Annotated in this window: 36 protein-coding genes and 1 other RNA gene; 21 read left to right on the top strand and 16 right to left on the bottom strand. The window is 38.9% G+C overall.

Annotated elements, in window-relative coordinates; all coding sequences use genetic code 11:
- Positions 1 to 101: 101 nt before the first annotated feature.
- On the bottom strand, positions 102 to 347 hold the full coding sequence (locus tag ABD005_RS17715; protein ID WP_343819064.1) for a hypothetical protein: 246 nt from the start codon (positions 345 to 347) through the stop codon (positions 102 to 104).
- 78 nt (positions 348 to 425) lie between these two features.
- Between ABD005_RS17715 and ABD005_RS17710 the strand changes: the two genes are divergently transcribed.
- Positions 426 to 869 carry a MarR family winged helix-turn-helix transcriptional regulator gene (locus ABD005_RS17710; RefSeq protein WP_343819063.1) on the top strand — a complete coding sequence of 148 codons (444 nt, stop codon included), beginning with the start codon at positions 426 to 428 and terminating at the stop codon, positions 867 to 869.
- A gap of 240 nt (positions 870 to 1,109) precedes the next feature.
- On the opposite strand, the gene ABD005_RS17705 is transcribed toward ABD005_RS17710, so the two are convergent.
- Positions 1,110 to 1,919, bottom strand: coding sequence for a RecX family transcriptional regulator (locus tag ABD005_RS17705; RefSeq protein WP_343819062.1), 810 nt, complete (start codon positions 1,917 to 1,919; stop codon positions 1,110 to 1,112).
- Positions 1,920 to 2,581: 662 nt separating this feature from the next.
- Between ABD005_RS17705 and ABD005_RS17700 the strand changes: the two genes are divergently transcribed.
- Positions 2,582 to 4,156: a DUF6892 domain-containing protein gene (locus ABD005_RS17700; protein WP_343819061.1), complete on the top strand. Its 1,575-nt coding sequence runs from the start codon at positions 2,582 to 2,584 to the stop codon at positions 4,154 to 4,156.
- A gap of 45 nt (positions 4,157 to 4,201) precedes the next feature.
- Here ABD005_RS17700 and ABD005_RS17695 read toward each other — a convergent pair whose 3' ends face one another.
- Entirely contained in the window at positions 4,202 to 4,426 is a 225-nt protein-coding gene (locus tag ABD005_RS17695; protein ID WP_343819060.1) for a hypothetical protein, read from the bottom strand.
- A 548-nt stretch (positions 4,427 to 4,974) separates the two neighbouring features.
- Between ABD005_RS17695 and ABD005_RS17690 the strand changes: the two genes are divergently transcribed.
- Positions 4,975 to 5,100 carry a hypothetical protein gene (locus tag ABD005_RS17690; protein WP_343819058.1) on the top strand — a complete coding sequence of 42 codons (126 nt, stop codon included), beginning with the start codon at positions 4,975 to 4,977 and terminating at the stop codon, positions 5,098 to 5,100.
- Positions 5,101 to 5,245: 145 nt separating this feature from the next.
- On the opposite strand, the gene ABD005_RS17685 is transcribed toward ABD005_RS17690, so the two are convergent.
- The 9 genes from ABD005_RS17685 to ABD005_RS17645 all read right to left on the bottom strand — a co-directional run bounded on the left by ABD005_RS17685 (position 5,246) and on the right by ABD005_RS17645 (position 17,206).
- A complete protein-coding gene (locus tag ABD005_RS17685; protein ID WP_343819057.1) occupies positions 5,246 to 5,809 on the bottom strand; it encodes a hypothetical protein in 564 nt (187 codons plus the stop codon).
- On the bottom strand, positions 5,806 to 6,873 hold the full coding sequence (locus ABD005_RS17680; protein ID WP_343819056.1) for a hypothetical protein: 1,068 nt from the start codon (positions 6,871 to 6,873) through the stop codon (positions 5,806 to 5,808). The genes ABD005_RS17685 and ABD005_RS17680 overlap by 4 nt, the downstream gene beginning before the upstream one ends.
- Before the next feature lie 351 nt (positions 6,874 to 7,224).
- A complete protein-coding gene (gcvP, locus tag ABD005_RS17675) occupies positions 7,225 to 10,137 on the bottom strand; it encodes an aminomethyl-transferring glycine dehydrogenase (protein ID WP_343819055.1) in 2,913 nt (970 codons plus the stop codon).
- A 326-nt stretch (positions 10,138 to 10,463) separates the two neighbouring features.
- Positions 10,464 to 10,853: a glycine cleavage system protein GcvH gene (gene gcvH / locus ABD005_RS17670; RefSeq protein WP_215979766.1), complete on the bottom strand. Its 390-nt coding sequence runs from the start codon at positions 10,851 to 10,853 to the stop codon at positions 10,464 to 10,466.
- A gap of 176 nt (positions 10,854 to 11,029) precedes the next feature.
- Positions 11,030 to 12,133, bottom strand: a complete 1,104-nt coding sequence (gene gcvT / locus ABD005_RS17665) for a glycine cleavage system aminomethyltransferase GcvT (protein WP_343819054.1) — start codon at positions 12,131 to 12,133, stop codon at positions 11,030 to 11,032.
- A 217-nt stretch (positions 12,134 to 12,350) separates the two neighbouring features.
- Positions 12,351 to 13,607 (bottom strand): UbiH/UbiF/VisC/COQ6 family ubiquinone biosynthesis hydroxylase, encoded by a 1,257-nt coding sequence (locus ABD005_RS17660; protein WP_343819053.1) that lies wholly within the window; start codon positions 13,605 to 13,607, stop codon positions 12,351 to 12,353.
- Positions 13,608 to 13,743: 136 nt separating this feature from the next.
- Positions 13,744 to 15,018 carry a 2-octaprenyl-6-methoxyphenyl hydroxylase gene (gene ubiH, locus ABD005_RS17655; protein ID WP_343819051.1) on the bottom strand — a complete coding sequence of 425 codons (1,275 nt, stop codon included), beginning with the start codon at positions 15,016 to 15,018 and terminating at the stop codon, positions 13,744 to 13,746.
- 118 nt (positions 15,019 to 15,136) lie between these two features.
- On the bottom strand, positions 15,137 to 16,519 hold the full coding sequence (gene pepP, locus ABD005_RS17650; RefSeq protein WP_343819049.1) for a Xaa-Pro aminopeptidase: 1,383 nt from the start codon (positions 16,517 to 16,519) through the stop codon (positions 15,137 to 15,139).
- 84 nt (positions 16,520 to 16,603) lie between these two features.
- The gene (locus ABD005_RS17645) at positions 16,604 to 17,206 is read right to left on the bottom strand and encodes a UPF0149 family protein (RefSeq protein WP_215979761.1); all 603 of its coding nucleotides are present in this window, start codon (positions 17,204 to 17,206) and stop codon (positions 16,604 to 16,606) included.
- A 159-nt stretch (positions 17,207 to 17,365) separates the two neighbouring features.
- Between ABD005_RS17645 and ABD005_RS17640 the strand changes: the two genes are divergently transcribed.
- The 3 genes from ABD005_RS17640 (at position 17,366) to ABD005_RS17630 (ending at position 21,337) form a co-directional block, all read left to right on the top strand.
- Complete coding sequence (locus tag ABD005_RS17640; RefSeq protein ID WP_343819047.1) at positions 17,366 to 17,704, top strand: cell division protein ZapA; 339 nt, start codon at positions 17,366 to 17,368, stop codon at positions 17,702 to 17,704.
- A gap of 163 nt (positions 17,705 to 17,867) precedes the next feature.
- Positions 17,868 to 18,048: non-coding RNA, 6S RNA (ssrS, locus tag ABD005_RS17635), on the top strand.
- Positions 18,049 to 18,979: 931 nt separating this feature from the next.
- Positions 18,980 to 21,337: a sensor domain-containing diguanylate cyclase gene (locus tag ABD005_RS17630; RefSeq protein ID WP_343819045.1), complete on the top strand. Its 2,358-nt coding sequence runs from the start codon at positions 18,980 to 18,982 to the stop codon at positions 21,335 to 21,337.
- Between the two features lie 90 nt (positions 21,338 to 21,427).
- Here ABD005_RS17630 and ABD005_RS17625 read toward each other — a convergent pair whose 3' ends face one another.
- Positions 21,428 to 22,171, bottom strand: a complete 744-nt coding sequence (locus ABD005_RS17625; protein WP_343819044.1) for a hypothetical protein — start codon at positions 22,169 to 22,171, stop codon at positions 21,428 to 21,430.
- Between the two features lie 160 nt (positions 22,172 to 22,331).
- Between ABD005_RS17625 and murI the strand changes: the two genes are divergently transcribed.
- The 9 genes from murI to ABD005_RS17580 all read left to right on the top strand — a co-directional run bounded on the left by murI (position 22,332) and on the right by ABD005_RS17580 (position 30,824).
- Complete coding sequence (gene murI / locus ABD005_RS17620) at positions 22,332 to 23,138, top strand: glutamate racemase (RefSeq protein WP_343819068.1); 807 nt, start codon at positions 22,332 to 22,334, stop codon at positions 23,136 to 23,138.
- Between the two features lie 349 nt (positions 23,139 to 23,487).
- A complete protein-coding gene (gene metK / locus ABD005_RS17615) occupies positions 23,488 to 24,675 on the top strand; it encodes a methionine adenosyltransferase (protein WP_215979319.1) in 1,188 nt (395 codons plus the stop codon).
- Between the two features lie 180 nt (positions 24,676 to 24,855).
- Complete coding sequence (gene rsmE / locus ABD005_RS17610; RefSeq protein WP_215979320.1) at positions 24,856 to 25,596, top strand: 16S rRNA (uracil(1498)-N(3))-methyltransferase; 741 nt, start codon at positions 24,856 to 24,858, stop codon at positions 25,594 to 25,596.
- Between the two features lie 25 nt (positions 25,597 to 25,621).
- Complete coding sequence (gshB, locus tag ABD005_RS17605) at positions 25,622 to 26,584, top strand: glutathione synthase (protein ID WP_343819042.1); 963 nt, start codon at positions 25,622 to 25,624, stop codon at positions 26,582 to 26,584.
- A gap of 90 nt (positions 26,585 to 26,674) precedes the next feature.
- Positions 26,675 to 27,334 carry a YqgE/AlgH family protein gene (locus tag ABD005_RS17600; protein WP_343819040.1) on the top strand — a complete coding sequence of 220 codons (660 nt, stop codon included), beginning with the start codon at positions 26,675 to 26,677 and terminating at the stop codon, positions 27,332 to 27,334.
- A gap of 144 nt (positions 27,335 to 27,478) precedes the next feature.
- Positions 27,479 to 27,925 carry a Holliday junction resolvase RuvX gene (gene ruvX / locus ABD005_RS17595; protein ID WP_215979323.1) on the top strand — a complete coding sequence of 149 codons (447 nt, stop codon included), beginning with the start codon at positions 27,479 to 27,481 and terminating at the stop codon, positions 27,923 to 27,925.
- Positions 27,926 to 28,035: 110 nt separating this feature from the next.
- Entirely contained in the window at positions 28,036 to 29,061 is a 1,026-nt protein-coding gene (locus ABD005_RS17590) for an AEC family transporter (protein WP_343819037.1), read from the top strand.
- 417 nt (positions 29,062 to 29,478) lie between these two features.
- Complete coding sequence (locus tag ABD005_RS17585) at positions 29,479 to 29,934, top strand: DUF4124 domain-containing protein (RefSeq protein WP_343819036.1); 456 nt, start codon at positions 29,479 to 29,481, stop codon at positions 29,932 to 29,934.
- A gap of 158 nt (positions 29,935 to 30,092) precedes the next feature.
- The gene (locus tag ABD005_RS17580; protein ID WP_343819034.1) at positions 30,093 to 30,824 is read left to right on the top strand and encodes a DUF2982 domain-containing protein; all 732 of its coding nucleotides are present in this window, start codon (positions 30,093 to 30,095) and stop codon (positions 30,822 to 30,824) included.
- Between the two features lie 79 nt (positions 30,825 to 30,903).
- Here the strand turns inward: ABD005_RS17580 and ABD005_RS17575 are convergent, their stop codons facing one another.
- Positions 30,904 to 31,863, bottom strand: a complete 960-nt coding sequence (locus tag ABD005_RS17575; protein ID WP_343819032.1) for a LysR family transcriptional regulator — start codon at positions 31,861 to 31,863, stop codon at positions 30,904 to 30,906.
- 146 nt (positions 31,864 to 32,009) lie between these two features.
- On the opposite strand from ABD005_RS17575, the gene ABD005_RS17570 reads away from it, so the two are divergent.
- Positions 32,010 to 32,543, top strand: a complete 534-nt coding sequence (locus ABD005_RS17570) for an NADPH-dependent FMN reductase (RefSeq protein WP_343819031.1) — start codon at positions 32,010 to 32,012, stop codon at positions 32,541 to 32,543.
- Positions 32,544 to 32,791: 248 nt separating this feature from the next.
- Positions 32,792 to 34,054: a diaminopimelate decarboxylase gene (lysA, locus tag ABD005_RS17565; RefSeq protein WP_343819029.1), complete on the top strand. Its 1,263-nt coding sequence runs from the start codon at positions 32,792 to 32,794 to the stop codon at positions 34,052 to 34,054.
- 90 nt (positions 34,055 to 34,144) lie between these two features.
- On the opposite strand, the gene ABD005_RS17560 is transcribed toward lysA, so the two are convergent.
- Both ABD005_RS17560 and ABD005_RS17555 read right to left on the bottom strand, forming a co-directional pair.
- Positions 34,145 to 34,498, bottom strand: coding sequence for a rhodanese-like domain-containing protein (locus ABD005_RS17560; protein ID WP_252738817.1), 354 nt, complete (start codon positions 34,496 to 34,498; stop codon positions 34,145 to 34,147).
- A gap of 134 nt (positions 34,499 to 34,632) precedes the next feature.
- The gene (locus ABD005_RS17555; protein ID WP_215979380.1) at positions 34,633 to 34,827 is read right to left on the bottom strand and encodes a YgaP family membrane protein; all 195 of its coding nucleotides are present in this window, start codon (positions 34,825 to 34,827) and stop codon (positions 34,633 to 34,635) included.
- A 373-nt stretch (positions 34,828 to 35,200) separates the two neighbouring features.
- Here ABD005_RS17555 and ABD005_RS17550 point away from each other — a divergent pair, with 373 nt between their 5' ends.
- From ABD005_RS17550 to ABD005_RS17535, 4 genes are all read left to right on the top strand, one after another.
- Positions 35,201 to 35,503: an ArsR/SmtB family transcription factor gene (locus ABD005_RS17550; protein WP_215979330.1), complete on the top strand. Its 303-nt coding sequence runs from the start codon at positions 35,201 to 35,203 to the stop codon at positions 35,501 to 35,503.
- Between the two features lie 45 nt (positions 35,504 to 35,548).
- A complete protein-coding gene (locus tag ABD005_RS17545; protein ID WP_425544916.1) occupies positions 35,549 to 39,109 on the top strand; it encodes an efflux RND transporter permease subunit in 3,561 nt (1,186 codons plus the stop codon).
- Complete coding sequence (locus ABD005_RS17540) at positions 39,106 to 40,182, top strand: efflux RND transporter periplasmic adaptor subunit (RefSeq protein WP_343819028.1); 1,077 nt, start codon at positions 39,106 to 39,108, stop codon at positions 40,180 to 40,182. Before ABD005_RS17545 ends, ABD005_RS17540 begins: the two co-directional genes overlap by 4 nt.
- Before the next feature lie 210 nt (positions 40,183 to 40,392).
- Positions 40,393 to 41,190 (top strand): DUF481 domain-containing protein, encoded by a 798-nt coding sequence (locus ABD005_RS17535; protein ID WP_343819026.1) that lies wholly within the window; start codon positions 40,393 to 40,395, stop codon positions 41,188 to 41,190.
- The last annotated feature ends 201 nt before the right edge of the window (positions 41,191 to 41,391 follow it).

Here is a 41,391-nt window from a genome sequence, read left to right as displayed (position 1 = left end):
TTCAAGTGTGGTCTGTAATGCTTGTTCAATATTCACAAAAAAAATCCGTAGTTAGTTTCCTAACTACGGATTTTGCATGATCGTTTGGATCGGTCAACCGATCATTCTCTTAACTGATCGGCATTGACCAAACGCCCCTTCTTATTTTTTGAAAGAAAAAATCCTGTTCCCCCCGTAAAAGCCATAGCAGGTAGCAAAATAAATAACCCTGGCATTACAATCAAGCTTTTAACCATCGTAATTGACTCATAGGAACCGGACAATTCTACAAGAACAGTAGATATAAAAAAAATAGCTATACATAACGTAGCGGTGATCGCCGCAATAAGGTGAATGGATTGCTTCATTGACTTAGCTCCAGTATAGTAATTGACAATACATTGTCATAATGACAACAAGCTGTCAATTATTGTAAGAGAAAAGATATGAAGCACTCGCATCAGGGATATACGTTTACTGAAATTGTTTTGGAAACATTTAAACTTAGTGGACTACTAGCAGTAGAGGGTGACAAACTCACTGAAGAACATGGGCTTAGTAGTGCACGGTGGAAAATCCTTGGTTCATTAGCAAGAGCAAGTACCCCTCTCACTGTTCCTCAAATCGCCCGTTCGATGGGGCAATCACGACAAGCGGTACAGCGGTTAGTTGATATAATGTGTAAAGATGGATTATTGCATTTTCTTGATAACCCTAACCATAAACGAGCAAAACTTGTTAATTTAACAGCTAAAGGAAACGATATTTTAGGGAAAATGGAAGAAAAGCAAATCCCTTGGGCAAAAATGCATTCAAGCTATATTAAAGAAAATGATTTAGAAGTAACGCTCGCGACTCTTAAGAGTATTTCGCGTCTTCTTTCATCTTAACGGCCCATTATCAACCTATCCAGCACAATGCTTTTTATGACAACCTGATACTAAATTAAGTCGATATCCCACTTGAATGATCGCGAACCGAGTAAATTAATTGTAACCTAATAGCGACGATCAGTTTTTCAATTCCCATAGCGTATCTAGAGCTTACTTTCCTGCTTGACGTCGCGGTGGCGAATAGCATTTCACAGTAGCGCTACGCTTAATTTTCACCTCTTTATTTGACCAGTGACACTACTCTTGAGCAGGTGAAGTGGCTTCTTTGATTTCATCACCGGTGAAGCCTTTGCGCGCCAAATATGCATAGGCTTTTGATTGTTCTTTATAGTCTGATAAGTCGTAGTTTTTCTTTGCTAATTGATCTTTGCAGCTCTGATAAAAGTCGATATCACCAGCAAGTTCAAGTTGATATAGCGTTTCTTCAAATTCACTCACATCAATAAGGCGCTGCTTTAATTCATTGAGAATAAGCATTTGCCCTTTTCCTTTTCGATATAATTTAATGATTTCAGTTGATAGCTCAGCTTTATCGGCTTTTATCGCCATGTTACTGCGTAGCGAATGTTGTGCCGGATGTTGTGACAACGCCTGATCTATTTGTGAGTGAGTAAAGCCTCTCGTTGTCATTTGTGCATATACTTTTTCTTTACTTATACCGTCAAAGGTTTCGAACCGAGACTGTAGCCGGCTGCTTGCCAATTCATCAAAATTAATATTTTGCTGTTCAACAACTTGCGCGATTGCCGCGTCAATATCACGGGAGGAAACACCGCGCACTTTTAATTTGTGTTGTACGGCTGCTTTACCCATTTCATTACTAAATGCAGACTCACAATAAAGTTTCGCAAACTCAAGATCACTCTTTAAATAATTACGTTCGATAAGGTGAGCAACAACCTGCTCTACCCACTCACCATTTTCTGTTTTGCGCGCAAGTTTAGTGCGGATTTCAGCAATGGTGAAATCTTGTTGGCTTAGGTGCCAATAAGCACTATTAAATACGTTTTCAATCGTCTTGGCTTGTCGAAGTGGCGGGCGTTCCATAGGAGAAGTCTCGGTTTAAATGTTTGCGGTATTAGTGTAACAGAAGCTTATGGTTATTAAAAAGTTAGCAAGTGTTGTTGGTGAATGATCGTTTATTTAATTAGTTTTCTGCTTCCAACATACGATTGGAGTTTTATTCTCTGTTTGGCGTCGCGGTGGCGACTACACCCAAAGGGGCGTTACACGCCAAAAGCCCCTTTGGAATCCCCGTGGCGCCCAACTCAGCAAAGTATTCAAACATCAACTAACGTAGCCTTCGATTCCTGCCGATTTATCCTCCATGAACAGCGGCAGCCCTCGACGTCCTGTCTCGGGTCGAGGCCTACCTTTGTTAGTTGGTGATTGAATTGCTGAGATGGGAATTGGAGTTCTTGGCAACTATGTCGAATTTTAACGACTAAATACTACTTTGTTAGAGAGACAAACAACTATCTCAACAAGCACCAGTCTGCTTATTCAAACACGAAGTGAAGCACAATATTTACGTAGGTCATCATGACGTTACAGGGATGTACATCCAGAATTAAATGCTTGGAAGCGATGGATAGCATTACGCTAACTATTTGACTTATCACTTTGTTGTAAATGATGTTTCAATGTAATAGGTTATACGGTCTTTAACTTATTCAAACGCTTTTTATTTCCACTAGTGAGTATTTTTTATGTCATTTTTTACAACTTTCATACCAAACTTAGATCAATTAGATTTAAATACCCAGCGCTTGAATAAATCATTAAAAGATAAGATAAATCGAAATTGGCAAGATACCTTTGATCAACCAACACTGATGAAAGTTTATTCATCATTAATCAAAGAGTTAAGGTTATTTCGCCAAGGAAAAAGCCAACCTGAGAAACTGTATTATTTTTTAAAACTCTTTAGCTCATCTGATTATAAAGTTATTTTTGATCAGAAATATCATCATGCTTTGTTACTGCACACTGAATTATTAAAAAGTGAAATAGAGCAACTGCTGCTTGAGAAAAATACTCAGCTAATAAAAAATACAACGCCTGCAGAGCAAGGTGACTTAAGGGAAATGGTCAGTTTTTTAATTGGTTTGTATTCAAAACATCCCTCTTATCACAGTGAAGGGTATGACGAGTTAAAGAGCATTGGTGGGAACTTAGTATTTAATTTTTTAGATTCTTACCCTTATCAAGATACTTGCGATAGCATAATCCGTTTATTACCATTAGCGTCCAATGCTTTAGAAAAATATACACAATTACTTAATGACATTGTATGTGGTAAACAAAACGACGATAGACGCGATTTACTATTATATATTTTACTCAGTGAAACGATTGGACTTTACACCCAAAAAAGTGATTTTTTCTATAAAAAATCGAAAGCGGTTTTGAAGTTACTTTCAAAACATATTGCACTTTGGAGTGATGAGCAGCTTGATTACTTTATCACACAGGGTGTATTGAAAGTCTATGGTATTTACCCTAATACAAAAGCGAAGATTGCCGAAATAATGGAGTACATAAACAAACTACATGAAGGTGATTTCAGCCCTGAAGTTATCAAAAAACGAGTTAAAGAATATAACTTGGAGATAGTCAATATTGAAAGTAACCCAAATACTTTTATAGATCAATGCTATAACAGCACAGCCAAAAGCCTAATGGTTAAAAGTAATACCATTGCATTTTTACAGCGCCTTTCAAAACTGGCTCCTAGCAGTCAAGCTAAAACACAACTTAATCAACTTATCGAACGAACTTTAGCTATTAAAAATACACCTAAAGTATTTCCTATTAATAAAACGGCTAAAATCAAATTTAGCGATCTACATTTTAAGTTACTCGTTATTGAAGATCTGATGTATAACAAGGGGCTATTAACTCCTAAGTTTGACCTTAACCAGTTTGTGGCTGAATACCACCAACGAGAAATAGATAAAGAGCAAGAGGGCGACAGTGTTATACCTGAGGTGCTCGCTTATTTTAAAGGGCTCGATATTTCTGAGGAGTTACTAAAAAAAGTCACCTCATTGACTCAAGATTGCGGTGTTGATGGCGGCGCTGACATTTATGCTCAGTTATGGCCTTTTTGGGATCCAGGCTGTGGAGATGAAGTATTAAAGATCAGTAATAAAGCATTAAAAGACTTAGCACTACTGCCTAATTTAAAAAAAATTATAGGGTTAGAGCACAGCATTCCCTCAAAAAAATTGATCAATGGTTTTAAAGAACATCAGATCCAACTCATTGAGCAAGAGTTTTAGGTTTAATACAAGTAGCTTCTTCATCGCTATTTATGTTGTTTAAATTTAACTTGAGATTGTTTCTTTGCTTGGCGTCGCGGTGGCGACTACACCCAAGGGGCGACGTACCGCCGCGCCTCCCCTTGGAATTCCTGCGGCGCCCAACTCAGCATTTTTGCCTATTTTAGTGATTAACTTTACTGATTGGAGTTTTGGGTTTCTGTTTGGCGTCGCGGTGGCGACTGCACCCAAAGGGGCGTTACACGCCAAAAGCCCCTTTGGAGTCCCCATGGCGCCCAACTGAGCATTTTTGCCTACTTTAGTGATTAACTTTACTGATTGGAGTCTTGGGTTTCTGCTTGGCGTCGCGGTGGCGACTGCACCCAAAGGGGCGTTACACGCCAAAAGCCCCTTTGGAATCCCCGTGGCGCCCAACTGAGAATTTTTGCCTATTTTAGTGATTAACTTTACTGATTGGAGTCTTGGGTTTCTGCTTGGCGTCGCGGTGGCGACTACACCCAAAGGGGCGTTACACGCCAAAAGCCCCTTTGGAATCCCCGTGGCGCCCAACTCAGCAAAGCATTCAAACATCAACTAACGTAGCCTTCGATTCCTGCCGATTTATCCTCCATGAACAGCGGCAGCCCTCGACGTCCTGTCTCGGGTCGAGGCCTACCTCTGTTAGTTGGTGATTGAATTGCTAAGATGGGAATTGGCGCACTTTAAAACTGTGCAAAATAATAACGATTAATTAGCTCTTTGCTCGTTAAAAACTAAACTGCCTCAACAAGCACCTAGTCTGCTTGAACAAACGATGAAATGAATGAAAGTGTTCACGTATGTTCATCAGGGATGATGAACAAAGCGATGTAGGGCATGACGGTACAGGATGTACCTTATTAGACAATGCAGGAGCATATTGTCCTGATGCCCGTTCAGCGGTTACGTCGAAAACACTTGAGTGAATTGAAGGAGTCGTTTGTTAACAGCGTCCAGGGATTCCAAAGGGGGGGCGGCGTTATGCCCCCTTTGGGTGTCGTCGCCACCGCGACAAATCACTTAAAGTGGCTCTGACTCCACTTATTACACCCATTTCTTATTCTAAAGAACCTAGCGTTTATTTTTGAAAATAGACTTCACATCGGTGAACTCAGAATGCAATTCAGTAGCAAAATTAACATTTTTGGCGACGACTAAATATACCGCTAATAACTGAATTGCAACTAAATTATAAAGGGAAAATAGTGATATAAATTTCACATTTTCAATCTGGAATGTGCCATAAAATATTGAAGTTTCATATAAGGTTTTAAGGAAAACACCAAATAATAAAGAACCTAAGACAAAAGCTGATAAAAATAACGTAAACAGCAATAAGGATACTTCAGCGTACTTTGCTTCAAATAAAGTAATTAAATTACTTAATTCTGAGTTAGAAACAGTAGGTACATTTTGACTAACCTTGTCTTTTAATATTTTAAGCTCTTGTTTGGCTTTAGGATATGCGTATGCAATCCAAATACCTAAAACAGTAAATATCATTACTGATGTATTCTGCAGAATACCCACTAAACCGGAAATATTGGCGTATGTCGTACCTTCAAAAGTAACATAAGCTAATGCTAAGTTTATTATTGATACTAGAGCAATATACTTCCAATTTATATTTTTCATTCGACTACAGCCTTTTCTGCTACATCCTCAACCGTAAATTGAGCTAACAAATTATTACGGTCAACCTTTATAGAGCTAAACAGTGTTTTATGTGAGTAGTGAGATGTATTGGTTATAGGTACTGTTAACCCTGACTTCACTATGAATTCATCCAACCAATATGTTTGACTTCCTGTGCCCTCTTTCCTAAACCCTAGATTAGATTTTTTATTTTTACTAGTGCCATAGTTTTGATGGTAAGTCTCCATCATTGCCTTTAACTCTTTTCCGGTAGGTCTAGCATCAACGACAACACTCACTGACCGACTTCCGTCACCACCTCTTTTTGAAATAAATGGTAATCCCTTGAAGTATCTTGTCCAATCATCTGGTTGTTTAGCGCTAGTGATGATTTCTTCTTTCTTAACAAAGTGTGTTATGTCTTTTGCTATTAAGCTAAGGTCTGCATTCTTAGTTATTTTAGTATATCTACGGCTATCAATTCTTAACCATAAATTACCGTGTGGACCTTTCCAGTGAACTGCCTCATATTCTTCACCAGCTTTATTTACTTTTCCTTCAATAATAGGGCCATTAATGTTACTTCTGAATTGAACATAATCTTTTAAGTAGCTATTCAACACATCTGCATCAGTGAGTGTATTGTTAAACTTAATTGAAGCAAATACGTTTAGAGTTGGTATAAACCAGTAATACGCTGGTTTTCCCCAAATAACTTTTTCTTCATTGGCTTCATCTGCATTAACAATGGTATTATCAGACGGAGCTCGATCAGCTCGCAAGCCAAATACTGAACCATCATCTGTATTGATACTTTTCCATAACGTGACTAAGTAATCGCCAGTTTCTTCATTTTTATCAATTGCCTTCAAATAAACACTTTTTCTATTTTTCTTATTGTAAGGTGAAGTTTCGGCTAAAGAGTCCATTCTGTCGTGCCAATCGGTTAAAGAGTCTAAAATAAGTTCAATTCCTATTGGCTCACTGTAGTCCGTACCTACCTGGTAAAACCCTAAATTATTAAAATAGAAAAATGTAACGATTCCTTCATCTGTTTCGATCATACCTAATCCTAATGAGTTTACTAAAGTTATATTGTCACTTAAAATTGACGTCGCTCACGTCAGAAGAAATTTAAAGTTATGTAACAGTAACTTACCATTTAATCTATGGGTTGTATATAAGTTAACTAGTTATTGTAAGTTACTAATTTCATTGATGAATTGTAGTAATCATGTCCCATTCATTTTATATAACTCAATACTTAAGTCTTTATAATATTACTTATTTTATAAGTAATTCTCCGACCTTTAAAAAAACAATATTAAATTCTCTCTAAAGCTGACGCCTATCGTAAAAAAGGCGAACCATTTATGGTTCGCCTTTTAGATTAAAACTCTAAAACTTTAGAGAAATTAGTCTTCATAAGTAGACATCGGAGGACAACTACAAATCAAATTACGATCCCCGTATACATCATCAATACGGTTAACCGTTGGCCAGAATTTGTTAGCTGCCGCAGCTGGTACTGGGAATACTGCTTCGGCAACCGTGTAACCACGATCCCAAACATCAGTAATGTCCGCTAGTGTATGCGGTGCATTTTGTAATGGGTTATTGTTTAGCTCCCACTCACCTGACTCAACTTTACGTACTTCATCACGAATACAAGTCATTGCTTCAATGAAACGGTCTAATTCAACTTTAGACTCAGATTCAGTTGGTTCAATCATGAACGTGCCCGCTACTGGGAACGACATGGTTGGCGCATGGAAACCGTAGTCAATTAAACGCTTAGCAATATCAACTTCTGTAATACCTGAGGTTGCTTTAAGCGGACGTAAGTCAATAATACATTCGTGTGCAACACGGCCGTTTTTACCTGTGTATAACAACGGGTAATGTTGGCTTAACTTGCTCGCCATGTAGTTAGCGTTAGTGATGGCAAATTTACTTGCATCAGTTACGCCTTTTTTACCTAGCATTGCTACGTAAAGGTAAGAGATACATAAAATACCTGCGCTACCAAATGGTGCAGCAGATACCGCACCATTACCTTTGGTTTCTTCACCTACGTTGATTAATGCGTGATCAGGTAAAAATGGTGCTAAATGCGCTTTAACGCCGATAGGGCCCATACCTGGACCGCCACCACCGTGTGGAATAGCGAAAGTTTTATGCAAGTTAAGGTGTGAAACATCAGCGCCAATATGACCTGGTGATGTTAAACCTACTTGTGCGTTCATGTTCGCGCCATCAAGGTAAACTTGGCCGCCGTTGTCATGAATAATATTACAAATTTCTGCAATAGTTGTTTCGTATACACCGTGCGTAGACGGGTATGTGATCATGATACATGCTAAGTTGTCACGTAACTCTTCAGCTTTTGCTGTTAAGTCGGCCATGTCAACGTTACCTTCTTTATCACAATCAACCACAACCACTTTTAAACCAACCATTTGTGCTGTTGCTGGGTTAGTACCGTGTGCAGAAGATGGAATTAAACAAATGTTACGGTGTGAATCGCCACGGCTTTGGTGATACTTAACAATTGAAATTAAGCCTGCGTATTCACCTTGTGCACCTGAGTTAGGTTGCATCGACATTTTGTCGTAGCCTGTTAATTCAACTAACCAGTCAGCTAGTTCGTCAATCATTTGCTTGTAACCTTGTGCTTGGTCAACAGGTGCAAATGGGTGCATATTTGCAAATTCAGGCCATGATACTGGGATCATCTGCGCAGTTGCATTTAACTTCATGGTACAAGAGCCTAAGGAAATCATTGAGTGGTTCAATGCTAAATCTTTGTTCTCAAGTTTTTTGATATAACGAAGCATTTCTGTTTCGCTGTGGTATGAGTTAAATACTGGGTGCGTTAGTATTTCAGACTCACGTACTAATGACGCTGGAATTGATGAGTGACCACAATCAATTACTTGCTGGTCTAAAGCGGCAACGTCTAAACCATGCCCTTCGCCTAATAAAATGTCAAACAACGTAGCAATGTTTTCACGTGTTGTTGTTTCATCAAGTGAAATGCTGATTTGACCGTCAACGTCAGTACGCAAGTTAGCGCTTGCTGCCAATGCACGTGCTACGATTTCGTCTTTACTAAAGCCGTCAATAGCATCTAGGTTAAATGTTAATGTGTCAAAGTAGCTAGCATGAACAGCCGTTAAGCCTTTAGATGCCGTACCTAAACATAAAATATCAGCTAAACGGTGAATACGGTTAGCAATAACTTTTAAGCCTTTAGGGCCATGGTAAACTGCGTAAAACGCTGCCATGTTCGCTAATAATACTTGAGCGGTACAAATGTTTGAGTTAGCTTTTTCACGACGAATGTGTTGCTCACGTGTTTGCATTGCCATACGTAATGCATTGTTACCGCGCGTATCTTTAGAAACACCAATAATACGACCTGGTAAAGAGCGCTTGTATTTATCTGAGGTTGTAAAAAATGCTGCGTGAGGACCACCGTAACCCATTGGTACGCCAAAACGTTGCGTTGAACCGATAACGGCATCAGCGCCTAACTCACCTGGTGCTTTTAATAACACTAAGCTCATGATGTCGGCAGCTACGGCAACAATGCCTTTTTTCTCGTGAACTTTGGCAATTAGCTCTGAAATATCACGTACTTCACCTGTTGCGCTTGGGTACTGTAAAAGTGCGCCAAATACGTCGTGATTAACTACGTCGTCTGCTGGTGCTACAATAATGTCAAAATCAAACATTTCAGCGCGTTGTTTTACCACGTCGATTGTTTGTGGGTAAACATCAGATGAAATAAAGAATAAGTTTGATTTTTTGTTTTTAGATACGCGTTTTGCTAGCGCCATTGCTTCAGCGGCTGCAGTTGCTTCATCAAGTAATGAAGCTGATGCTAGGTCTAAACCAGTAAGGTCTAAACACATTTGTTGATAGTTTAATAATGACTCTAAACGACCTTGCGCAATTTCTGGTTGGTAAGGCGTATACGCTGTGTACCAGCCTGGATTTTCTAACACGTTACGTAAAATAACGTTAGGGGTTAAGGTGCCGTAGTAACCTAAACCAATGTAAGTGTCGTTAACTTTATTTAAGCTAGCAACTGCTTTTAAGTCAGCTAATGCTTTTACTTCTGTTTTGCTTTCTTCGATGTTTGGAAGGTCAGCTAAACGAATATCGCTGGGTACAATTTCATCAATTAGGGCATCAACAGATTCTGCGCCAATGTCGTTTAACATGGCAGTTGTTTGTGCTTCGCTTGGGCCAATGTGGCGGCGAATAAAATCTTGAGTTTGTTCTAACTCAGATAATGAGCTAACAGTTGCTTTTGAGGTCATAACAGTTTCACTTAATTGTAGGTAAATTACGTAAATTTAAAAATAGCTGCAAACGTTAACGTGGTCATTCTCGCCAATAAATGTCGAGGGTGATGTTATTACCGTTTGGCGTAATAATACTGGGCTCTTTTATTCCAGTAGAATAAAAGAAAGCCTCAAACGTAAACAGTTGGAGGCTTTAAGTTTTTTAGCTAAGGCAATCAGTCTGTAGGCAAAGCCGTTAAGTTACTTGGCGTTAGAGCTTAGTGTACGAACACTACTAAGTGACAAAACCAATAACGTCAACAATGCCGACTAAAGTTGATTAACAACGCTAAAAACGAAAATTAATCTTCGTCGATAGAGTTAGCGTAACCTTCGGCATCAAGTAAGCTTTCTAACTCGCTTGCATCGTCTAACTTAACTTTAAATAACCAACCGTCACCAAATGCGTCAGAGTTAACTAGCTCTGGTGAGTCTTCTAATTCTTCGTTAATTTCAACAACTTCACCTGAAACTGGAGCATAAATATCAGAAGCTGCTTTTACAGATTCTGCAACAGCAACATCGTCGCCTGTTGTAATTGCATCGCCAACGTCTGGTAACTCAACAAATACCATGTCGCCTAAAAGGCCTTGCGCATGCTCAGTAATACCTACAGTAACGATACCGTCGCTTTCAACGCGAACCCATTCGTGTGATGTTACGTATTTTAACTCTGAAGGGATGTTGCTCATTTTAATTTTCCTAATGTAATTTTTTAATTTATGTAAATTTTTATCGCACAAAAACTATTAGATAATAGTATAAATCCTAAATAATTGAAATTGCAGTACCGTATTTGAGTGGCCAAACTAACCGCTTAATTATTTAAGCGGTTACATGGTATTGCTATTATTTCAAGGAAACGAATTTAGAAAACTTTTTTGCCGTTACGTACAAAGCTTGGCTTAGTTACCGTAACTTTTACTAATTTTTTACGCATTTCTACTTCAACAGTATCGCCTACTTTAACACTACGCGGCACACGTGCTAATGCAACGCTGTGCTCTAATGTTGGAGAGAAAGTACCTGAGGTAATGATTCCTTCGAAAAGAGGACCTTCGCCAAGTTCAGTAATAATCTTCTGGCCTGTGCGCAGCACACCTTTTTCTTCAAGTACTAAGCCAACAAGTTTAGGCTGATCGCCCGCTTCTTTTTGCGCGGTAAGTGCTGCACGACCAATAAAGTCACGATCTTCAGGTTCCCAGCTAATAGTCCACGCCATGTTAGCAGCTAATGGTGAAACGCTTTCGTCCATATCTAAACCGTAAAGGTTCATACCTGCTTCTAAACGTAAGGTATCACGAGCACCTAAACCACAAGGTACTACGCCTTGGTCTAATAGTTTTTGCCAAAACTCTTCAGCAGCGCTATCAGGCACAATAATTTCGTAACCGTCTTCACCAGTGTAGCCCGTTGTAGCGATAAATAAATCGCCCACTTGTACACCAAAAAATGGTTTCATACCGTCAACAGCTGCTGTTTCAGCATCGTTTAATAAGTTAGCTACTTTCGCTTTAGCTTGTGGGCCTTGCACAGCAATCATGCCGTACTCAGGACGCTCAGTAATGGTAATATCGAAACCTGCTGATTGTTTATTCATCCACGCTAAATCTTTTTCGCGTGTTGCTGAGTTTACCACTAAGCGATAATCGGTATCTGAGAAGAAGTAAATGATTAAGTCATCAATAACGCCAGCTTTTTCATTTAACATGCCAGTGTAAAGTGCTTTACCTGCAACCGTTAACTTAGCAACGTCGTTAATCACTAAATAACGTAAAAATTCTTTAGCGTCAGCACCTTGTACGTCAACAATGGTCATGTGTGAAACATCAAACATACCTGCATTTTGACGAACAGCGTGATGCTCTTCAATTTGTGAACCATAGTTAATTGGCATTTCCCAGCCATAAAAATCAACCATTTTAGCGTTTGATTCTAAATGCTTAGCATGTAATACGGTTTTATTTGTCATGTGTTTCACCTAAAAGTTAACAACGTTACGTGTTCAATTGTGCTCGATTATAGCGCTCAGCAGATGTTGATTCAACAACAAATAAGCGCTCAATAAAATATAAACCCAGCTAAAACAACTAATCCGAATAAAATTTTAATTACCAATAATTTAAAAAATAAAAAACAATTACAAAGCTTGTAAATGTTAACCGAACAAATAAAGCGCTGAAAATTATTTATTGTATTTTATACGCCATGCTCGGCAGGTTATCTTTTATTCCTAATGCTTGGCTGATAAAGGTGTTTTTTACTGGCGCAACATGGTTCAGTATATTCATCCCCAAACCCCGTATAAGCGCTAATGGCGCAGGTTTTGGCGCGAACATTTCTTTAATGGCGGCCATAGCAGCAATCATTTCACTGGCTTCACTTTTGCGCCAGCGCGCAAACGCTTTTAATGCTTGAGCATTAGCTAGCTCATTTGTTGGCTGGGCACATAAGGTATCAACAAGAGCAATCGCATCAAGCAAACCTAAATTAACACCCTGACCTGCTAAAGGATGAATAGTGTGAGCTGCGTCGCCAATTAAAATAACGCGATCTTTAACAAAATTTTGTACCAAACGCATGGTTAGCGGATAAGTAAAACGCTCGCTCACTAATTCAATATCACCTAACTTACCATCACTAGCGGCTGTTAACGCTTTAGCAAACTCAACTTTGTCACTATTAACTAAGCGCTGCGCTTCATCGGGTGAGGTTGAATAAACAATAGAGCATAAATCATTATGTTCACTTTCAAGGGGTAAAAAAGCTAATGGTCCCGACTCTAGAAATACTTGCCATGCGGTATTTTGATGACCTTGCGGGCATTTTACTGTGCCAACAATGGCGTGATGATCATAATCTTTAAAGAACATTTCCATGTCCATTTGTTGCCTAACCCAAGAGTTAGCACCGTCGGCACCAACCAATAACTTAGCTAAAATAGGCATACTGGGAGCAGAGCTTCTTGCGTTAGGGTTTTCAGGAGCAGCAAAGCTGGCAAATACTTCACTGTCGCCCACAGCAATACTGGCTAATTTACTGTCAGTAAAAAAACTAATACCTTCATCAGCTTGAGCTTTTTGCCAAAGCGCATGACGGATCACTTTGTTTTCGATGATCCAACCTAAATGGTCTTGCGGAGGAAAAGCATCACCATCGCTGGCACAAAAGTCGAGTTTACCGCCACTCGCTTTATCCCACACATGCATATGTTGATAGGCTTGATGACGATTTTGTGAAATTTCAGACCAGATGCCAAGGTTGTCGAAAATGTTTTTACTCGCAATATTGATAGCACTCACCCGAACATCGTGTTCGTTGTCTATTTGAGCTAACGGGGTAGTGTCGGTAATTGCTACACTCAGTTGACTATTTTTACGTAGCGCTAAAGCTAGTGTTAGGCCAACCATACCGGCGCCAACAATTAAGACATCAAATTTTTGCATGTTTTTCTCTTTTTAAATGTAGCTACGCCACTGACGTTCTATTTTATCAAACGCTGATTTACTGTTAATTCGCAGGTAATTAAAACGTAAAATAAACGTAAGTTAAACGCAATTTAACTATAAGTTAAACCTAATATTAGTAACCCATGGTTTTCTTAACTAACGCATTTTTAAATGGCGCTATCACATTGAGCGCCTGCAAACCGATATTTCGTCCAATAACACACGGGGTTAACGTATTTGAAAATAAGGTAACTAATGAGTCCGTTAAGTTGATCACTTGTTGTTGGTCATTCGCTCGGCTTTGTTGGTATTGCTGTAATAACGCAAATGAGCCAATATCTTTTTGTGAAGCAAGCGCTTGGGCAATAAGTTCACTCATTACTTTGACATCACGCAAACCTAAATTAAACCCCTGACCGGCTATAGGATGAATAGTATGTGAGGCATTGCCAACCAGCGCCATACGATGATAGGTTTGTTGCTCTGCTTGCAATAATTTAAGCGGATAAACACTACGTTTTCCTACTTGAGTAATACTGCCAAGCCAACTACCAAAAGCTAATTCAAGCGCTGTTTTAAAGTCATCATCGCTAAGTGACGCAATATTAACAGCCTGCTCAGGTGGTAATGTCCACACTAAAGAACAACGTCCCTGCCCTTGTTGGTTAACTAATGAAGGTAATGGCAGCATGGCAATAGGACCAAACTCACTAAAGCGCTCAAACGCTTTATAGTGATGGAAATGCTCAGTAGCAACATTGGCAATAATTGCTGATTGATTATAGTGGCTTTCTTTTACAGTAATATTAGCAAGTTGACGACAAGGAGATTGAACGCCGTCACAAGCAAGTAACAATGACGTTTTTAGTTGTGTACCGGAGTTGAGTTTAACGCTAATTTGATTGACAGATTTTTCAGTAACTTGCTCAGTGGCACGCCACTCAATATCAACAATGGTATCGGGACTAAACCAAGTCACGTTAGAATATTGCGCTAAACGCTGTAATTGCGCGTTACCAATAAGTGCCATATCAATGACATAACCTAACGCACTTACGCCATATTCATTAGCTGCAATACGGGCTTTGCCAGAGTAACCACGATCTGAAATATCGATATTTTTAATTGCACAAGCGTCTGCTTGTAATAATGACCACACGCCGATTTTTTTTAAATAATCAGCGCTGCCATGAGATAGCGCTAGAACACGATCATCAAACAATGGTGAGTTATGATGGGTTGTTGCTGATGTCGCTGCTTTGGGCGAATAAGCAGTAGCTTCAACAATAGCAATAGACAACAAGCTGCCATCGGCCTTGGTCAACTGACTTAAACTCAGTGCTAGTAAACTACCAGACAAACCGCCGCCAGAAATAACAATATCAAATTGTGGATTGTGTTGGTTCATATTTCTATGTATCAATTGACTTCACTAGTCGTTGTATAGGTACAGTATAAAAAAACGCGCATGATAAAACTTTGATCTCACGCTCATTCATTAACGATTAATTTATAGCGCCTGCTAATTAGTCGTTAGTTGCCATTAATGCTTCAATATCGGCAATTGTTTCTGGCACATGGGTGGTTAAATTTTCAAACCCTTGCTCAGTAACAACAATATTATCTTCAATGCGCACACCAATACCGCGCCACTTTTCATCAACACTCGTATCTGAAAGCGGAATATAAATACCTGGTTCAATAGTCATCACCATACCAGGCTCAAATGCACGTAACTGTTCTTTATGCTCATTTATGTAATAGTCGCCAACATCATGAACATCTAAACCTAACCAGTGCCCTAAACCGTGGATGAAATAAGCATTGACTGCTTTTTCACTTATCAATTTATCTATATCGCCAGACAAAATACCTAACTCAACCAAGCCGTTAGTTAAAAACTCATTAGTTATTTTATTTAACTGCGCAAAACAAGCACCCGGTTTAATCGCATTAACAGCTAAATTTTTAGCATCGAGTACCAACTGGTAAATGGCTTTTTGAGCCGGCGTAAATTTACCATTAACAGGAAAGGTTCGGGTTATATCGGCAGCATAACCGCCTAGCTCACCGCCAGCATCAATTAATAATAATTCGTTATTTTTTAAACTGTCGCTGTTGTCGGTGTAATGCAAAATATTAGCATTATCGCCACCAGCAACAATGGTTCCGTATGCCGCATAACGCGCTTTATGGTAAGCAAACTCATGAAGAATTTCGGCTTCAATTTGATATTCAAATAATCCCACCTGACAATGTTTCATTGCGCGTTGATGAGCAGTGCCTGAAATAACATTTGCTTGGCGCATTAAAGCAATTTCGTTACTGCTTTTAATTACACGTAAGTCGGCCAATATAGGATTAACGTCACTTAAGTGCTCGGGTACATGACCGCCTTGACGCAAGGTGCCTCTAACAGTTTTTAACCAAGTAAATACTTGCGCGGCAAAGTTATTACTATTAAAACCATTGTCATCAAAGCCAAAAAACACTTGCTGCTTACCATTTAAATATTCGGGCACTAGGCTATCAATTGCACTTACCTCAAAACAACGGTCAAAACCATAATCTTGTTGGGCTTTTTCTTGGCCGATACGGCGACCATGCCATATTTCATGATGAGCATCTTTGGGTAAAGAAAATAAAATAGATTGTTGCTCGCCCTCTTCACTTTTGATCAGTACTAATAATGCATCAGGCTCATTAAAACCAGTAAGGTAATAAAAATTTTTATTTTGGCAAAAACCAAACTCGGTATCATTGCTACGAGTAACTTCTTTAGCTGCTTTGACTAGGGTGATACTGTTATTTGGTAACTTCGCAAATAAAGCATCGCGGTGCTTTTTAAAATCAGTTAATGGTAGCTCTGTTAACGTTAACTCAGTTAATGAAGTAGCTGTTGAAGACATAATTTTACCTATTTTTATTCGCGTTTTTATTGGTTGTTTTTATCGTTTAGTTAATGTGTATCTGTTAAACAATTATCAACTCGCTTAATGAATAGTACTATTAGTTGTGCTTGCCGGTTCACGCGATGGCGGTACGGCTAATTCACTAAAACATAGTAGGGCTGAAATTCGTACATATTCACTGATTTCAAAATAAGCTTGCTCAGTGTCTTCATCTTCGTCCATTTCATCAGATAAGTTAGCAATTTCACTAAAATCGCTCAGCACTTCTTTCACTTCATCCGAAACAACAGGATTATCTTTTTGCTGTAAACCAAAACCTAAATTAAAGCCTTGTACCCAAACACTTAACGCGTGGCCACGCTCTGCAATAGAGTCATCGTCATCAGGTAATAACAAGCTAAAGCTGTAGCTGTCATCTAATATATTGCTCCAAAGCTCAGCATACATTTGTTTAATTGCTGACTTAACCGCTTTCGGGAAGCTGTCACCGCTATTAAATAAATCATCAAGCATTGAAATATAACTTTGATCTTCAAAGGCAAAACCAGCACAAATTAACCCAGCTAATACACCATTAATTTCACTTGCATGTGCTTTAACATTTTCTGTGGTGATAATTGCTTGCATAGTAGCAAAGTCTATTTGGTTATTTTCTAAGGAGTTATTTGAAGTATTGTCGGTCATGGTTTACGCACTATCATTACAAAAAAAGATAACGCCAATGTTAACATTGCTATTATTAAAGTGACAGAAAAGTCGCCATTTACTTGCATCACAAGCTAAGCCTCGTTATGATTGACGAGATCGTCTTGATCATGCTATTAAAATGGATTTAATAGCTATATGTATAATAATTATTGGAATTTTTCTCACATGGCGCAACGCACCGTAGAAATTAACATTGTTGATCGCAAGCTTAAAGTAGCTTGTCCGCACGGACAAGAAACGGCTTTGCTGTCTGCTGCGCACGAGTTAAGTGAGCGCTTAGCAAAAGCTAAGCTAGGTAAAACGGTTAGCACGCCAGAGCAAACCTTATTAATGACAGCGCTAAACTTAGCGAATGATCTACTCCAAACCCAGCAAAAGCTTGCTGCACAAGAGCAAGAAAATAAAGAAAAAATTGCTCTTTTACAATCAACTATTGAGCAAGCCCTAGCACCTATCAATAAAAAAAGTGCTTAATTTTTCATTTAGTTACCTGTCACTTTTTCTATTTATTCACTAGTAAAGCTTATTCTTTTTCTATTTAGTTTAATAAAGCTACATAACGCCCAATTTGCCAACACTTAAGCATTTTTTACCAAAAAAAACTTATAGGCTGGTTTATTTTTCGCTATACTAAAAATGTCTTCTGGGGTGTTTGTATGCGAACAGTGTCCCTGAGCCGATAAGTTTTACCTTAGGAAGTTGACTATTAGCTATTGTGCAAGCCCGGCTCGTATCGGGAAGCCTACGGTTAACATGATATTTCCGCCCTGAACACACGGTGTTCAGGACTAAGTAAGCTGCGGCACCTTGGAAGCATCAATTTTCCCCTCAAGAGCATAGCAACGATATTTCCGCGCCCTCCCTAAAGAAAAGCACACGGTACTCCCCAAAGAAAAACACACTGTGTTCAGGACTAAGTAAGCTGCCACGCCTTGGAAGCATCAATTTTCCCCTCAAGAGCATAGCAACGATATTTCCGCGCCCTCTAAAGAAAAACACACGGTACTCCCCAAAGAAAAACACACAGTACTCTGGACTAAGTAAGCTGCCACGCCTTGGAAGCATCAATTTTACCCTTAAGAGCATAGCAACGATATTTCCGCGCCTCCCCAAAGAAAAGCACACGGTACTCTCCAAAGAAAAACACACACTACTCTGGACTCAGTAAGCAGCCACGCCTTGGAAGCATCAATTTTCTTCTCAAGAGCATAGCAACGATATTTCCGCGCCCTCCAAAGAAAAGCACACAGTGTTCAGGACTAAGTAAGCTGCGGCACCTTGGAAGCATCATTTTCTTCTCAAGAGCATATCAACGATATTTCCGCGCCCTCCAAGGAAAAGCACACGGTGTTCAGGACTAAGTAAGCTGCCACGCCTTGGAAGCATCATTTTCTTCTCAATAGCATATCAACGATATTTCCGCGTCCTCCAAAGAAAAGCACACGGTACCCCTCAAAGAAAAACACACCGTGTTCTAGACTAAGTAAGCTGCCACGCCTTGGAAGCATCAATTTTCCCCTCAAGAGCATAGCAACGATATTTGTGCGCCCTCCAAAGAAAAGCACACAGTACTCTGGACTCAGTAAGCTTCCATGACTTGGAAGCGTCAACTTTGCAATAACATCATCACGCTTGTTAATTTATTTTATAAAGTTATTTTCAAATTACTTACTTAACTAATTTAAGGTATTATCAGCTTCTCTTACGTAAATAAAATCAATTAACGTAACATTGGATTGTCAACTTATTATGATGTTTAGAACTTTTTTCATATTAATGCTGTACTGCGCCATTATTTTGCCCAGCCATGCAGCGTCACTGAACGATAAATTTATTGCTCATATGCAAAATGAAGTTAACAGCTCACCTGAAAACGCCATTGTATTACTTCAACAAGAATTAACATCAACAGAGCATAGTAGTGAAACACTGACTATGTTAAAGATAGTGCTAGCGCAAGCTTATTTAGATATAGGTGAATTTTCCAAAGCACAATTAGCGTCACAACAAGCACTTGATGAATCGCTTATTCATAACAACGATGAAATTACCGCAGAAGTTCACTTTAGCTTAGCCGCTCTAGCATTTAATCAGGGTAATTACTTGGCTTCATTAGAGAGTTACCGTTTGGCACATGCCAGTTTCTCAAAAGTTGGCAATCAACGTATGAGCGCCCACAGTTTAATCGCTATCGCATCGAGCTATACCTATTTAGGTGAGCTTGAACAGTCGTTAATTGAAAACGAAAAAGCTTTAAAAATAATGACTGCGTTAGATGACACTTATGGTAAGTCGCAAGTGTATAACGTTATTGGCGCGACTTATTATTATTTGGCAAATTATAAAAAAGCGATTGAGTATTATCATTACGCACTGAATGAGGCAAAAAAAATTGGTGAAAACGATGAACAAGCGCTAATTCAAGCTAATATTTCTGAAGCGTATGCTCAAATAGATGACTTAGAAAAAGCCATTGTACATATTAAGCACGCGTTAACACTGTCTCAAGAAAGCGAGCGAGTACAATCACAACTGTTTAACTTAATTGTGCTTGGTAAACTTGAAGCAAAACAAGGCGAATTTAATAAAGCGAAGCAACACTTTTCTTTAGCTAAGAGTATTGCTACAGATATTCAAGCAGAGGATAGTGTAATAGAAGTGCTGCTTGAGTTAGCAAAAATATCACATAACGATACGCAAAAATTAACTAATATTTTTTCCGCATTAGAAAAGGCCAAACGCCTAGATTTAAGTGCCTTTATCAGAGATGCGTATCAACAGCTCTATCAAGTGTATTTAAAGCAAGAAAACTATAAAGATGCTTATCATTATTTTGCACAATACCATGCAACTAATAGCGATCTACTGCAGCAAGATAATCAAAAGTCATTAGCCCGGTTAAATAAATCCTTAACTTTATTAAAAGCCCGTAATGAAATAGAGCAACTCAAGCAAAATGAGTTAATCAGCCAAGCTAAAAATGCAGAACGTGTTAACGTGCAGCGCTTAACAATTTTTATTGTTGTAGTAATCACAATCATCATAATCACCTCATATCGTCGGTTTATCTTAAAGCGACAAGCAAGCTTATTAACAGAACAAGTTCATCAGCGAACCATACACATTCTCAAGCTTGCTGAAATGGGCAAAGAAATTACCGCCGCAATAGAAATCAATAAAGTCGCAAGTATTGTTTTTGAGCAGCTTGAACAACTATTTGGCTCAAGCTGTTTTCGTATTGCCGTACTTGATAATGACAGCAATAGTTTACATTTCACCCGCTGTGATAGTGATGGTGTATCAGCATATACGCTCCCTTTAACATTAGAGGGCAATAGTGATAATTCGCACAGTGTAATTAATAGTGTATTAACCGGTAAAGAGTCGTTTAACTTACTCGCTAATAAAGTTGAAGTAGAAGCAATATTACCGCTAGTACTTAAAGATAATATTATTGGCTGTATCGGTGTTGAAAAACGCCTTGATAATAACTCAAATGACCAGTTCTTTAGTGAGTACGACTTGAGTATTTTACGAAGTATTGCCTCTTATGTCTCGGTTGCAGTGATGAATGCAATGACCTTATCTAATGTTAAGTCGGTGGCATATACTGACTTTTTAACCCAGCTACCTAATAGACGAGCATTAACTGAAAGCTATTACTCGCTCACTCCATTAAATGACCGTTCAGGGCAGTCGTTGTGTATTGCCATAGCCGATATTGATCATTTCAAAGCCTTTAATGAACTTCATGGTCATGATGGTGGTGATTACGTATTGCGCGAATTTTCAGCCTTGTTAAAAAGCAGTATTAGACAACAAGACGTCGTCGCACGCTGGGGCGGCGAAGAATTTGTGTTTATTTTACCTAACACCGACATTCATGGTGCGGTAACTTTACTTAATAGTATTAGAGAGAAGCTTGTCGCTAAACAGTTTACCTTTGAAGATAAATCACTATCAATTACTGCCACTTTTGGGGTTTCACAATATCACGCAGAGCTCACATTAGAAGAGATACTAAACCAAGCAGATCAGGCGCTATATCAAGGTAAGCTAAGTGGTCGTAATACCGTTAAGTATTTTGAAGATATCTCAATGCTTTAATAAGAAATGCTTCAGTTAGAGCGCTAACTATCAAAAGTAAAACCTCAGTTACTAAGCGGTATTTTTAAGCTATATTACTAAGCGATATTGCTAAGCTATATCGCCAAGTACTTCGTTAATCGACTTGTGATAATAAGTTGCAATGACTAATACACGCTGTAATTCACGATTAGCTACCTGTGCTTGAGCACGACAAATAGCAGCGACGCCTTTAATGACTTTCACATAATTATCGTGGTTTGTACTTTGTTGCTTTTGCTCTATTTCAATTAAAGCAAATAACGCACTTAACTCATGATTAGACAGTGCTTTTAGATTTTTATTAACGCATAAGTAAAGCTCAACTGGGGTTAAATTCTCATTGTCTCTTTGACATAAACCATTACATAACGCTTCATTACTTTCAAATAACATCATAGAGCGCAAGTAATTACACGGCGGCTCTATTGCATGAATTTGTGTTGATGAGCCAGCGAGTAAATAGTGCAAAACATTGCGTTGCTGCGCATTGGTTTTATTAAAGTTGCCAGCTAATTGTAAGGCTGGCGTAAAAAAACTTAATAAATCGCTACTCGTTAATAGCGCAATCAATGCAAGTGGTAAGCCCTTCCCTTTGATTAGTTTTGTGACTATTGCTTGGTAAAAGCCAAATTTAACCGCACTTTTTTGACCTTGCTGATAAAGAAAAGCAAGCTGGGCCATGTTTTCTGGCTCGCTAGAAGCTAAATAATGCTCAAGCAATGGGTCAACATGGTCACTTGTTGATAAAGCGGTATTTGTTAATTCTGCGCCACTTGTTAATAAACGAATAAAGGTTTGCATATTTTGCTTCATTATTTTCCCTTATAATGCAAAGAACCAAGTTAGCTTAAGCTAAGCTATCAGTAATATTTTGTTTACTTCTATTTTTGTTTACTTCTATTTTTGTTTACTTCTATACCAATAAAGCCATACAATTTAGCCTATCCCATAAGCCTAAGAAAGATCTAAAGTTATTAATATCCCCAGCCAACATAATAATTCGCAAGCCATAGGCGTATTTGACTCAGGTGTCGGTGGACTTTCTATTGCAAAATGTATTGCTAAACAGCTGCCCCATGAAAACCTTATCTATGTCGCTGATAGTTTACATGCGCCTTATGGTGAAAAATCAATCCAGTTTATTAACGAGCGTGTACTTTATATTGCAGAACAATTAATCCAAAAAGAGATTAAAGCATTAGTTGTAGCTTGTAATACCGCAACCGTTAATGCCATTGAGCAATTAAGAGCTAGGGTATCAATTCCGGTTATTGGCGTTGAGCCAGCAATAAAACCAGCAACGAAATTTAGTTTAACAAAAAAAGTAGCGGTATTAGCAACGCAAGCCACCAGTACTAATCTACGCTTTCAAAACTTAATCGCCCAACATCACAATGGCGCAGAGGTATTAATTCAACCTTGCCCAGGCTTAGTCGAGTTTATCGAGCAAGGTCAACAAAATAGTGCCGCCTGTCAGCAACTATTAAAGCGCTATATTGAACCACTACTACATAAAGGTGTTGATACACTTGTATTAGGTTGTACCCATTATCCGTTTCTCTTAACGCAAATAAATGACATTACCGATAATAAAATAATGATTATTGAAACGTCTGCACCTGTAACCTTGCAATTAAGTCGTCAACTAATACAAGCTAATTTAGCTGCAAATAATCAACAGCAAGCGCAATATAGTTTTTACAGCTCGGCAGCAACTTTGCAGCAACAAAAGCTAATGTCATCTTTGTGGGAGCAACCGATCACTTTACAGTCATTATAATTGTTAAATAGCGATAAAAATTGTTTAAGCTGCACTCATAGAAAGTTTTTGTATTATTGGCTTAAATCCCCCCCTAAAGAGCCCTCCTGTATAATTCATCTAAATTGTTCACCAAAGTGATTTACCTAGACTATTTATCAAAACTATTTATAAAAACTATCTCTCAATACTATCTACCTAGATAATCACCGGCTAAATAAACATTTACATAAGACGTTTAGACGTCTAGGCGTAAAAAAGTAGAAATAATGTTATCTAACGTGTATCATTCGCGTTATTGAACTATTTTTAGAGTTTGTAAGTATCTTTATAAACTTTTTATAACCTTGTTAAATACTGCTGAGGATTTATGTCTAGACATTTTTTTACTTCTGAGTCTGTTTCTGAAGGACATCCTGATAAAATTGCCGATCAAATTTCTGATGCGGTACTCGATGCGATTATCGCCAAAGATAAAAACGCCCGTGTTGCCTGTGAAACTATGGTAAAAACCGGTGTTGCCATTATTTCAGGTGAAGTATCAACTGATGCATGGGTTGATTTAGAAGCTTTAACACGTAATGTGATCAGCGAAATTGGTTATACCTCGTCTGATGTTGGCTTTGACGGCGAAACTTGTGGCATTATGAACTTAATTGGCCAACAGTCTCCTGAAATCGCTCAAGGTGTTGATCGCCAAAGCCCAGAAGAGCAAGGCGCTGGTGACCAAGGATTAATGTTTGGTTACGCAACTAACGAAACACCAACCTTAATGCCTGCACCACTTTATTATTCGCACCGTTTAGTAGAGCGTCAAGCTGAAGCACGTAAATCAGGAATTTTACCTTGGTTACGTCCTGATGCTAAATCACAAGTAACCTTCATTTATGAAGATAACAAACCGGTAGCAATTGATACCGTTGTACTTTCTACTCAACATAACCCAGACATTAAGCAAGAAGACTTAGTCGATGCGGTAATGGAAAACATTATTAAGCACACCCTTCCTGCTGAGTTATTAACACCTGAAACTAAATATCACATCAACCCAACGGGTCGTTTTGTTATTGGTGGTCCAGTAGGCGATTGTGGTTTGACCGGTCGTAAAATTATTGTTGATACCTACGGTGGTATGGCTCGCCACGGTGGTGGTGCTTTCTCAGGTAAAGATCCATCAAAGGTAGACCGTAGCGCTGCTTATGCAGGTCGTTATGTTGCTAAAAACATTGTTGCTGCAGGTCTTGCTGAACGTTGTGAAATTCAAGTTTCTTATGCTATTGGTGTTGCTGAGCCAACGTCAATTTCAATTGATACTTTCGGTACAGGTCAAGTATCAGAAGAGCGTTTAGTTGAATTAGTACGTGAACATTTTGACTTACGCCCTTACGGCATTACTAAAATGTTAGACTTGTTACACCCTATGTATCAACAAACTGCAGCATACGGTCACTTTGGTCGTGAACCATTTGAAATGACAGTAGGCGATGACACTTTTACAGCATTTAGCTGGGAAAAAACTGACAAAGCTGACGATTTACGTAAAGCAGCGGGTTTATAAGTCACAACTAGCCCTATGCTAATTTAGTGCCGTTACTAGCACAAATATAGGCCACAAAATAATATTACCGAACGCTACATTGCTTTATTGAATGTAGCGTTTTTTTATTGCCTAACGAGTTGTTTTTTCTCACCTCTGCCCCTATGTTATGGGTAACTATTCCTTATTTTGCCCATTGCCATGTCTAATCCACGTATTTACCAAGCTGATCCGTTTATTATCAATGAAACGGTGAAATTATCTGATGATGCCTTCGGTCATTTAATTCGAGTATTGCGTTTAACTACTGGTGATTTAGTAACCTTATTTAATGGTCGTGAAGCCGCGCAATACCAAGCAGAAATTACTCAGGTCAGTAAAAAAGAAGCCAGTGTGGTTATTCATGAGAAAATTATTGTTGAAAACGAATCACCGCTGAACATTCATTTAGGGCAAGGGATTTCACGCGGTGATCGCATGGACTTTACCTTGCAAAAGTCGGTAGAACTTGGCGTAAATACCATCACGCCTTTGTTTACTGAACGCTGTGGCGTAAAACTTAACGGTGAGCGGTTAGAGAAAAAGCGTCAACAATGGCAAAAAATTGTCATTAGCGCCTGTGAACAAAGTGGTCGCTGTTTTGTACCACAAGTTACTCAACCAATATTACTCAATGAGTGGCTAGGGCAAGAAACATCGGCATTGAAAATTAATTTACACCCAAAAGCTGAGCACTCCATTATGGGATTACCACTTGAGAGTAGTGACAATCGCGTGAGATTACTTATTGGCCCTGAAGGCGGTTTAAGTGATGAAGAAATAAAACAAGCTAATCAAGCAAACTTTCATGATGTATTATTAGGCCCTAGAGTGTTACGCACTGAAACCGCAGCACTCACCGCGATTACCGCATTACAATGTCGCTATGGCGATTTAGCGTAAACACAACTTTAAGAGCAGGATAAAAATGACAAATACTAAACAAATAAAACTTGGCGTTGTGATGGACCCTATTTCGCAAGTCAAAGTAGCTAAAGACTCGTCAATGGCAATGATGCTTGAAGCACAATCTCGTGGTTACGAGCTTTACTACATTGAAATGAAAGACTTATACCTTGATCAAGGCCGCTGCTTTGCCACCACCCATAAAGTGAAAGTGTTTGACGATAGCAATCATTGGTATGAACTTTCTGACCCACAAGATATTCCATTAAGCGACCTTGATGCTGTTTTAATGCGCAAAGATCCGCCTTTCGACACTGAGTTTATTTACGCCACCTACATGTTAGAGCGCGCTGAGGTTGAAGGCACGTTAATAGTGAACAAACCACAAAGCTTACGTGACTGTAATGAAAAACTGTTTACCGCTTGGTTTAGTGACTTAACACCGCGCACTTTAGTAACTCGTAGCAGTGATAAAATTCGTCAATTCCACCAAACTGAAAAAGATATTATTATCAAACCACTTGATGGCATGGGTGGCGCGTCTATTTTCCGTATCAAAGAAGAAGATGCTAACGTGGGCGTTATTATTGAAACCTTAACCAACCATGGTCAGCAGTATGCTATGGTGCAAGAATACATGCCTGAAATTGTAGATGGCGACAAACGTATTTTAATTGTTAACGGCGAGCCAATGCCATACTGTTTAGCACGTATTCCAGCGACTGGTGAAACTCGTGGTAACTTAGCCGCTGGTGGTAGAGGGGTTGCACAACCCTTAAGCGAGAGCGATAAAGCGATTGCCGATGCCATAGCACCAGAGCTTAAAAAGCGTGGCCTCTATTTTGTTGGCTTAGATGTTATTGGTAATAAAGTGACTGAAATTAATGTCACTAGCCCAACCTGTATTCGTGAAATTGAAGCCGCGTACGATATTAATATTAGCGGTAAATTAATGGATGCAATAGCAGCTAATGTTCGTAAATAACCACATGTAACTAGCTTAACAGTACGTAATAAAACGTAAAACTCATAATATAAAATAAACAGCCTACATAAGTGCTTATTAGAGGTGGTAATGACCAGTTTTCAAAATCAATTTTTAATCGCTATGCCCTCACTAGATGACGGTTATTTTAATAAAACCGTCACTTATGTTTGTGAGCATAATGAAGAAGGCGCAATGGGCTTAATCATTAACTTACCCGTTAATATTACACTTGGCGACTTACTCAAACAAATCGATGATGAAGATGAACAACGCCCAGTAAGAGAACTTAGTGACAGCACAGAGCCTAATGAAACATTCTTAGCTGATAACGATGAAAGTCCTGAGCCTAGCCCTAGCGAAGTGCTAGCAGATACCACCAATAGTCTAGAGCAACTGGTGCTTTCTGGCGGCCCTGTAGGGCAACAACGCGGCTTTGTTTTACATAGCACTCAACCAGGCTGGAGCAGTTCATTAGCACTCAATAAAGAGTTAATGATAACTACCTCGAAGGATATTTTATTAGCATTAGGCACGAATAAAGCGCCTGAAAAATTTATGGTGACACTAGGCTATGCTAGTTGGGGGCCAGGACAACTTGAGGAAGAAATTCAAAATAACTCATGGTTAACCGCACCAGCAGATAATGACATAATATTTAATACCCCTATTGAGCAACGTTGGAAAAAAGCAACCAACAAGCTCGGTATTGATTTAGCGCATTTATCTAACGATGTAGGTCACGCCTAACAGGTATATTGTTACTCCTGCTTAAGGGCACTCTTACTTAAGGTCATTCTCGCTGAAAGTCATTCTCGCTAAACATTACTTTCATTAACACTATTTTCGTTATCACACGCTAGCTAGCGTATTAGCGTAATACTAGGTCATTAAATGTCTAAAAAAACAAAAACAGCTATCGGTCAGCGTACTATTATTGGCTTTGATTTTGGGAAAAAGTATATTGGCGTTGCCGTTGGACAAGAGATTACTGGCAGCGCAACGCCATTGGGCTCAGTAAAAGCTAACGATGGCATTCCCCATTGGGAGCAATTAACTGCTTTTTTAACCGAGTGGCAACCCGATATTATTGTCGTTGGTCTACCGTTAAATATGGATGGCAGTGAACAGCAACTTACCTTAGATGCCAAAAAGTTCGGTAAACGTGTTTTCGGGCGCTTTGGTATTCCGATTGAATATCAAGATGAACGCTTAACAACTGCTGACGCCAAAGAACAATTATTTGCTCGTGGCGGTTTTAAAAATTTAAAAAAAGATAATATTGATGCTGAGTCAGCGCGACTGATTATTGAAAGCTATTTAGAACAACAGTATGAGTAAGCACTTAACTTATTTAACTTTTCACAAAGTTTATAACGTTTATTACGCTGCTTTACGCGCTATTTTTTCACTACGTAACTTATACTCAACACCACAAAAATTAGTTAGCCATGACTGAAATTATCACAATTATTCTGCCACTTATTTTAGTGGCTCTACTCGGTTTAATTTGTGCTAAAAGTCAGTGGTTATCGCGCCAGCAAATTGAAGCACTCAGTAAATTCACCTTCTTTGTTACTATTCCTGCTTTTTTATTCTACCAAATGAGTCACGCTGATTTTAATCAGCCAATTAACCTTGGTTTATTTGCCGCATTTTATTTGCCGGTACTTATTTGTTATGGCTTAGCTTGGTTTGTGAATAACTCAATCACCTTTGAGCGCAGTAAGTTAATCGCTAGTAAGCGAGCTAAAAACGAGTTAGGCGCAAATAAATTAGAAAACACTAGCACCGTCTCAAGTAATATCTTAGCCAAAAAACGTCATAGCGCTTCGGCATTATTCGCCCTTGGCGCGAGTTACTCTAATACCGTCATTATCGGCTTACCTGTTTTATTACTTGTTATAGGTGAGCAAGTGATCACCACCGTTTTTTTAATTGTGACCTTTCACAGCGCCTTACTTTTTCTGCTAACGAGTGTTATTACCGCTAGATCGAGTAATGACCTTTTTCGCTGGCAAAGCTTTGTAATCAATAATGTAAAAAATCCACTTATTTTAAGTATCACTTTAGGGGCATTAGTTAATGTATTGGCTATTGAGCTACCGCCAAGTATTAATGATACCTTGCACTTACTCGGCAAACCTGCGATTACCCTCGCCTTATTTGTACTTGGCGCTTCATTAAGCTTTTACACCATTAGCGGAAAACTGAAACTGCTTTACCTTGCAACGCTTACTAAACTGGTACTACTGCCCTCTCTTGTTTGGTTTTTCGCCAGTATTGTTTTTAATTTGTCGGAATTTACCACCACCGTTTTAGTAATACTAAGCGCCAGTCCAACTGGGGTTAATGCCTATTTAGTCGCAAAAAATGAAAAGCAACAACAAGCCGTGGTTGCTGGTACCGTGGTCATGAGCACAATATTTAGTATTATTACCTTGCCACTGTGGTTGAGCTTATTGCTTAACGTTTGAATAACCGCGACTGTGTGAGTATTCATTTATAAGCAGTATTAACTGATAAGTAGCACTGACTTTTACCAAAGCAGACTTAAACCAAAACAGACTATTGCTTAATGAGATAAATATCTACGGAAGGTTTATTGTTATCAAACCGCCTTGTTACTTTTCTTTCCTTGGTAATCCCTCAATCTACTAAGCGCTTGTAAACGAGGTAATATTACACAATGCGCATTTAATGGATATGAGCTTTAATACTCTGTTTTGATATACTCTACTTAGCTGCATTTACTTATATAGGCTTACTTTTTTCCGTATTGCGCTTTAAAAAAACCTTAGACTAACTTACTATGTTCTCAATCTAAGAACATTGGGTTAACACTTTACTGGTAATAAGTACCTAATAGATAAGTATTTAAGGGATTAAACATAATGATAAAACTTACGCTACTACCTGCCACTTTATTATGCTTAAGTATCGGCATAATGCACAACGCTAATGCTGAGATTTATACTTGGGTAGATGAAAACGGTAAAACACATTTTAGTGACAGACCATTCCCCGAAAACGCCACTAAAACGACAGTAAAAACAATTACCCCAAAAAGCCATAATAGTGTTGCTGTAGAAAACAATAAAGACAGCCAATGGCAAAAAGATTACCAGTTAGCGCAAAAGAAAAAAGCCGAAAAAAAAGAGCAAGAGAAACTTAAAAAACAAGAAAATGAAGACACATGTAAAGAACTAAAACGCCAATTGGCTATGCATAACCAAAATGGGAGAACTTATCGCTTAGATGATAATGGCGAACGAAACTACCTAACATCAGAGCAAATTGATAAAGAAAAAGCTCAACTATCAAAAGCGCTAAAAAAACATTGTCGCTAACAAACGCTGGTCACTAAGCAGCGAAATACTTATAGCTATTACTGTTGCTAGGGCTTAACTGTTGATAGGCCTTAACTGTTGATAGGCCTTAACTGTTGATAGGCCTTAAATAAATAATTGAGTGAACTAAACGCTATGGTTAACCCTGTAGGAAAATGATGCCAGAGCCACTTCCAATCATAAAAATAAAAGCACAAGCAAACCATCACGCTTTATTTTTGATAGTCCTTGGCTTAACGCTTTTCATGGTGCTATTAATCATCGCACAATGGTATTGGCGGCAATTTCAGCTGGTGATGGTGTTCGCTTATTTAACTTCCTTAGTCATTACTATTGCAGGAGTTGTCAAGCGACTAGAGCCACAGTTTAGCTTTAGTTTAACTCCTGATCACATCACTTATCATCACAGATATGGTCAATGGCGACTGCATTGGCAACAAATCCACCGTATAAGTATCGTCAGTGAAACCGTGGCATTGGAGCATATACAACTCCCCTACATTGGTATAAAACTGGTAAATATTGAGCAATTACTAGCGCAAATATCGCCACGTATGGCGAACCGCCTTATTCACGAGCAAAAACCACTCATTAGTTTTGCTATTCGCTATCAACTGATGGCGCTTAAGCAAGGTATTCTTCATTTTGAGCCTTATAAACTCAGTGATGGCACCACCATCTCTGGCCCCTTGGCAGCCTTTCTTTATCACTGCCAAGCACTCGACGCTGCATTTGGTTACCATTTATTTATTCCCGCTACGAGCGTAGACAGAGACTTACCTCAATTTTCAGCACTGTTATTAGACTGTAAAAGGGCTTCAGCACATTATCAAAGTAATACCGATGCAACTGATAGCAACACCGATGACAACGGCACTGATGAAAAATAGTTTAATTCATTTTGGCTGATCTAAGTTTATCTGAGCTTCGCTTATGTTATTCAACCTGATCTCAGATTAATAAAGATACTTATTTTGCCGAGTTCAGTTTCCCCCCCTTTGGCATATTTTTTACTAATAAATCAATAAAGCTTCTCACCTTAGGCGATAAGTGCTTTCTGCTCGGGTAAATAGCATAAACATTGATAATAGGGGCAGGATAATCTTCAAATAACACTTCTAGCTCGTTATTCTTCATCGCTTGCGCCATTGCAAATTCAGGCAAACGACAAATACCTTTATCCGCTAATACCATAGCTAGCTCCATACTGGCACTGTTGCAAAGTAACTTACAATGAACATCAACGTATATGTCATCACCACTTTTATTTTGGTAGTGCCACCTGTTTGGCGCTGTTAAATTGCTATAACAAATACATTGATGCTCAACAAGCTGCTCTGGTCGTGTGGGCCAACCTGCTTTAGCTAAATAAGCTTTACTAGCTACGGTATAGCTTTTACAGCGATAAATACGTCGAGAAACTAAACTTGACTCAGCCAGTTTATCTGTTGCTCTGATCACTAAATCAAAGCCATCTTGAATTAAGTCTACTTGGCGATCATTCAAATCAAGTACTAAATCAACCTCTGGATATAAACGCATATAATCTGAAATAATATTATGCAAATGCTCTTGTGAAAATGAGATAGGACAGCTTATTTTGAGTGTGCCGTGAGGTGTAAGCTGACTTTGATTTAAGGTCGCCATAGCACCTTGAGCATCTAGCACAAGCTGTTGACACTGCTCAAAGTACACACGCCCTTCAGGAGTTAAGCTAATTGAACGTGTTGTTCTATTAAGCAAACGAACTCCCAAGCGACTTTCCAGCTTATTGATTTCTTTACTAATATAAGAGTTAGAATGGCCCGTTGCAGTGGCAGCGCTTACAAAACTCCCACTGTTCACCACCTGAGTAAAAATAACAACACCATCAAATAGCTGTGTTGCCTTACTATTACTGCCATTAAGTAGGCTATTGTTTTTATTCATCGCTTTTCGCTATTAATAGTCATATGGAAATAGTTATATGCTTTTCACGTTATTAATTACATTATATAAGTAATATATACTAGCTTTATAGTCAAAACAGCAAACAGCTGTTTGTTTATCTTATATAAACGTTAAGGAAATTTATCATGAAAATAGTCGCTTTTGCCGCCAGCAGCAGTTCAAAATCAATTAATAAACAATTAGTCAGCTATGCCGCTAATATTGCAGCGCAACAGCATAATGCTGATGTTGAAATACTAGATATTAATGATTATGAAATGCCACTATTTAGCCAAGACAAAGAAGAGCTTTTAGGACAGCCGGCACAAGCTCAGGCGTTTTACGCTAAATTGGGCGAAGCTGATGCTATTATTATTTCGTTTGCTGAGCATAATGGTACTTATACCGCAGCCTATAAAAACTTGTTTGATTGGACTTCACGTATTGATATGAAAGTATTTCAACATAAGCCGATGGTATTACTAGCAACATCTCCGGGGCCTGGCGGTGCCGCTACCGTTTTAGCACAAGCTAAAGGCTCAGCTGGATTTTTTGCTGCCGAGGTCAAAGGTTCGTTATCAATCCCAAGCTTTTTTGATAACTTTGATAGTCAAACACAAACCTTAACTAATTCTGAGTTACAAGAAAAACTCGCTCATGCCTTAGCTCAACTGGCTTAGCTCAACTGGTTTAGCTAACTATTATTTTTATTCAAAGGTTTACATAAATAGAACTCAGCTTATGTAAACCTTACTCTCACAACTTAACCACCTTTAAGGTCACCATTACGATGATGAATAGCTACTCAGATAAAAGCTCAGTGTATTGATGTGATTGTTTTCGTATAAAACAGATGAAAATGTTCATTTTTATTCAATAACACTTTACGATAGAATGTATTAATTCCTCCCCATAATTGAAAAAAAACATGACAGCCCAACTTAGTTTTCCTCATGTGAATCATGAGATGTTTGTTGAAAATGTTAGTATTGCTGATATAGCAGCACAAGTTGCTACGCCATTTTATTGTTATTCACAAACAGCAATAGAAACAAATTACACTAATTACCAACAAGCGTTTAGTGAGCAAGATGCATTAATTTGCTACGCTGTAAAAGCGAACAGTAACCAAGGCGTATTAGCAACCTTAGCTAAAATGGGCTCTGGTGCTGATGTGGTGTCAATGGGCGAAATACGCCGCGCAATAGCCGCCGGTATTCCTGCTAATAAAATTGTTTATTCTGGTGTTGCGAAAACCGCAGAAGAAATACACTACGCTTTACGCCAAGGTATTTTGCAATTCAACGTTGAGTCTGAGCCTGAGCTTGAGTTAATTAGTGAGGTGGCTACTGCATTAAACATTACCGCTGCGGTTGCTTTTCGTATTAATCCTGACGTGTGCGCACAAACCCATGCAAAAATATCAACAGGTAAAGCCGAGAATAAATTTGGCGTCCCTATTTCTAAAGCGCGTATAGCCTACAACCGCGCCGCAGAGTTACCTGGTATAAAAGTGCAAGGGGTTGACGTTCATATTGGCTCACAACTTACCAACCTAGCCCCGTTTGAAGAAGCTTATCAACGCATTGCAACTTTAGTGACAGACCTTAGAGCAGATGGCCATGACATTAGCGTAATTGATGTCGGTGGTGGTTTAGGGATCACTTATCAAGACGAAGTACTACCGAGTAAACAAGATTATGCCAATATAGTTAAAGCACAATTAAACCACTTAGGTTGTAAAATAATTATTGAACCGGGCCGTTCATTATTAGGTAATGCTGGTGTGTTAGTGTCGAGTGTAGTGTTTGTTAAACAAGGTGAAGAGCGTGAGTTTTTAATACTTGATGCCGGTATGAATGATTTGATAAGACCGAGTATGTATGACGCATATCACGGCATTGTCGCAGTGTCACAAAAAGATAAATCACTAAATACTTACGATATTGTCGGCCCTGTTTGTGAAACTGGTGATACTTTTGCGAAATCTCGTCAAATTCATCAATCAAAGGCGGGGGATTTAGTCGCCATTATGAGTGCTGGTGCCTATGGCTCTGTAATGTCGTCTACCTACAATACCCGTATGTTAGCACCAGAAGTCATGGTAAAAGGTGAGCAATTTAGTGTGGTTAGAGCTAGACCAAACTACGATGATGTTATTAACGCTGATACTATTCCACAGTGGCTGTAAACTCTGCTGATTGAATTAATAGCACACTGAAAAAGGCTAAACCACGTAATACGGTTTAGCCTTTTTACTTTATGCTATTCAAGCTAAGGCTTAGGGCTGGCAGGCGTCACATACGCCATCAAGTGGACAAGTAATCGCCACCACATTGCTATACCCTAAACGCTGTAATTGCTCGGTAGCAAAACACGCTCTAGCACCGGTAGCGCAATGCACAAAAATAGCCTGCTGTGCGTCAGGGTATAATTGCAACATTTTCATTTCAATTAAACCGCGCGGGATATTAATGGCGCCTGCTGCACTACGCTGTGCAAACTCATCAGGCTCTCTAACATCAATCAAGACCGCGTCTCCTTGGTCTATAACTTTGCGAGCATCGCTGGCGCTGGTAAAATTAATTGATTGTTTTATCTGTGCAACTAGTTCAGGAATGGTCGTTAACATCATAGTTCCTTATGATTGATATTATTTAAAAAAAGTGTTCGTTTTATGGGAGTTACTTTCTCACAACTCACCATTTTATCTTACCTAGCTTATTTTACTGGTTTATTTTACTGGTTTATTTTACCTGGTTTAACGGTTTAATGATTTTGCTTCAAACCAAATTTTTTCAACAAGGTTATCATTGGGCACCACTGCGTAAACGCTGATTGAATAAGGTTTAGCGCAATAAAACCAGTAAACCACAGCCAGTTTAATGACAGTGTTACTGCTAAATATAGTGAAATTAAAATCATAGTACCGGCGATTAATCGCAGTGCTTCATCAATTGTCATCATAACTCTCCTCAGTCTCTTTACGAGTGATTGCTTACCCCTAATGGCTCAGGGAAATATTAATACGGCGACATCCTTGTCTTTTATTACCTGTCGCTAGACACAGTAAATTGGGTTTATTAACGAATGCCACTTACTTTAAAGACCTCAAAGACCTCAAATAACATTACATTAGCTAAAACTAATATAACATATATTAGCCTTTACTAATTTAGAAAACAACTATAAACTAAATTTAAATCTGGTTAGGTTAGAAGCAGCTGATCGCTTGAGTACACCTTTTTCACCCGTAAGTGTGCGAAAAAAACATGACCCTTTGTATTAACCTGATAAATCAAAGAAGTATTTTCCTTTAGCGCAAGAGATATAAGTTATGAATATTCAAGCTGACAAATTAGCCGCCAACGCTCAAGAAGTTGCCGCTATATTAAAGCAACTCTCCAACCACTACCGACTGATGATAGTGTGTACTTTGAGCAACCAAGAGTTAACTGTAGGTGAATTAAATCAACAGGTAGATTTATCACAATCAGCCTTATCTCAACATTTAGCAAAATTACGATCAGCAAATATTGTCACTACCAGACGCGAATCACAAACCATTTACTACCGACTAGCTAACCCTAAAATTGAAAAGCTATTAGCGGTATTGCACGCTGAATTTTGCAGTGCTTAACGTTAATTATGCTTCACCTCATTTAACAAGGCTTTAGTGAAACCTATGGAAAACAAAAAATTCACGTCGAGTGTTACCTCGACCATAATGCAGCGCGTACTCATGAGCAAAGTACCGTTATTTATAATCATACTTTCTATGATTTCCGGCTTGTTAGCACTTAATTTAACGCCCCGTGAAGAAGAGCCGCAAATTGTTGTCCCTATGATTGATATCATAGTCAACGCCCCTAATATTAGTGCTAATCAAGTCGAGCGATTAGTGACAACACCACTTGAAAAGTTACTTTCGCAAGTTATTGGGGTTGAGCATGTATACTCTGTTAGCCATACTGGTCAATCTTGGGTAACCTTACGCTTTCATGTTGGTGAAAATCGAGAGCAGGCTTTATTAAACACTTACAATAAGCTCCATTCCAATACTCACTTAATTCCTAGCATTGTCGCTGATTGGCGCGTTAGCCCTGTAGAAGTTGATAACGTTCCTATTGTCATGCTAGGTCTTTACAGTACTAACGAAAAACTCATTGATGACTTTGGTTTAAAGCGATTAGCACAAGAGGTATCAACCTCATTACAAGCAATCGACAATACCAGTGAAGTGAAAATTATTGGTGGTCGTGAACGCGAAATTCAAATCAATTTACTTCCTGAACAAATGAGCGCAAGACAAGTAGCTATCACTGATATTTTTAGTGCGATTAAAGCTTCGAACACCTTAGCATCACACGGTAATATTGTTTTAAAGCGGCAATCAATCGAACTACAAAGCGGTGATGTGTTTCGAGATATTGAGCAATTAAAACAGATGCCTGTCAGCGTAATCGACGGTAGCGTTATTTTACTAAAAGACATTGCCACTATTATTGATGGACCTGCAGAACAAACTACCTATTCTTGGTTAGACCTTACACCTAAACACTCTGTAAATAATAACAATGGGCAAGTTGCTAACGATAATTTACCTATGGTTACTATTAGTGTTGCCAAACAGCGCGGCAGTAATGCTGTAACAGTGGCTAATGCTGTGCACAACAAAGTTGCCTTAATGCAGCAAAGCTTCTTTCCTGAGCATGTCAAAGTAGAAGTTCTTAGAGATTACGGACAAACAGCCAATGAAAAAGTAAATAACTTAACCACAAGTTTAGCGTTTGCAGTATTTACCGTGATTATTTTTATCGGTATTTTCTTAGGCTGGCGATCCGCCTTAGTCGTCGGTTTAGCTGTGCCTATTTGCTATGGTATTACCTTGTCGCTCGACTTACTATTTGGCTACACCATAAACCGTGTAACCCTATTCGCACTGATTTTATCACTCGGTTTACTCGTTGATGACCCCATTACTGGTGTTGATAATATTGAGCGTTACTTAAAGAAAAATACGGGTAGCGTACAAGATAAAATTGTTGGCGCTATTAGTGAAATTCGTGTACCGCTACTAATGTCAACACTGACCATAGTACTCGCCTTTTTACCGCTAGCTTTTATTACCGGCATGATGGGGCCTTACATGGCACCAATGGCTTTTAATGTTCCGCTAAGTGTTATTAGCTCTACACTCGTTGCTTTTTTAGTCACGCCTTGGTTAGCCAGTAAATTTATAAAAGCGACACCTAGCAAAGCCCAGCAAAACAATCCGCAAGATGATCAACAAGATAATCAACAAGATAATCAACAAGATAATCAGCCACTTAATCAAGCCGTTGCTGAGCCGAAGTTTCATCAGTTTTATCGAAAAATACTCACACCATTATTAGACAGCCCACGCAAAGGAAAGTTAACCTTAATCGCCGTATTAGTGATTTTTTTAATCACCGCCATGTTACCTGTAATGCGCTGGGTACCGCTAAAGTTACTGCCTTTTGATAATAAAAACGAAGTGCAAATTATGATAGATATGCCCGAAAGCGCTTCGTTAGAACAAACAGCCGCCATGGCAAAGCTCGTCAGCGCTAAAGTTCAACAGTTGCCTGAAGTGACCGCTATAGCAAGCTATATTGGCTTGCCCTCACCTATCGATTTTAACGGCATGGTACGCCAATATTATCAGCGCCATGCCCCTTACTTAGCCGATTTACGTATTATTTTAGTAGATAAAGAAAAACGCGAGCACCAATCTCATGCCATAGTACTTAGACTACGAGAGCATTTGGCACCGCTAGCTGATGCGCTGAAACTTGAACATAACGCGGTAATTAAAGTCGTTGAAGTACCGCCAGGGCCGCCGGTAATGAGTACCTTAGTGGCTGAGCTTTATGGTGATGACTTAACTCAATATCATGAACTACAAAATGCTGCGACTTTAGTTGAGCAGCGCTTAAAGCGTGAGCCTTTTGTCGTTGAGGTTGACTCAACGGTTGGCGACGAACAACCACAATTGCGCTTTATCACTGACAAAACCAAAGCAGCACTTTCAGGCGTATCAACCGATAATATTAATCAAGTACTCGATGTTGCTAATCAAGGGCAAGTTGCTGGCTTTATGCATATTGATAACGAAGCCTCCCCGCTTGCTATTAAGGTTCGATTAGCATTAAGTGAACGCGAAACCTTAGCCGACTTAAACCGCCTATCCATTAAAGGACAAGCAGGTATAGTGCAAGAAAACACTCCACAAGGAATTGAAATAGCTCCTCGTTCATTTGTTGCCTTGGGTGAGCTAGGAGAATTTGTTGAGCGCTATAGTGACAAGCCTATTTTTCATAAAGACCTTAAACCAGTTGTTTACGTAACCGCTGATATCTCAGGAAGAACACCTGGGGAAGTGATTGCTGACGTTTCTGCTGATTTATCTGCAGACTCACATGCGGACTTAGCCTCTAACTTAGTTAGTGAAAGAACGAGTTCAGCTAGCTATAACGAACAAGTGATCCATACCAATGATAACGAACAAAGCTCATGGCAAAACCGAAGCTTTTTAAATAATGGCGGCGGTGACTTATGGAGCTTGCCAGAAAATATTTCATTGGTGTGGAGCGGTGAAGGTGAATGGCGTATTACTATCAAAGTATTTAGAGATATGGGGCTTGCTTTTGTTTTTGCTTTGCTCGCCATTTACGTGGTATTGAGAGTTCAAACCGGCTCCGCCGCTTTATCCGGTATTATTATGTCGGCGATCCCGTTAACCGTCATTGGTATTATGCCGGGTTTCTTCCTGCTTAATCAGTTTGGAGAGCGCACCATTGCTGGTGCACCTGAGCCAGTACTTTTTACTGCTACTGCCATGATAGGCATGATTGCCTTGGCAGGTATCGTAGTAAGAAACTCGTTAATTTTAATTGAATTTATTAGCCAAGCTCAACAAGCTGGGGCAACGATTAAAGAGTCTCTTATACAAGCTGGTGCTGTTCGTATGCGCCCAGTTTTGTTAACCGCAGGCACCACACTACTTGGTAATTTAGTCATAACCTTAGACCCTGTTTTTAGTGGTTTAGCCATTGCTATTATTTTTGGCATTATTTCATCTACTGTATTTACATTACTTGTTGTGCCAATTGCTTATTCTTTAGTTTTTGAACCAAACAATAAAAAAAATAAAGCTAATTCACCCACTATTAACTCAACATCAAATAGCACAGCAGCAAAACAGGTTAAGGTGCCATCATGAATACAAAATTAAAAGCTACTCAAAAACACTTTAAACAATGGCTACTGCCCATTTTAGCTATTGCGCTATTAGCCTTAACCGTTGCATGGCTCGCTGGTGCTTTTAGCCACAAAATAGCGCCAGAAGTTATGCCTATTAACCCAACGGTAGTTATAAAAACAATGCCAGTAAAGTCATCTTCAGTCGAGACTTTTGAAGCGGTACCAGCGAGCATTACCGCAAAGCAAGCGACTATTATTTCTTCACGCTTGTTAGCACGCATTGATGAAATTCATGTACGCTCAGGCGACAAAATAAAACAAGGCGATGTACTCATTACTTTAGAGAGCAATGACTTGGCATCGCAAGTTATTGAAGCTCAAGAACAAGTTAATGCCACAAAAGCGCGAAATACTGAAATTAAGCAAAACTTTCAACGCGCCAAAGAGCTTTTTACTAAAGAAATGATTTCAACCTTTGAACTAGATAAGAGCAAAGCGGATTACCAAAGTAGCATTGCTCAATTAACCGCAGCACAACAAAACTTACAGCAAGCAAAAACAACTCTAAGCTATACCACATTACGGGCACCTATCAATGGCAAGGTGGTTGATCGCTTTGCAGAGCCAGGGAACACCGCACAACCAGGTAACAAGTTGCTCTCATTATACAATCCATTATCATTAAGAGTTGAAGCACAGGTACGTGAACAATTAGCGGTTAAGCTTATTGTTGGTCAATCTATTAAGGTTATATTACCTGTCGTTGATAAAACCTTAACCGGTCAAATTGAAGAAATTGTGCCTGCAGCAAATACCGGCTCTAGAACTTTTTTAATTAAAGTTAGCCTTCCATATCAAGATACAATGCTACCAGGAATGTATGCGAAACTATTAATACCCGCAGGTCGTGTCACTAAAAATTTAATCCCACAAAATGCCGTTCATCATGTCGGTCAATTAAGTTTTGTTCGGGTAGTCATTGATAACCAACCACAACGCCGTTTTGTACGTATTGGGGAAGTGAATAATAAGCGAGTATCGATAATATCAGGTTTAAGCGAAGGCGAAGTTATTGTGGTTCCTGCTACATAAGTAACCCGAGTTCAGGTTAGCTTAATTGCTAGCCTGTTTATTTCTATAATGTTATAGCTGCTACTATGCCTTAGGCGTATTCGATAGCATTGATAAAAATAAATACTATTGGTTATCTTTTTTAAAATTACATTAATCTTTTGATGAAAATTTGTTAGGATCCCCCAAAAATTACACCCTACACATTTTCTAGCCTATTTAAGGATGATCATGAACACTAAATTAACATTAGCGGCACTGTGCCTTTTACCATTAAGCACACAGTTTGCTATGGCTGAAGAAGCCCCAGAAAAACCAGCTTTAACTATGTCTGCTGAATTAGGCTTTTTATTCAAATCTGGTAACACTAAAAGCGGCGACCTTAAAGCTGGCTTTAACCTTAAACACGAACAAGACCAATGGTTAAACGTATTCGCCATTAACGCTATCGCTAAAAAACTTGAAGAAGAAAATGACGATGGCGAAAAAGAATTTGTTAGTACAGATAATAAGTGGGATTTAACCGCACAAACTAACTACTCACTAGAGCAAGACGGTAAAAACTACCTTTACGGTAGCCTTGCTTACCAACAAGACAAGTTTAGTGGTTTTGTCAGTCAAAGTTCATTGTCTGTTGGTTGGGGTCGCAAATGGTACAAAACAGAAACCAGTTCATTTTTTGCTGATATCGGCCCTGGTGTAACACACGACGTTCACCGCTCAAAAGGTGCAAGTGGTACTCCTGCGTATGTTGCAGAAACAAGTGATACCAATGCAATTATTCAAGCTCAAGCACTTTACACAAATCAACTTAACGAATTTGTTGAATTTAAACAGTACCTTGTGGCTAAACAAGCATTTGAGTCTGACAAAAACAGTATTTACAAATCTGAAACATCATTAACTGCAAAGTTAATGGACTCATTACAGTTTAAATTTGCTTTACGTGTTGATTACGATACTGAAATAGACGCTGAATATGAAAATACAAACACAGAAACATCTGTAACTTTAGTTTATAGTTTCTAATATAAACTAAAGCAGGCAATACAAGCTATACAACACTATAACTAGATGTTGTATATACAAAAAGGAGCATTTATGCTCAATGCCGATCAGTTAAGAGAATGATCGGTTGACCGATCCAAACGATCATGCAAAATCCGTAGTTAGGAAACTAACTACGGATTTTTTTTGTGAATATTGAACAAGCATTACAGACCACACTTG

The organism is Colwellia asteriadis, assembly GCF_039523295.1.
Classification (GTDB): Bacteria; Pseudomonadota; Gammaproteobacteria; order Enterobacterales; family Alteromonadaceae; genus Colwellia; species Colwellia asteriadis.
This window is presented reverse-complemented; position numbering and strand designations above follow the sequence as displayed.

Bases quoted from the DNA above. Each gene is read 5' to 3' on its own strand.
- ABD005_RS17715 (WP_343819064.1), bottom strand. From the start codon at position 347: ATGAAGCAATCCATTCACCTTATTGCGGCGATCACCGCTACGTTATGT.
- ABD005_RS17710 (WP_343819063.1), top strand. From the start codon at position 426: ATGAAGCACTCGCATCAGGGATATACGTTTACTGAAATTGTTTTGGAA.
- ABD005_RS17705 (WP_343819062.1), bottom strand. From the start codon at position 1,919: ATGGAACGCCCGCCACTTCGACAAGCCAAGACGATTGAAAACGTATTT.
- ABD005_RS17700 (WP_343819061.1), top strand. From the start codon at position 2,582: ATGTCATTTTTTACAACTTTCATACCAAACTTAGATCAATTAGATTTA.
- ABD005_RS17695 (WP_343819060.1), bottom strand. From the start codon at position 4,426: ATGGGGACTCCAAAGGGGCTTTTGGCGTGTAACGCCCCTTTGGGTGCA.
- ABD005_RS17690 (WP_343819058.1), top strand. From the start codon at position 4,975: ATGTTCATCAGGGATGATGAACAAAGCGATGTAGGGCATGACGGTACA.
- ABD005_RS17685 (WP_343819057.1), bottom strand. From the start codon at position 5,809: ATGAAAAATATAAATTGGAAGTATATTGCTCTAGTATCAATAATAAAC.
- ABD005_RS17680 (WP_343819056.1), bottom strand. From the start codon at position 6,873: ATGATCGAAACAGATGAAGGAATCGTTACATTTTTCTATTTTAATAAT.
- gcvP (WP_343819055.1), bottom strand. From the start codon at position 10,137: ATGACCTCAAAAGCAACTGTTAGCTCATTATCTGAGTTAGAACAAACT.
- gcvH (WP_215979766.1), bottom strand. From the start codon at position 10,853: ATGAGCAACATCCCTTCAGAGTTAAAATACGTAACATCACACGAATGG.
- gcvT (WP_343819054.1), bottom strand. From the start codon at position 12,133: ATGACAAATAAAACCGTATTACATGCTAAGCATTTAGAATCAAACGCT.
- ABD005_RS17660 (WP_343819053.1), bottom strand. From the start codon at position 13,607: ATGCAAAAATTTGATGTCTTAATTGTTGGCGCCGGTATGGTTGGCCTA.
- ubiH (WP_343819051.1), bottom strand. From the start codon at position 15,018: ATGAACCAACACAATCCACAATTTGATATTGTTATTTCTGGCGGCGGT.
- pepP (WP_343819049.1), bottom strand. From the start codon at position 16,519: ATGTCTTCAACAGCTACTTCATTAACTGAGTTAACGTTAACAGAGCTA.
- ABD005_RS17645 (WP_215979761.1), bottom strand. From the start codon at position 17,206: ATGACCGACAATACTTCAAATAACTCCTTAGAAAATAACCAAATAGAC.
- ABD005_RS17640 (WP_343819047.1), top strand. From the start codon at position 17,366: ATGTATAATAATTATTGGAATTTTTCTCACATGGCGCAACGCACCGTA.
- ABD005_RS17630 (WP_343819045.1), top strand. From the start codon at position 18,980: ATGATGTTTAGAACTTTTTTCATATTAATGCTGTACTGCGCCATTATT.
- ABD005_RS17625 (WP_343819044.1), bottom strand. From the start codon at position 22,171: ATGAAGCAAAATATGCAAACCTTTATTCGTTTATTAACAAGTGGCGCA.
- metK (WP_215979319.1), top strand. From the start codon at position 23,488: ATGTCTAGACATTTTTTTACTTCTGAGTCTGTTTCTGAAGGACATCCT.
- rsmE (WP_215979320.1), top strand. From the start codon at position 24,856: ATGTCTAATCCACGTATTTACCAAGCTGATCCGTTTATTATCAATGAA.
- gshB (WP_343819042.1), top strand. From the start codon at position 25,622: ATGACAAATACTAAACAAATAAAACTTGGCGTTGTGATGGACCCTATT.
- ABD005_RS17600 (WP_343819040.1), top strand. From the start codon at position 26,675: ATGACCAGTTTTCAAAATCAATTTTTAATCGCTATGCCCTCACTAGAT.
- ruvX (WP_215979323.1), top strand. From the start codon at position 27,479: ATGTCTAAAAAAACAAAAACAGCTATCGGTCAGCGTACTATTATTGGC.
- ABD005_RS17590 (WP_343819037.1), top strand. From the start codon at position 28,036: ATGACTGAAATTATCACAATTATTCTGCCACTTATTTTAGTGGCTCTA.
- ABD005_RS17585 (WP_343819036.1), top strand. From the start codon at position 29,479: ATGATAAAACTTACGCTACTACCTGCCACTTTATTATGCTTAAGTATC.
- ABD005_RS17580 (WP_343819034.1), top strand. From the start codon at position 30,093: ATGCCAGAGCCACTTCCAATCATAAAAATAAAAGCACAAGCAAACCAT.
- ABD005_RS17575 (WP_343819032.1), bottom strand. From the start codon at position 31,863: ATGAATAAAAACAATAGCCTACTTAATGGCAGTAATAGTAAGGCAACA.
- ABD005_RS17570 (WP_343819031.1), top strand. From the start codon at position 32,010: ATGAAAATAGTCGCTTTTGCCGCCAGCAGCAGTTCAAAATCAATTAAT.
- lysA (WP_343819029.1), top strand. From the start codon at position 32,792: ATGACAGCCCAACTTAGTTTTCCTCATGTGAATCATGAGATGTTTGTT.
- ABD005_RS17560 (WP_252738817.1), bottom strand. From the start codon at position 34,498: ATGATGTTAACGACCATTCCTGAACTAGTTGCACAGATAAAACAATCA.
- ABD005_RS17555 (WP_215979380.1), bottom strand. From the start codon at position 34,827: ATGACAATTGATGAAGCACTGCGATTAATCGCCGGTACTATGATTTTA.
- ABD005_RS17550 (WP_215979330.1), top strand. From the start codon at position 35,201: ATGAATATTCAAGCTGACAAATTAGCCGCCAACGCTCAAGAAGTTGCC.
- ABD005_RS17545 (WP_425544916.1), top strand. From the start codon at position 35,549: ATGGAAAACAAAAAATTCACGTCGAGTGTTACCTCGACCATAATGCAG.
- ABD005_RS17540 (WP_343819028.1), top strand. From the start codon at position 39,106: ATGAATACAAAATTAAAAGCTACTCAAAAACACTTTAAACAATGGCTA.
- ABD005_RS17535 (WP_343819026.1), top strand. From the start codon at position 40,393: ATGAACACTAAATTAACATTAGCGGCACTGTGCCTTTTACCATTAAGC.